Annotated in this window: 45 protein-coding genes (1 of these 45 running past the window's edge); 11 read left to right on the top strand and 34 right to left on the bottom strand. The window is 74.4% G+C overall.

Going from position 1 to position 57671, the window contains the following annotated elements:
* Together eccCa and AB0P03_RS31470 are read left to right on the top strand one after the other, a co-directional pair.
* On the top strand, positions 1 to 1428 hold the final stretch of the coding sequence (gene eccCa, locus AB0P03_RS31475) for a type VII secretion protein EccCa (protein ID WP_363632070.1). 2517 nt of this gene lie to the left of the window's left edge; only the last 1428 of its 3945 coding nucleotides appear in the window; its start codon lies off the left edge, out of view; its stop codon occupies positions 1426 to 1428.
* Between the two features lie 482 nt (positions 1429 to 1910).
* Positions 1911 to 3323, top strand: coding sequence for an APC family permease (locus AB0P03_RS31470; RefSeq protein WP_363632068.1), 1413 nt, complete (start codon positions 1911 to 1913; stop codon positions 3321 to 3323).
* Positions 3324 to 3393: 70 nt separating this feature from the next.
* Here the strand turns inward: AB0P03_RS31470 and AB0P03_RS31465 are convergent, their stop codons facing one another.
* The 6 genes from AB0P03_RS31465 to AB0P03_RS31440 all read right to left on the bottom strand — a co-directional run bounded on the left by AB0P03_RS31465 (position 3394) and on the right by AB0P03_RS31440 (position 9350).
* Positions 3394 to 4632 carry a hypothetical protein gene (locus AB0P03_RS31465; protein WP_363632067.1) on the bottom strand — a complete coding sequence of 413 codons (1239 nt, stop codon included), beginning with the start codon at positions 4630 to 4632 and terminating at the stop codon, positions 3394 to 3396.
* A 92-nt stretch (positions 4633 to 4724) separates the two neighbouring features.
* On the bottom strand, positions 4725 to 5267 hold the full coding sequence (locus AB0P03_RS31460) for a SigE family RNA polymerase sigma factor (RefSeq protein WP_350885682.1): 543 nt from the start codon (positions 5265 to 5267) through the stop codon (positions 4725 to 4727).
* A gap of 130 nt (positions 5268 to 5397) precedes the next feature.
* Positions 5398 to 6630 (bottom strand): type VII secretion-associated serine protease mycosin, encoded by a 1233-nt coding sequence (mycP, locus tag AB0P03_RS31455; protein WP_363632065.1) that lies wholly within the window; start codon positions 6628 to 6630, stop codon positions 5398 to 5400.
* A gap of 100 nt (positions 6631 to 6730) precedes the next feature.
* Positions 6731 to 7027, bottom strand: a complete 297-nt coding sequence (locus tag AB0P03_RS31450) for a WXG100 family type VII secretion target (protein ID WP_363586526.1) — start codon at positions 7025 to 7027, stop codon at positions 6731 to 6733.
* Positions 7028 to 7129: 102 nt separating this feature from the next.
* Positions 7130 to 7435: a WXG100 family type VII secretion target gene (locus AB0P03_RS31445; RefSeq protein WP_350885676.1), complete on the bottom strand. Its 306-nt coding sequence runs from the start codon at positions 7433 to 7435 to the stop codon at positions 7130 to 7132.
* A 181-nt stretch (positions 7436 to 7616) separates the two neighbouring features.
* Positions 7617 to 9350 (bottom strand): type VII secretion protein EccB, encoded by a 1734-nt coding sequence (locus AB0P03_RS31440; protein ID WP_363632063.1) that lies wholly within the window; start codon positions 9348 to 9350, stop codon positions 7617 to 7619.
* Positions 9351 to 9535: 185 nt separating this feature from the next.
* Here AB0P03_RS31440 and eccE point away from each other — a divergent pair, with 185 nt between their 5' ends.
* The 3 genes from eccE (at position 9536) to AB0P03_RS31425 (ending at position 14004) form a co-directional block, all read left to right on the top strand.
* Entirely contained in the window at positions 9536 to 10966 is a 1431-nt protein-coding gene (eccE, locus tag AB0P03_RS31435) for a type VII secretion protein EccE (RefSeq protein WP_363632062.1), read from the top strand.
* Positions 10966 to 11733, top strand: coding sequence for a hypothetical protein (locus tag AB0P03_RS31430; protein WP_363586523.1), 768 nt, complete (start codon positions 10966 to 10968; stop codon positions 11731 to 11733). The genes eccE and AB0P03_RS31430 overlap by 1 nt, the downstream gene beginning before the upstream one ends.
* 129 nt (positions 11734 to 11862) lie before the next feature.
* Positions 11863 to 14004 (top strand): MinD/ParA family protein, encoded by a 2142-nt coding sequence (locus tag AB0P03_RS31425; protein ID WP_363632060.1) that lies wholly within the window; start codon positions 11863 to 11865, stop codon positions 14002 to 14004.
* Positions 14005 to 14059: 55 nt separating this feature from the next.
* Here AB0P03_RS31425 and AB0P03_RS31420 read toward each other — a convergent pair whose 3' ends face one another.
* From AB0P03_RS31420 to rimP, 10 genes are all read right to left on the bottom strand, one after another.
* Positions 14060 to 15004, bottom strand: a complete 945-nt coding sequence (locus tag AB0P03_RS31420) for a bifunctional riboflavin kinase/FAD synthetase (RefSeq protein WP_363586521.1) — start codon at positions 15002 to 15004, stop codon at positions 14060 to 14062.
* A 65-nt stretch (positions 15005 to 15069) separates the two neighbouring features.
* On the bottom strand, positions 15070 to 18690 hold the full coding sequence (locus AB0P03_RS31415) for a serine protease (protein ID WP_363632058.1): 3621 nt from the start codon (positions 18688 to 18690) through the stop codon (positions 15070 to 15072).
* Positions 18691 to 18985: 295 nt separating this feature from the next.
* A complete protein-coding gene (truB, locus tag AB0P03_RS31410) occupies positions 18986 to 19915 on the bottom strand; it encodes a tRNA pseudouridine(55) synthase TruB (RefSeq protein WP_363586519.1) in 930 nt (309 codons plus the stop codon).
* A gap of 34 nt (positions 19916 to 19949) precedes the next feature.
* A complete protein-coding gene (locus AB0P03_RS31405; RefSeq protein WP_363586518.1) occupies positions 19950 to 21053 on the bottom strand; it encodes a bifunctional oligoribonuclease/PAP phosphatase NrnA in 1104 nt (367 codons plus the stop codon).
* Positions 21054 to 21055: 2 nt separating this feature from the next.
* Positions 21056 to 21496 carry a 30S ribosome-binding factor RbfA gene (rbfA, locus tag AB0P03_RS31400; protein ID WP_350885658.1) on the bottom strand — a complete coding sequence of 147 codons (441 nt, stop codon included), beginning with the start codon at positions 21494 to 21496 and terminating at the stop codon, positions 21056 to 21058.
* Positions 21497 to 21649: 153 nt separating this feature from the next.
* On the bottom strand, positions 21650 to 21946 hold the full coding sequence (locus AB0P03_RS31395) for a DUF503 domain-containing protein (RefSeq protein WP_063347622.1): 297 nt from the start codon (positions 21944 to 21946) through the stop codon (positions 21650 to 21652).
* A gap of 168 nt (positions 21947 to 22114) precedes the next feature.
* Entirely contained in the window at positions 22115 to 25336 is a 3222-nt protein-coding gene (infB, locus tag AB0P03_RS31390) for a translation initiation factor IF-2 (protein WP_363632056.1), read from the bottom strand.
* 249 nt (positions 25337 to 25585) lie between these two features.
* Positions 25586 to 25885, bottom strand: a complete 300-nt coding sequence (locus tag AB0P03_RS31385; RefSeq protein WP_079135592.1) for a YlxR family protein — start codon at positions 25883 to 25885, stop codon at positions 25586 to 25588.
* Between the two features lie 94 nt (positions 25886 to 25979).
* The gene (gene nusA, locus AB0P03_RS31380) at positions 25980 to 26990 is read right to left on the bottom strand and encodes a transcription termination factor NusA (protein ID WP_063347626.1); all 1011 of its coding nucleotides are present in this window, start codon (positions 26988 to 26990) and stop codon (positions 25980 to 25982) included.
* A gap of 57 nt (positions 26991 to 27047) precedes the next feature.
* Entirely contained in the window at positions 27048 to 27602 is a 555-nt protein-coding gene (gene rimP / locus AB0P03_RS31375; RefSeq protein WP_350885651.1) for a ribosome maturation factor RimP, read from the bottom strand.
* Positions 27603 to 27907: 305 nt separating this feature from the next.
* On the opposite strand from rimP, the gene AB0P03_RS31370 reads away from it, so the two are divergent.
* A complete protein-coding gene (locus tag AB0P03_RS31370) occupies positions 27908 to 29011 on the top strand; it encodes a ferritin-like domain-containing protein (RefSeq protein WP_363632054.1) in 1104 nt (367 codons plus the stop codon).
* Between the two features lie 87 nt (positions 29012 to 29098).
* Complete coding sequence (locus tag AB0P03_RS31365) at positions 29099 to 30022, top strand: aminoglycoside phosphotransferase family protein (protein ID WP_363624957.1); 924 nt, start codon at positions 29099 to 29101, stop codon at positions 30020 to 30022.
* 8 nt (positions 30023 to 30030) lie between these two features.
* Here the strand turns inward: AB0P03_RS31365 and AB0P03_RS31360 are convergent, their stop codons facing one another.
* From AB0P03_RS31360 to dxr, 5 genes are all read right to left on the bottom strand, one after another.
* On the bottom strand, positions 30031 to 30582 hold the full coding sequence (locus tag AB0P03_RS31360; protein ID WP_063347629.1) for a GNAT family N-acetyltransferase: 552 nt from the start codon (positions 30580 to 30582) through the stop codon (positions 30031 to 30033).
* Positions 30583 to 30652: 70 nt separating this feature from the next.
* Positions 30653 to 31528 (bottom strand): GNAT family N-acetyltransferase, encoded by an 876-nt coding sequence (locus tag AB0P03_RS31355; RefSeq protein WP_350885688.1) that lies wholly within the window; start codon positions 31526 to 31528, stop codon positions 30653 to 30655.
* A gap of 157 nt (positions 31529 to 31685) precedes the next feature.
* Entirely contained in the window at positions 31686 to 32846 is a 1161-nt protein-coding gene (ispG, locus tag AB0P03_RS31350) for a flavodoxin-dependent (E)-4-hydroxy-3-methylbut-2-enyl-diphosphate synthase (protein WP_363586514.1), read from the bottom strand.
* Positions 32847 to 32989: 143 nt separating this feature from the next.
* Positions 32990 to 34294, bottom strand: a complete 1305-nt coding sequence (locus AB0P03_RS31345) for a site-2 protease family protein (RefSeq protein WP_363586513.1) — start codon at positions 34292 to 34294, stop codon at positions 32990 to 32992.
* A 119-nt stretch (positions 34295 to 34413) separates the two neighbouring features.
* Positions 34414 to 35643: a 1-deoxy-D-xylulose-5-phosphate reductoisomerase gene (dxr, locus tag AB0P03_RS31340; protein WP_363632052.1), complete on the bottom strand. Its 1230-nt coding sequence runs from the start codon at positions 35641 to 35643 to the stop codon at positions 34414 to 34416.
* A gap of 84 nt (positions 35644 to 35727) precedes the next feature.
* On the opposite strand from dxr, the gene AB0P03_RS31335 reads away from it, so the two are divergent.
* Positions 35728 to 36396 carry an NAD(P)-binding oxidoreductase gene (locus tag AB0P03_RS31335; protein WP_363632050.1) on the top strand — a complete coding sequence of 223 codons (669 nt, stop codon included), beginning with the start codon at positions 35728 to 35730 and terminating at the stop codon, positions 36394 to 36396.
* An 89-nt stretch (positions 36397 to 36485) separates the two neighbouring features.
* On the opposite strand, the gene AB0P03_RS31330 is transcribed toward AB0P03_RS31335, so the two are convergent.
* The 3 genes from AB0P03_RS31330 to AB0P03_RS31320 all read right to left on the bottom strand — a co-directional run bounded on the left by AB0P03_RS31330 (position 36486) and on the right by AB0P03_RS31320 (position 41965).
* Positions 36486 to 37928 carry an aldehyde dehydrogenase family protein gene (locus AB0P03_RS31330; RefSeq protein WP_063347635.1) on the bottom strand — a complete coding sequence of 481 codons (1443 nt, stop codon included), beginning with the start codon at positions 37926 to 37928 and terminating at the stop codon, positions 36486 to 36488.
* 239 nt (positions 37929 to 38167) lie between these two features.
* Positions 38168 to 39733: a PucR family transcriptional regulator gene (locus tag AB0P03_RS31325; protein WP_363586511.1), complete on the bottom strand. Its 1566-nt coding sequence runs from the start codon at positions 39731 to 39733 to the stop codon at positions 38168 to 38170.
* Positions 39734 to 39886: 153 nt separating this feature from the next.
* Positions 39887 to 41965 carry an ATP-binding protein gene (locus AB0P03_RS31320; protein ID WP_363632048.1) on the bottom strand — a complete coding sequence of 693 codons (2079 nt, stop codon included), beginning with the start codon at positions 41963 to 41965 and terminating at the stop codon, positions 39887 to 39889.
* Between the two features lie 240 nt (positions 41966 to 42205).
* On the opposite strand from AB0P03_RS31320, the gene gabT reads away from it, so the two are divergent.
* Positions 42206 to 43546 (top strand): 4-aminobutyrate--2-oxoglutarate transaminase, encoded by a 1341-nt coding sequence (gabT, locus tag AB0P03_RS31315; RefSeq protein WP_363586509.1) that lies wholly within the window; start codon positions 42206 to 42208, stop codon positions 43544 to 43546.
* Between the two features lie 490 nt (positions 43547 to 44036).
* Entirely contained in the window at positions 44037 to 44705 is a 669-nt protein-coding gene (locus AB0P03_RS31310) for a phosphatase PAP2 family protein (RefSeq protein ID WP_363632047.1), read from the top strand.
* Here AB0P03_RS31310 and AB0P03_RS31305 read toward each other — a convergent pair.
* Entirely contained in the window at positions 44678 to 45010 is a 333-nt protein-coding gene (locus AB0P03_RS31305) for a DUF2218 domain-containing protein (protein WP_363586507.1), read from the bottom strand. The two genes, AB0P03_RS31310 and AB0P03_RS31305, sit on opposite strands and share 28 nt — an antisense overlap.
* 167 nt (positions 45011 to 45177) lie before the next feature.
* Between AB0P03_RS31305 and AB0P03_RS31300 the strand changes: the two genes are divergently transcribed.
* Positions 45178 to 45795: a MarR family transcriptional regulator gene (locus tag AB0P03_RS31300; protein WP_363632045.1), complete on the top strand. Its 618-nt coding sequence runs from the start codon at positions 45178 to 45180 to the stop codon at positions 45793 to 45795.
* A 79-nt stretch (positions 45796 to 45874) separates the two neighbouring features.
* Here the strand turns inward: AB0P03_RS31300 and AB0P03_RS31295 are convergent, their stop codons facing one another.
* The 9 genes from AB0P03_RS31295 to AB0P03_RS31255 form a co-directional block, all read right to left on the bottom strand.
* Positions 45875 to 46603, bottom strand: coding sequence for a ZIP family metal transporter (locus AB0P03_RS31295; protein ID WP_363632073.1), 729 nt, complete (start codon positions 46601 to 46603; stop codon positions 45875 to 45877).
* A 328-nt stretch (positions 46604 to 46931) separates the two neighbouring features.
* Positions 46932 to 48647, bottom strand: coding sequence for a restriction endonuclease (locus AB0P03_RS31290; protein ID WP_363632043.1), 1716 nt, complete (start codon positions 48645 to 48647; stop codon positions 46932 to 46934).
* Positions 48648 to 48761: 114 nt separating this feature from the next.
* Entirely contained in the window at positions 48762 to 50669 is a 1908-nt protein-coding gene (locus AB0P03_RS31285; protein ID WP_363632042.1) for a hypothetical protein, read from the bottom strand.
* 263 nt (positions 50670 to 50932) lie between these two features.
* Positions 50933 to 51247 (bottom strand): cupin domain-containing protein, encoded by a 315-nt coding sequence (locus AB0P03_RS31280; protein WP_363586503.1) that lies wholly within the window; start codon positions 51245 to 51247, stop codon positions 50933 to 50935.
* A gap of 124 nt (positions 51248 to 51371) precedes the next feature.
* Positions 51372 to 52028 (bottom strand): YigZ family protein, encoded by a 657-nt coding sequence (locus AB0P03_RS31275; RefSeq protein ID WP_363586502.1) that lies wholly within the window; start codon positions 52026 to 52028, stop codon positions 51372 to 51374.
* Positions 52029 to 52193: 165 nt separating this feature from the next.
* Positions 52194 to 53483: an aldolase/citrate lyase family protein gene (locus AB0P03_RS31270; RefSeq protein WP_363632041.1), complete on the bottom strand. Its 1290-nt coding sequence runs from the start codon at positions 53481 to 53483 to the stop codon at positions 52194 to 52196.
* Between the two features lie 137 nt (positions 53484 to 53620).
* Positions 53621 to 55204 (bottom strand): DUF2637 domain-containing protein, encoded by a 1584-nt coding sequence (locus AB0P03_RS31265; protein WP_363632040.1) that lies wholly within the window; start codon positions 55202 to 55204, stop codon positions 53621 to 53623.
* Between the two features lie 201 nt (positions 55205 to 55405).
* Positions 55406 to 56071 (bottom strand): response regulator transcription factor, encoded by a 666-nt coding sequence (locus AB0P03_RS31260; protein ID WP_063347646.1) that lies wholly within the window; start codon positions 56069 to 56071, stop codon positions 55406 to 55408.
* Complete coding sequence (locus AB0P03_RS31255) at positions 56023 to 57432, bottom strand: histidine kinase (protein WP_363586499.1); 1410 nt, start codon at positions 57430 to 57432, stop codon at positions 56023 to 56025. Before AB0P03_RS31255 ends, AB0P03_RS31260 begins: the two co-directional genes overlap by 49 nt.
* Positions 57433 to 57671 lie beyond the last annotated feature (239 nt).

Below are 57671 nucleotides of genomic sequence, written 5' to 3'. Positions count from 1 at the left end.
ACGGTGGCCTCGTTCGCGCTCACCCACACCCCGCGGGAGGTGCAGTTCTACCTGCTGGACTTCGGCGCGGGCAGCTTCCAGTCGCTGGCCGGGCTGCCGCACGTCGGCGGGGTGGCCGGGCGCCTGGACGTCGACAAGGTGCGCCGGATGGTCTCCGAGGTGCACGGGGTGCTGAACCGGCGCGAGGAGCTGTTCCGGGCCGCCGGGATCGACACCATCGGCACCTACCGGGCCCGCCGGGCGGCCGGGCAGCTGCCGGACGAGGCGTTCGGCGACGTGTTCCTGGTGATCGACGGCTGGAACACCTTCAAGCAGGAGTTCGAGGTGCTGGAGCCGGTGATCGGCGACATCGCCCAACGCGGCCTCGGCTACGGCGTCCACCTGGTCATCACCGCGGCCCGGTACGCGGAGGTGCGCCCGGCGCTGAAGGACCTGCTGCAGAACCGGACCGAGCTGAAGCTCGGCGACCCGATGGAGTCCGAGGTGGACCGCCGGGTGGCGCAGAACGTCCCGCCGCTGGCCGGGCGCGGCATCACCCCGGAGCGGCTGCACTTCCTGTCCGGCCTGCCGCGGCTGGACGGCTCCTGCGCGGTGGACGACCTCCAGCACGGGGTGGCCGGCCTGGTCGCCGCCGTCGACGGGGCCTGGACCGGGCCGCGCGCGCCGCAGGTGCGGATGCTGCCGGCCGTCCTGGACGGGAACTCGCTGCCGAAGGGCTTCGAGCGCCCGGAGCGCGGGATCGCCTTCGGCGTGGACGAGGCCGAGCTGGCACCGGCCTTCGTGAACTTCGAGACCGACCCGCTGTTCATCGTCTTCGGCGACACCGAGTCGGGGAAGTCGGCGCTGCTGCGGATGCTGGTCAAGCAGATCACCGAGCGGTACACCCCGGACCAGGCGGGCATCGTGGTCGGCGACTACCGGCGCGCGCTGCTGGGCGCCGTGCCGCCGGAGTACCTGGTGGAGTACGCGGCCGCGCAGCCGGCCATGGCGGCCATCGTGGACATGCTGCGCGGGGCCTGCGCGCGCCGCCTGCCCGGCCCGGACGTCACCGCCGAGCAGCTGCGCAACCGCAGCTGGTACAGCGGCAAGGACATGTTCGTGATCGTGGACGACTACGAGCTGGTCGCGACGGGCTCGGGCAACCCGCTGGCGCCGCTGGCGGAGTTCCTGCCGTTCGCCCGGGACATCGGCCTGCGGGTGATCGTGGCCCGCAGCGCGGGCGGCGCCGGCCGCTCGCTGTACGAGCCGGTGCTGCAACGGATGCGCGAGCTGGGCGGGCAGGGCGTGATCCTCTCCGGCAACCGGGACGAGGGCGCGCTGCTGGGGACGGTCAAGCCGATGCCGCTGCCGCCGGGGCGCGGGGTGTACGTGTCGCGCCGGGCGACCGGCGGGCAGATGGTCCAGACGGGCTGGCTGCCACTGGTGTGACGGCACCGGCGCACCGCGCCGGCGGCTACGGACAGTGATCGAGGGGTCGGGCTCACGGGAGCCCGGCCCCTTTCGCGTCCCAGGTGTCGAAACGTTACCTAGATCTTTCCGGCGCGGGGCTGCGGTTCCCGCACCCCGCCCGGGGGTTGCGGCCGCACAGGGGGGCGCCTGGGCGTATCGCCGTCCGACTCCACGGACACCTTTGAAAGGTGGCTTGCAACACTCTGTTCACCTTGGATTCAGTTGCAATGTGGCAGAGGTAACAAGTCGGGCAAAGCTCGCAATGACCGTACGTGATCATCGGATCGCATGTCTATGCCCTTCCGCGCAACGGATTCCGAAGCATTTCGGCCATTGACGCAATCAATACGCCCAGGTTCCATTGCGACCCAGGAGCGACCCCACCAGAACCCCGAGCAGACAGCCAGCGGAGGCGATACCGCTCCCACCCACAGGACCGCACAGAGCCGATCGGAAGCCACATGACCGACACGCTTCGCCCGCCACGCGCCGCGACCCCCGCGACGGCCGACACCGCCGCCGCCGCCGCGCCCCAGCAACTCAAGCGCTCGATCGGCGTGGTGGGCGGCACCCTGCTCACACTGTCCTGCGTCACCCCGGCCTCCACGCTCTTCGTGATCGTCCCGGAGCTGTTCTCCAGCATCGGCAGCGCCACCGCCCTGGCCATCGCCATCGGCACCGTGCTGTGCGTCGCCGTCGCGTTCTGCTACTCCGAGCTCGGCACCCTGATCCCCAGCGCCGGCGGCGAGTACGCGATGGTCGGCACCCTCGCCGGGCGGCTGGCCGGCTGGCTGGTCTTCGTGCTCTCGCTGATCGTCGTGATGATCGTCCCCTCGGTCATCGCCCTCGGCACCGCCGACTACCTCGCCCCCGTGCTGCACCTCGACAAGGCCATGACCGGCGCCGCCGTGATGCTCGCCGCCACCCTGGCCGGCCTGCTCGACCTGCGCGCCAACGCCTGGATCACCGGCGTCTTCCTGGTGCTGGAGGTCATCGCGGCCGGCGTCGTCTCGGTGCTCGGGTTCTCCCACGCCAACGGCGACGCCCCCAGCCTGCTGCACGGCGTGGTCACCGGGGACGGCGGCGCCACCACCACGGTGAGCATCGGCGCCATCGTCGGCGCGCTCGGCATCGCCCTGTTCATCACCCAGGGCTTCTCCACCGCCGTCTACCTCTCCGAGGAGCTGGAGAACCCCCGCCGCAACGTCTCGCGCACCGTGCTGTGGACGCTCGGCATCTCCTCCGCCGTCATCCTGGTCCCGGTCGTCGCCATCACCATGGGCGCCCCCGACCTCCAGACCCTGAGCTCCGGCGACATCTCCGGCATGGTCACCGCCTGGAGCAACTCCGCGGTCGGCACCTTCATCAGCCTCTGCGTCGCGCTGGCGATCATCAACGCCGGCATCGTCATGGTCATCCAGAACTCCCGGGTCCTGTTCGCCTCCGCCCGTGACAAGGCCTGGCCCGAGCCGGTCAACAAGGCCTTCGGCACCCTCGGCCGGTTCGGCTCCCCGTGGGTCGCCACCCTGGCCGTCGGCCTGCCCGGCGCCGCGCTCTGCTTCGTCAAGGGCGCACTGCTCAGCAACATCACCGGCGTCGCCGTCACCGGGATGTACCTGCTGGTCGCGATCGCCGCGCTGCTCTCCCGCCGCGCCCACCACAAGCACGCCGCCGCCTGGCGGATGCCGCTGTGGCCGGCCGTCCCGGTGGTGCTGATCGCCGTCCTCGTCTACGTGATGACCCAGCTGGACACCGAGCCCCTGCTGTGGACCGGCGGCATCACCGCCGCCGCCACCCTCTACTGGCTGTTCTACCTGCGCCCCCGCCAGGACACCCGCTGGGTGATCAGCCTCCCCGAGGACCAGCAGCCCTGACCCCCACCCCTCCCCCACACGGCAGTGCCCCGGGCTCCCCCTCGCCCGGGGCACTGCCACGTCCGCACCGCTACTTCTTCAGCTTCCACACCGGCGCGGTGGCGATCGCCTTCAGCTGGTCGTTGCTCAGCGCCGGGGTGCTGCGGATCGCCGGGGTCTGCTGGGTGCCGCTGTTGAACGCGCTGATCACCACCCGCAGGCCGTCCGCGTGCAGGGTGTCGACGGTCCACATGCCCGGGTTGGAGCCCCGCTTGCCGACCACCACCCTGGTGCCGTCCGGCTGTGCCCGGGCACTGCCGAACAGCTCCTCCTTGGTCTTGTCGTCGCGGGACCAGTCCTGCACGTTGATCTCCACCATGGACTTGCCCTTGCCGTCGTCGACCACGAAATTCGCGTAGCCAGGCTGTCCCCCGGTCTCCGTCTCGGTCAGCCCGGACGGCAGCAGCTTGGCGACAATCGCCAGGATCTCGTCCTTGCCGTACTCCTTGCCGTTGTCCGGCCCCGGCTCCGGCCGCGGCTCGGGGAACTTGGCGATGATCCCGTCCCAGGCCTTGTCGGTGACGACCGCCCTCAGCTGCTCCGGCGACAGCGGCGGCGTCCGACGGCTGTCCGGTGCGCCCTTCTCCGCCTCGGCGTTCCACTCCGTCAGCTCGATCACGCGGCCGTCGGCGCCGCCCAGCCAGGCGGACCACCTCTTGGTGCCGGCCTGCTTGTTCGGGTACTCGTAGCCCTGGAACAGGGTCAGCTTGCCGCCGCCCGGCAGGCCCGCGCTGGTGCAGGCGTCGTACGGGACGAGCTTCCGGTCCGGGCAGCCGTTCTCCGTCAGGACCGGGCTGCCGGCCCCGACCCGGTTGACCGAGACCGCCATCGCGGCCCTGCCCCGACCGTCGTCGAAGACCAGCGTGCCGCCGTGGCGTTGACCGGCGTTCTCGTCGCTGGTCCGGCCGCCCGGCAGCAGGCCCCGCAGGGTGGCCAGCACATCCTCGCCGGTGACCTCGCCCGGCTCCGCGGAGGAGGCCGCCGCGACCGGGGCCGCCGAGCCGCTCCCGCTGCCGCCGGCGGTGCTCGGGGCGGCCGCGGGCACCGCACTCGGGCGCGGCGAGGAGCCGGTGAGGTACACCGCGCCGGTCCCCACCAGGGCCAGCGCGGCCGCGCCGCCCACCACCGCGGCGGTCGAGCGGCGGCGCCAGCGTCGGCGGCCGCGCTGGTACCCGCCCGCGAGCAGGTCGGACGGCTCGGTGCGGAAGCCCTCGCCCGTACGGGTGAGGGCGTAGAGAAGATCGTCCTCGAACTTGTCCGGTTCGGACATGGGTGGTCACCGTCTCCTTGCATCACGAAATTGCGTCACGAAATTGCGTCACGGGTTGCGTCACGGGTTGCGTCACGGACTACGAGCAGTGGTCAGCGGGCGGCGAGCTCGGCCAGCGAGTCGCCGAGCAGGCCGCGCAGCCGGGCCAGCGCCCGGGTGGTGCGGGTGCGGACCGCCCCCGGGGAGGAGCGCAGCACCTCGGCGGTCTCCGCGACGCTGCGGTCCTCCCAGTAGCGCAGCACCAGGACGGCGCGGTCCTTGGGCGGCATCCGGCCGAGGGCGTCGAGCAGGGTCATCCGCAGCGCGCCGTCCGCCTCCCGCGCCTCCGACTCGGGCACGGCCCCGATGGGGCGCTCGGTGCTGGAGCGGCGGCGCTGCTGGGCGAGGAAGGTGCGCACCATCACCGTGTGGGTGTAGGCGGCCGGGTTGTCGATCCGGTTCCGGCCGCCGGTCCAGGCGCTGCGCCGCCAGAGCACGTACATCCGGCTGAGGGCCTCCTGGACGAGGTCCTCGGCGTAGTGGGTGTCGCCGCTGGTCAGCAGGCAGGCCGAGCGGTACAGGTGGCCGGTGCGGCCGGACACCAGCTCCAGGAACTCTGCGTCCTCGGCCTCCCGGCCCGCCCCGATCCACCCCATGCCCGCCGCTCCCCCGTGTCCGCGCTCCCCGACACTTCTTGGATGCGGTGAGCGGCCCACGACGTTACAGCCGTTCCGGAGGATTCTTCCGCGCACTCCCCGGGCACCGGGCGGGTGCTGCGCACACGGATCAGTCGGCGGACCTGCGGCGGAGGTCGCGCAGGACGACGCCGCCGCCGATGAGCAGCGCGACCAGCAGCGCCCCGATGCCGAGGACGTACGTCGCGGTGCGGCCGTCGCGGTCGGCCTGGGTCTCGCCGAGGCCGACCGGCCGGGGCACGATCGGGGCGGCGGCCAGCTGGACGGGGGCGTCCGGGGTGGCGGTGAACGGCGCGCTCTCGGGGGCCTTGGTGACGGCCCTGACCGGGTCGACCACGCCCCAGCCGATGAACCGGTCCGGATCGCGCTGGGTGCGCTGTGCGGTCTGCTCGATCCAGGCCCGCACCTGGGCCGGCTTCCAGTTCGGGTGGGCGCCGACCAGCAGCGCGACGAGCCCGGACACGTACGGGGCGGAGAAGCTGGTGCCGTTGTCGACGCACTGGCCGCCCCTGGGGACGGTGGAGAGCATGTCGACGCCGGGTGCGGCGACCTTCACGAAGGAGCCGTACTGGGAGAACGGGGCGCGCTCGTTGTTGCGGTCGGAGGCGCCGACGGCGAGCACGGTCGGGAACGCGCCGGGGTAGGTGTCGCCCTCCTTGCCGTCGTTGCCGGTGGAGGCGACCACCACGACGCCGCTGTCCTCGGCGGCCTGGACGGCGGCCTTCAGCTCCTGGTACCCGCCGAAGCCGGCGGCGCCGGCACCGCGGACGTCCTGGGAGATGTTGATGACCTTGGCCTTGGCCCTGACCGCCTCGTTGACGGCCTGGACCAGGGTGGAGACGTCGCCGTTGCCGTCGCTGTCGTTCTGGCGGATCGACAGGACGGTGGCGTCGGGGGCGAGCCCGACGAAGCCCGTCCGGTCGTAACGGCGGGCGGCGATGATGCCGGCCACCTTGGTGCCGTGGCCGACCGGGTCCTCCTTGGAGCTGCCCGGGACCTTCTCCTTGGTCTCCCGGTTCACCACCAGGTTGGAGCCCTCCAGGACCTTGCCCGCCAGCTGCGGGTTCTGGTCGTCCACGCCGGTGTCGATGACCGCGACGGTCACCCCCGCGCCGGTGGTCCGACCGCCCTGCCACAGCTCGTCCAGCAGCAGGCGCTGCAGCGACCACGGCACGGTCGGCACGTCGGGCGCGTTCTTCGGGCAGTCGCCCGCGGCGGCCAGCCCTGGTCCGCTGTCCGCGTGCGCCGGGGCGGCGAGCGGGCCGCCCAGCACGGCGAGCGCGGCCAGTGCCGCGGCCGCCTTCCGGTACCCGCGTCCGGACACCCTGCCACCCCTCATGTCGTCCACCCGTGCCGCGCGCCGAAGGGCGGGTACCCGGAGTCCGAGCACCCGCCCCCTCACGTTCCCGCTGGGGAACGCGTGGTCAGCTGTTCCCCCACAGCTTGGCGTTGTTGTTCTCGGTCGTCCGGTAACTCTGCGCGGCGCCGTCCAGCGAGGAGGCGATCTGCGTGCAGACCTTCTGCAGGTCGGCGGCGCGCGCGTCCCACTGGGTCTGGTGGGCCTGGTAGCCCTGCTGGGCCGCGCCCTGCCAGCTGGACGCGATGCGGTTGACGTCGCCCTTGAGGTCGTTCAGCAGGTGGTCGATGCGACCGGCCGAGGCGCGCACTTCCTCGGCCGCGTGGTGGACGGTCTCGAAGTTGACGAGGATGTGGTCGGACACGATGTCTCCCTTGACGAGGATGCGGAGCACCCCGCGCTCAGCCGCGGGCGCCCCACCGAGCGGAAGGTCGGAACAGAACGGTGATCAGCGCGGTGCGGCTGATCAGCCCTGGGCGTTGGAGAACAGCGCCTTCTGCTCTTCCTCGGTGCTCGCGTAGTGCTTGGTGGTCAGCTCGATCGCGTGCTGGATCGCGGTGAGCGACTCCTTCAGCTTCGCGATGTCGGTGTTGACCTGGTCCTGCAAGGCCTTGTAGGCGTTCGCCGCCTGGCCCTGCCAGCCGCCGGTGATGCCATCGACCGTGCTGATGAGCTTCTGCCGCTCAGCCTCGATCTTCCCGATCGCGTCCTCGATCCGCTTGGCGAAAGCCAGCATCTCCTGAGCCGTCATCGTGAACTGACCCTGAGCCATGCTCCACCATCCCCCATGAGACAGACATTGCGTGTACGGAGGGCAGCGCGGCCCGACCGTCCCATCACCCTAGTGATGTCCAGGAGCACTGTAGTCGGCACACGCAGCTCACCCAACACCGAACTCGGCGCAGTTACCAGACCATGACACTGAGGCCAATTCCGTTGCCGGGCTTGGTCGATCAGGCGTTCTGCGGCTGGGCGGCGCTCTTCGCCGTCAGCGGCGGGCCGGCCGGAACGAGGTCCGACCACTCGTGCGGCACCGGGAGCGGCTGGAGCTCCTTGTAGCCCAACCGGGCCTGGTTGGCGCCCGATTCGTCCTGCGGCGGCTGCTGGTCCGGCGTGGTGGCGCCCGGCTGCGGGGTGGGCGTCTTCGGGGCGCCGCCCTGGCCCGGCTGCGCGCCCTGGCCCGGCTGTCCGCCCGCACCCGGCTGCGCACTCTGGCCCGGCTGCGCGCCGGGCGGGGTGGTGGCGCCGCGACCACCGTCGCCGTTGGCCGGCACCGAGTAACGCAGACCGGTCTCGGTGATCAGGAAGTCGGTGCCGGAACCGCCCGCCGCGTTGTCCAGCGCGCGGTAGAAGAGGCCGTGCCCGGGCGTCACGTACGCGGCGCCCGCGCCGTTGTTGTACGGCGCCGGGTAGGACGTCCCGGCCCAGACGCTGCGCCGGGGCGTGCGGCCGTCCTCGGCGACGCCGTCGAAGGTGCTGCACACGACCAGGCGCGCGTCCTGCCGGTCCTGCCAGTTGTTGGCCGGCGCACCGGACTTCAGCGGCCAGTCGTCCCCGGTGCTCGGCAGCCGGACGTCGTTGCCGAGCTTGGCGTGGTCGGCCGGGGTCATCTCGTCGCTGCGCGGCCGCTTGTCGCCGTCGTACTTGTAGAGGTCCTGGTAGTCCGGGTTCTGCCGGATCAGCTCCGCCTGGAACGGCGTCACCAGGTAGAGCCGGTCCTTGCCGACCACGTAGTGCCGGTCCTGGTAGTGCACCAGCCGGCCGATCCGGCGGTCGGCCTGGTTGCCCAGCTCCACCGAGGAGTTGGGGTTCGGGCTGTCCGCCACCCCGTCGACCTTCGGGAAGGTGATCGGGCTGCCGGTCACCAGGGTGTCCAGCCACTCGCGCTTGACGCGCTGCGGCACCGCGTTGGGCCCGAAGACCGCGGTGATCAGCGACTTGCGCTCCTTGTCGTCCGCCTGCGGCGAGCCGATGCCGTGCTTGCGGCCCTGCGCGTCGACCAGGAACACCTTCGCGTCACCCGGCCTGGCCGCGGGCTGGCCCGGCGCCGGCTGCGCGGATACCTGCTGCTCGTCCGCCTGCTGCACCAGCAGCAGCTGGTCCTGGCCGAGCATCCGGTCCTTGCCCGCCAGCGCCGCCGCGTCCGGGCCGGCCGCCACGAACACCGCCTGGTTGACGGTCTCCTGCTTGTCGTCCGAGCCCGGGCGGTCGCAGACCGACCACTTCATCGGCTTGTCCGCGTTGTCCCTCGTCGGCAGCTTGTCCGGCGCGTACGGGATGCCGATCGTCGGGCCGTGGTTGGGGTAGCTGTCGAGCACCCCGTCGTCGACCACCACCACCTTGGCGTCGGCCGGCAGCACCAGCCGCGCCGAGGACATGTTGAGCACCTGGTGCAGCCGCCTGGTCCGGCCGTCCGGGTCGGTCAGCACCACGTACCGGGTGGTCGACTTCTTGCCCTGGACGACGTTCTTGCCGTCGTCCCAGTGCAGCGGCGCGCTCGGCTTGAACACCCCCCACAGCCCGAACCCGGCGACGATCACCGCCCCCGCCAGCACGCTCGGCAGCACCGCCTTCACCGGGCGCGGCGCGTCCTCGTCGCTGCCGCCGCCACCGGGCAGCAGGAACGCCCCCACCGTGCGCTTGCGGGCGAAGGTGTACGCGTTCAGCTCGTCCCGGCGCGATGCCATCCTCGTCGTCCCCCTCGTCAGACACTGTCGGACCGGCCTGCACCGCCCCCCCCCCCCGCACCCGCCGGGCGGGAACCCGTACGAACCCTCTACGATGCGGCAGCAGACGGTGAGTACGGTACGGGTACGGTCCGCGCACCGGCCAGCCGGGCCGCGGCAACTGATCAGAGAGGGTCACCCGGGGGATGCCAAGCCAGACCGCTCCAGGACGCCGCGGACCGGCAACGGGCGGGAGGTCGCGCCGCTCCGGTCGGGCGCAGCGCGGCGGCCCCGCGCCCGGGACCGCGCCCGGGCAGCCACTGCCGCCCGTCGGCGAGAGCAGCGGCCGTGACGAAGGCGGTCGCGGGCCCGTCCTGCTCCGGATCAACCCCCGGCCCGGGCTGCTCGGCGGGCGGCTGAGACTCCAACAGCTCGTCCTGGTCGAGGTCGCGGCCGCGCTGGTCGCGGTGGGCTGGACGATCAGCCGGCCGGTCGCCGCCGGCTTCGGCGCGGTCGCGCTGGTCCTGGTGGTGCTCGCCGTGATCCCGCTGCGCGGCCGGACCATCCCCGAAGTGCTACGAGTGCGCGCCGCCCTCAAGTCCCGCCGCCAGCAGGCCCGCGGCACGCTGCCGCCGGCCGGCACCGACCCGGCACTGGCCCCCGCCCTGGAACTCGAACCGGCGCTGCGCACCTGCACCCACGCCACCGAGGCCGACCTGGGCGGCCGCCCGGTCCGCCGGGAGACCGGCATGGTCGGCGACGGCACCTTCCTCAGCTCGGTCCTGCTCGTCCAGGCCAAGGACCAGCCGCTGCGCCCGGTGCGCACCGCGCTGCCGCTGCCCCTGGACGTGATCTGCTCGGCGCTCCAGGTCGACGACATCACCCTGGAGTCGGTGCAGCTCGTCCAGCACACCCAGCCGGCCCCGGCCCCGCACCTGCCCGAGCAGTCGCTGGCCGCCCGCGCCTACCGGGAGCTGCCGGACGGCACCGCCACCCCCGGGCTGCGGCTGACCTGGGTGGCGCTCAAGCTCGACCCGGAGCGCGCCGCGGCCGCCGTCCGGGCCCGCGGCGGCGGCGAGGAGGGCGCCCGCAAGGCGCTGCAACGGGTGACCGACCAGCTGGCCGGGCGGCTCAACAGCGCCGGGTTCAAGGCGACCGTGCTGGACGAGCGCGAGCTGATCGCCGCGCTGGCCATCTCCACCTGCGCCAACCCGCTCGCGGTGGCCGGGCGCCAGGGCACCGGCAGCGGCGGCGGCACCACCCGCCGCACCCAGGAGGGCAGCCGGTTCTGGCGGATCGACGACCGCTGGCACAGCACCTACTGGATCTCCCGCTGGCCGCAGCTCAGCCGCCCCGGCGGCTCGCCCGGCCGGATCGCCGCACCCGACCTGGTCAACCTGGTCACCGGCTCCCCCGCGCTGGCCAGCACCTTCAGCCTGACCGCCGGGCGCGGCACCGGCGGCTCGGTGACCGTCAGCGGGCACCTGCGGGTGACCGGGCGCAGCGAGAGCGAGGTGACGCAGGTCGGCCGCCAGGTGGAGGCGCGGGCGCAGGGCGCCGGACTCGGCCTGGTCCGGCTCGACCTGGAGCAGGCCCCCGGGGTGCTCGCCACCCTGCCGCTGGGAGGAGCGTCCTGATGGCGTACCAGACCTATCCGGCCCCCGGCCCGCAGCACGGCGCCGAACGGCCCCGGGCGCGGTCCCGGATCCTGCCCGGCTTCGGGCTGCGCGGCCCGCGCCGGGAGAAGCACGTGCTCGACGCCGCGGACCTCGGGGCGCTGGCCTTCCCGGTCGGCGACGACGGCGTGGTGATCGGCGTCGACCCGCAGGGGCTGCCCGCAGTGCTCGGCCTGTTCCGGCCCAGCGCGTACGACCTGGTGCTGGTCGGCGGCGTGTGGACGGCGCAGGTCATCGCGCTGCGGGCGGCCGCGATCGGCGCCCGGGTCGCGGTGGAGACCGCGCGCGGGCAGCTGTGGGGCCCGCTGGCGCAGGCCGCGGGCGGCGGGCAGCCGTGCGTGACGGTCCACCAGGTCGGCCGACTCGGCCCGCAGGGCGCCTCGGTGGCCTCGCCGGTCCTGGTGGTGCGCGACCTCGGCGCCCGCCCGCCGCGCAGCCGGCTCTCCGCCGCGCCCTGGCAGACCACCCTGACCCTGCTGCCGTACCTGGGCCCGAACGCGGCCCGGGTGCTCAACGCGGCCGACCTGGTGGGCGTGCAGCGGGTCTCCCCGCAGGAGGCGGAGCTGACCGGCCGGGTGCTGTCGCTCCCGCCGGAGGACGTCGCCGCGCTGCCCACCCTCGGCGACGACCTCACGCTGTGGGCCACCCGGATGCGGCGCCAGTACGTGCGGGCCGTGGCCGGGCAGGCCGAGCAGCAGGTTCTCGGCGGTCCGCGCCGGATGGACTGAGCGGCGGCGCCGGGCCCGGGGGGCCGCTCCGGATCCGACGCCGCCTTCAACGGGGGTTGCCGCACGGCCTAGTCTTTGATGCGGCAACGGCACCGCTGAACAAGCGGCGGCGAACACGAGGGAGCCCTAGTGAGCAGCGATCGGGACGGCGTCTACGTCGGCGACAACGCGGCAGAGGACGACGACGACTGGTCCGACGCGCCCGACTACACTCCCCCGTCCTGGTACGTGCAGACGGACGCCTCGGCGGCCCCGGCGGTGCAGGCTCCGACGGCCCCGGCCCCGGTCCTGCAGGCTCCGACGGCGGCGCAGGCTCCGCAGGCCGCCGCTCCGGCGCCGGTGCCCGCCCAGGCCCCGACGCCGGCTCAGGCGCCCGTGCCCGCGCAGCCCGTACCCGTGCCGCCCGTGCCGCCCGCACAGCCCGTCCAGGCCGAGGCGCAGCACGTCCCGTTCCCGGCGTCCGCCCCTGCCCAGGCCCCCGCCCCCGCGTTCGAACAGCCACCGGCCGTCGCCCCGGGCTGGCCGGCGGAGGTCCCGGCGCAGCCGCAGCCCGCCCCGGCCCCGCAGCCGCCGTACCCGGCCCCGGTCTCGGCCGCGCCGCCGGCGCAGCCCGCCCAGCCGGTCCCGCCGCAGACGTACCCGCAGCCGTACCCGCAGCCGCCCGCGCAGCACCTGCCCCCGCAGCAGCCGCTGCCGCCGCAGGACGCGCAGTCCGCCGCCGCGTGGGCCGCCCAGCAGGCCGCCGCACAGCCGCCGCCCGCACAGCCGCAGCAGCCGGCCCCGCAGCCCGCGCCGGTGGATCCGCGCCAGGGCGGCTGGCCGCAGCCCCCCGCCTACCCGCAGTCGGCCCAGCCCCAGCCGCACGAGTACCAGCCGTTGCTGCCGGGCTCGCCGCACGAGCAGTCCGGCGGGGTGCAGCCGTGGCCGCCGCAGAGCGCCGTCGCACCGCCGCCGGTCGCGTTCCCGCATTCCGCCGCCCCGCAGCCGCCCGTGGCGCACGGTGCGCCACTCGGCTACACCGCCGCGGTCGAGCTGTCCTCGGACCGGCTGCTGCGCAGCCAGCCCAAGCAGCAGCGCCAGCAGCCGCGGTTCCAGTTCGGCGGCAAGGCGGCAGCCGCCGAGAAGTCGCGCAAGCTGGAGATCATCCGCACCCCGGTGCTGAGCTGCTACCGGATCGCCGTGATCAGCCTCAAGGGCGGGGTCGGCAAGACCACGACCACCACCGCGCTCGGCGCGACCCTGGCCAGCGAGCGCCAGGACAAGGTGATCGCGATCGACGCCAACCCGGACGCCGGCACCCTGGGCCGCCGGGTCAAGCGCCAGACCGGCGCGACCATCCGCGACCTGGTGACGGCCATCCCGCACCTGCGCAGCTACATGGACATCCGTCAGTTCACCTCGCAGGACCTCAACTCGGGCCTGGAGATCCTGGCGAACGACGTCGACCCGGCGGTCTCGACCACGTTCAACGACTCGGACTACCGCCAGGTCATCGACGTGCTGGGCCGCCAGTACCCGATCATCCTGACCGACTCCGGCACCGGCCTGCTGTACAGCGCGATGCGCGGGGTGCTGGACCTCGCCGACCAGCTGATCATCGTCTCCACCCCCAGCGTGGACGGCGCCTCCAGTGCCTCGACCACCCTGGACTGGCTCTCCGCGCACGGCTACGCGGACCTGGTGCAGCGCAGCATCACGGTGGTCTCCGGGGTGCGCGAGACCAGCAAGCTGATCAAGGTCGAGGACATCGTCGCGCACTTCCAGACCCGCTGCCGCGGGGTGATCGTGGTGCCGTTCGACGAGAGCCTGGCGGCCGGCGCCGAGGTCAACCTCGACATGATGCGGCCCAAGGTCCGCGAGGCCTACTTCGAGCTGGCCACCCTGGTCGGCGAGGACATCGTCCGGGCCCAGCAGGCCGCCGCCCAGCAGTCCGGGTGGCAGCAGCAGGCGCAGGCCACGCCGTACCCGCCGCAGCCACAGCCGTATCCGGGTCAGGCCGGTCAGGCCGCTCAGCCCGCCCCCGGGGCGCCGTGGGCGCCGCAGCCCGGCCAGGCCCCGCCGCCGCCCCCCGGCTACGGCTACCCGCCGCAGCCGCCCGCCCCCACGGCCTGGCCGCAACCGGGCGCCCAGCAGCAGCAGGCCCCGCAGCCGGGCCCGGGCTACGGCTACCCGCCCGCCCAGGGCCAGCCGCCGCAGCCCGCCCCGCCGTCCCCGCCGGACGGCTACCAGCCGCCGCCCGGCTACGGCCACCCGCCGCAGCCCCCGCAGTGACGCCGAAGGGCCCGCCGACCAGGTCGGCGGGCCCTTCCCCGTGCTGCGGCAGTGCTCAGACGCCGTCGGTCAGCTCGCGGGCCTGCTTGACGTCGTCGGCCATCCGGTCGAGCAGCGCGTCGATGGAGTCGAACTTCTCCATCCCGCGCAGGTAGGCCAGGAAGTCCACGGCCACGTGCAGCCCGTACAGGTCCAGGCCGACCCGGTCGATGGCGTACGCCTCGACGGTGCGGGCGGTGCCGTCGAAGGTCGGGTTGGTGCCGACCGAGATGGCGGCGGGCATGCGCTCGCCGTCGGCGGTCAGCCAGCCCGCGTACACGCCGTCGGCCGGGATCGCGCTGTGCGGCACGGTCTCGACGTTGGCGGTGGGGTAGCCGAGCTCGCGGCCGCGCTGCGCGCCGCGCACCACCACGCCCTCGACCCGGTGCGGGCGGCCCAGCACCTCGCCGGCGCCGGCCATGTCGCCGGTCTCGACCAGCCGCCGGGTCAGGGTGGAGGAGAACGGCTCGCCGGCCCCGGCGGCGCCGCTCACCTGGAGGTCGACCACCTCGACGTCGAAGCCGGCCGAGCGGCCCAGCTCGGTGAGCAGCGCGACGTCCCCAGCGGCCCGGTGCCCGAAGCGGAAGTTGGGGCCCTCGATGACGGCCCGGGCGTGCAGGGCGTCGACCAGGACCTGCTGGACGAAGGTCTCCGGCGACTCCTGGGACAGCTCCGGGGTGAACGGCAGCACCAGCACCGCGTCCACGCCGAGGCCCGCGATCAGCTCGGCGCGGCGCGCCTGCGGGGCGAGCAGCGGCGGGTGGCTGCCCGGGCGGATGACCTCGCGCGGGTGCGGGTCGAAGGTCACCACCACCGCGGGGAGGCCGAGTTCGCGGGCCCGCTCGACCGCCCGACCGATGATCAGCTGATGCCCGCGGTGCACCCCGTCGAACGAGCCGATGGTGACGACGCTGCGTCCCCAGTCAGCGGGGATCTCCTCCAGGCCACGCCAGCGCTGCACCCTGACCGCTCCTTGTTCCGTACGGCGCGTACCCTCTGTACGCTCAAACGCTCAAACCCGAACCCCTATAGCGTGCCATGCGCCTGCTCCTGCTCCGGCACCGGAATACGGGTTGGGCGCACCGGCGGGTGCGCGGCGCGCCCGGGCACGGTCCGCTCCGCCTCGGCGGCCGCGTACTGCGGGTCGCGGCCGGCCACCACCAGGGCCCGCATCCGGGCCAGCCGGGGACCGTCCGGCGCGGTCGGGGCGGCGTCCCGCGGCCACTGGGCGAGCAGCTGCGCGAACGCCGCCGAGCGGCCGGCCCAGCGCACCAGCAGTTCGTCCGCGCCCGGCAGGCCGGGGGTCGCCCGGGCCAGCACCGCGCGGGCCCGGGCCGGGTTCTCGGCCGCGCAGTGCTCGGCCAGCCGCTCCACGGCCGCGGTCAGCACCGCCGGGTCGGTCTCGATGGCGAGCAGGGTGTCCAGCAGTTCGCAGCGCAGCGCGTCCGCTGCCGGGTCGGCCACCGGGACGGACAGCACCTGGGCGAACGGCCTCCGCACGCCCGCCGTCCGGGCGGCCAGCGCGCCGCCGAGCAGCACCCGCAGCTCCAGCCGGGCGGCCGGGCCGCCGGTCGCGGCGCGCTCCAGGCGGCGGCCCAGGTAGTCGACGGCGACCGGGCCGGCCAGGGCCGGGTGCTCGCGCAGCAGCCGGGCGGCCAGTTCGGCGCCCCGCCGGGTGGCCACTGGGGTGCGGGCGTCGGCGAGCACCCGCAGGGTCTCGGCGGCGGCTGCGCCGGGGGCCGCCAGCCGGTCGGCGAGCGCGGCCAGGACGGGTTCCGGGTCGCTCTCCAGGGCGGGGGCCAGCGCCCTGGGGGTGAGGAAGGCGTCGCCGCCCGCCCGGTGCAGGGACAGCGCGGCGGGGAGGTGCTCGGCCCTGGTCGCCGGGTCGCCGACCAGCAGGGCGAGGGCGGCGCCGTGCAGGCCCGGTTCGTCCTCGCGGGCGAGCAGGGTCAGCGCGGTGAAACGCAGCAGTCCGGCGGCGGCGCCGACGGCGTGCGGGGCGGCGTGCAGGGCGTGCACGGCGGCGGCGACGTGCCGCTCGGGCCGCCCGTCGTGGCTCCAGCGGTCCACCGCCCGGCAGAGCGCGGAGGGCTCCTCGGTGGCGAGCACGGTGAGCAGTGCGTCCGCCCTCGGGTGCGCGGCGTCGGCCAGGGCGTCGGCCAACTCGTCCAGGGCGAGCCGGCGGTGGGCGTGCAGCAGGTCGTGGGCGAGGTCGGCGACGGTGTGTCCGGGGCGGCCGGGCAGGCCGTGCGGATCGTCGAACCAGGCGCAGAGCAGCGGGAACACCGCGACGGGGTCGGCGCGCAGCCGTTCGGCCACCGCGCCGAGGAACGGCTGCCCGGGCCCGTCGGCGGCCACCAGGCGGCGCAGCAGCGCGAGTTCGGTCTCGGCGGGCAGGCCGAGGCCGGTCCAGAACGCCGGGCCGAACGAGCCGAGCCCGTCCGCCGGGAGCGCGTCCAACCCGCCCTCGGCGACCGCCCGTTCGGCGATCCGACCGGCCAACTGGTCGAGCAGCGCCCGGTGTTCGGCCGGATCGGGGCTGGCGGCCAGCCCGGCGGTGAGCAGCCGGCCCGCCCACCAGGCCGGTTCGCTGCCGGGCGGGCGCAGGTCCAGGGCGCGCCAGAGCCGGTGCAGCCAGGGGTCCAGGGCGGGTGCGCCCCAGGCTTCGGCCAGTCGGCGCAGCGCGGCGGCGACCGGGCCGATCCGGTGCCGGGGGACGCCGCGCGGGGAGCCCTCCGCTGGCGCGCCCTCCAGCCCGTTCGCGGGTGAGGAGGGCGTGTCCGCGGCCTCGCCGAGCAGCAGCCCCAGCGCGGCGTCCAGGTCCAGGTGCAGGCCCTGCAGCCAGTCCGCGAACTCCCCGTGCGCGAACCGGAATCCGGGCCCGGCCGGGACGAACAGGCCCTCGGCGAGGACGGCCGTGGCCCAGCCGCCGGCTGCCGGGAACAGTTCCTCGAAGGTGGCCCGGCCCAGGCCGCCCGGCCCGGCGCCGAGCATCCGCCGGGCCGCCTCGTGCACCCGTCCGGCCACCGCGGCCGCCAGCCGCCGCACCCGCCCGTGGGAGGGCCCGGCCGGGCGAGCGGAGCTCCGGCGGTGGGCGCCCGGGCGGCGCTGCCGGCCGTCCTCGACCAGCCGCCCGGCCACCCGCAGGCAACGCAGGTCCAGGTAGGCGGCGAACAGTTCGCCCCGGCGGGCCGGCTCCCCGCGCAGGCCCTCCGCCCACAGCTCGCCGGCCAGCCGGACGGCCAGCGGGTGCCGCGCGTCGGCGTCGGCCGGCCAGCCCGGCGGCAGCCCGTAGCGGCGGCGTACCCGCTCGGCCGCCTCGGCGGGGAGCGGGCCGAGCCGGTGCCCGGCGAGGCTGGGGGCGCCCGGGCCGCCGCCGTCCATCCGGACGGTGGGGGCGCTGGCCAGGTCGCCGCCCGGCTCCGGCGGGTCCGGGTACCGGGCGTGGCCGGTGCCGCTGCCCCACTTCTCGGCCGCCAGTCGCACCCAGGCCTCCTCGCCGCAGGCGGTCAGCAGCCGCGCCCCGCAGCCGGTCAGCCAGTCCCCCGCGCCGCGCAGCCAGCGCGGGTCCAGCGGCGCCGGGGCCTCCTCGGGGCCGTCCAGGACCACCAGCAGCGGCCGCCCGGCCGCCGCGCACAGCGCCGCCACCGGTTCCGGCGCGGGCGCCGGGATGCCCAGCTCGGCCGCGACGGCGGCCAGCGCCCGTTCCACCGGGGCGGCGAGCGAGCGGTCCTCGGCGCGCAGGTCGGCGCCGCGCAGCCAGAGGGTGGGCAGCGGCCGGGCGCCGCCGGCGCGGCGGGCGGCGAGGGCGGCGAGTTCGGTGGAGCGCCCGCTGCCGGGGGCGCCGACCAGGGCGGTGACGGTGGCCTGCGGCTCGTCCCCGGCCAGTCCGTCGGGCCGGTCGACCCGGTCGGCGGCGAGCCCGGCCACCCGGCCCGGGCCGGCCCCGGCGGCGGCCAGCTGGGCCGCGGTCAGCCGCAGCACGCCGGCCAGGTTGAGCGCGGGCCCGTAGCCGGGCACGGCCGCGCCGTTGCGCGCCAGCAGTTCGGCCAGCGCCGGGGCGACCGCGACCGCGCCGCCGCCGGCCGGCACCGCCGGGAGCGCGCCGCCGTGCTGCGGCCCGCGCAGCGCGGGCACGGCCAGGGCCACCACGGCGCCGCTGCGGGCGTCCAGCACCGGCGAACCGGCCGGCACCACGACGCCGGCGACCACCGGCGGGTCGAGCAGCAGCACCCCGCCGACCCCGCCGCACCCGGCACCGGCGGCACCGAGCAGACCGCAGCGCAGCGCCACCACCCGCCCGTCCTCGCCGGCCAGCGCGGGCAGCAGCACCGCGCGCCCGGCCCCGAGGGCCGCGACGGGCAGCGGCGGCACGGGCAGCCCGCCGACCGCGTCGGTGCGCAGCAGGGCGAGCCCGTGCTCGGGCAGCGGCAGGACGGCGTCCGGGCCGAGCACCCTGGTCTGCCCGCCGGGGGTGTGCAGGACGATCCGGTCCAGGCCGGTGACGCTCTCGTGGGCGGTGAGGACGGTGCCCTGCGGGTCGGCGACGAACCCTAAGCCGTGCAGTCGCCCGTTGAGGTCGCGGATCCGCAGCAGGTACCGCCCCGGATCTCCCGCCACGCCGTCGCCGTCCAGGAATCCCGGCATTCGCACTGCCCTCCCCGCAGGCCGGACGGCCCGGGGGCGGGCTCGTCACGGCGACCTGCTCGCCGCCGGGGAGCCTGCCCGCCCGGGAGGCGGCCCCACCGCGCCTGCGCCGCTCACCACGGGCGTTCACCTCGCGCGCTCCCCCGGGCGGGTGACCCCTCCCTCGCCGGAACGAACCCCCGGACCTCGCCGGAACACCCCCTGAACGAGCGAAGCCCCTCCCGGGACGCCCCCCGAACGAGCGAAACCCCCGCCGGAAGACTCCCGACGGGGGTGACGCGTGCGCTGCGGGGCGTCAGCCGACGAAGACCGCGACCGGCTTCGCCTGCCCGTCCGTCTCCTCGACCAGCGCGAGGAAGCGCCCGTCCGGCCCGAACACCGCGATCGGCCCGTCCACGCCCAGCCCGGGCGCCTTGAGCCGGGCACCGTGCGACAGCTTCTCCGCCGCCGACTCGTCCAGGTCCCAGCGTGGGAAGGCGGCGGCCGCGGCCTCCCCGATCGGCAGCACCTGCAGCCCCGTCGGGGACTCGCCGGTGACCGCGGCCTCCAACTGCTCCAGGGTGCGCGCCGACTCCACCGAGTACGGCCCGACCCTGGTGCGCCGCAGCGCGGTGAGGTGGCCGCCGACGCCGAGCCCGGCGCCCAGGTCACGGGCCAGCGCCCGGATGTAGGTGCCGGAGGAGCACTCGACGGTCACGTCCAGGTCGATCACCGGCGTGCCGTCCTCGGCGAGCGCCGCGCGCTGCCCGTGCACGGTGAAGGAGTGGATCGTGGTGGGCCGGGCCGCGAGCTCGAAGTCCTCGCCCTCGCGCACCCGCGCGTACGACCGCTTGCCGTCGATCTTGATCGCGCTGACCTTGGAGGGCACCTGCATGATCTCGCCGGTGAGCGCGGCGATCCCGGCGTCGATCGCCTCCCTGGTCACCCCGTCGGCCGGGGCGGACGCGGTGACCTCGCCCTCCCGGTCGTCGGTGACGGTGGTCTGGCCGAGCCGGACGGTCGCCTCGTACGTCTTGGCGGTGAGCATCAGGTGGCCGAGCAGCCGGGTGGCCCGCTCGACGCCGATCACCAGTACGCCGGTGGCCATCGGGTCGAGCGTGCCGGCGTGCCCGACCTTCCGCGTCCCGGCCAGCCATCGCAGCTTGGCGACGACCCCGTGGGAGGTGATGCCCTCGGGCTTGTCGACGATCACCAGGCCGTCCGGGCCGGTGCCTTTGCGCTTCATCAAGTTCTTTCTCTAAAAAGCGGTCAAGAGATGATCAACGTACCGGTCGCAGCGCGCTCCGGAACCGTTCGACCACCGCGGCCACGTCCTCCCGGGCGCTGAACCCGGCCGCGAAGACGTGCCCGCCGCCACCCAGCTCCGCGCAGGCGGCCGCGACGTCCACCGCACCCTTGGAACGCGAGGAGCCCCGCAGCGTGCCGTCCGGGTCCTGCTTGAGCACCAGCGCCACCTCGGCCTCGGCCGGGCGGCGCAGGATGTCGATCAGCCCCTCGATCTCCTCGACCGTGACGCTGAACAGCACCAGGTCCTGGTACGGCACCCAGGTCCACACCAGGCCCAGCCCGCCGGCCGCGTCCGGCTCGTAGACGGCCCGGTCGAGCGCGCCCGCGAGCACCTTGAGGTAGCCGAAGGAGGAGGTGTCCCACAGCTGCCGGGAGATCAGGTCGTGCCGGATGCCGGTGGCCAGCAGCCGCCCGGCGAGTTCGTGGGTGGCGGGCGTGGTGGCCCGGTACTTGAACGAACCGGTGTCGGTGGCGACGCCGGTGTACAGGCAGGTGGCCAGGTCCTGGTCGAGTTCGACGCCGAGCCGGCGCAGCAGTTCGTCGACCAGGACGGCGGTGGCCGGCGCGGTCGGGTCGATCAGCTGGTGGGTGCCGAAGCCCGGATTGGAGGCGTGGTGGTCGATCACCACCAGCACCGGCGCGGCGAAGGCCTTGCCGTGCAGCAGGCCGAGCCGGCTCTCCGCGGCCACGTCGAAGCAGAGCACCAGCTCGGGGACGTCCGGCACCTCGACGGCCGGCACGATCAGCTCCTGGCCGGGCAGGAAGGCCAACGACTCGGGCACGATCTGCGGGTCGTCGCCGAAGGAGACCCGCACCCGCTTGCCGAGCCCGCGCAGCGCCAGCGCAGCCGCCAGCGAGGAGCCCAGGGCGTCGCCGTCCGGGCAGATGTGGCAGATCAGGTCGATCGAACGGGCCCGCCCGATCTCCGCCACCACCTGCTGCCAGAGCAGCTCGAAACCGCTCTCCTCGGTGCGCGGCCCCGGGAGCGCCACGAGGGCGTCCTCCACCGTGCTGGTGGAAGACGCCCCCGTGGTCGAACCGGCTCGCGAGGCGGCCTTCGCCGGCTCACCCGCCATGACTACTCGTCCTCGTCGTCACGCTCGGCCGCCGGAACCTTGTACGGGTCCGCCTCGCCGGCGTAGGTCGCGCCCGCGGCGGTGGTGCGCACCGCCGCGTCGATGGCCTTGGCCCGGTCGAGCAGGTCGTCGATGTTCCGGGCGTTGTCCGGCAGCGCGTCCGCGACGAAGGTCAGCGTCGGGGTGAAGCGCACCCCGATCTTGCCGACCTCGGAGCGGATCACGCCCTTGGCGCTCTCCAGCGCGGCGGCCGTGGCCTCGCGCTCGGTCTCGTCGCCGAAGACGGTGTAGAAGACGGTGGCCTCGCGCAGGTCCCCGGTCACCCGGGTGTCGGTGATGGTCACGAACCCCAGTCGCGGGTCCTTGATCCGCCGCTCCAGGGTCTGGGCGACGACCACCTGGATGCGGTCGGCGAGCTTGCGCGCCCTTGCGGTGTCGGTCACGTTGCCTCCTCGTGCAGTGGGTCCGGCATTCGGGTGAGCTACGCACCCTTCGGGGCCCACGCCCCAAAGTACCGGCCCGCGCCCGGCCTTGCGGGCGCTCTGGGTCCTGATCCGTGTGAGAACGGCGACTTCCGCCGATCGTCTCCACGGCTCTCATTCGTCGTCGTCGTTGTGGTACCTCCTCCTCGCGGAGAGGAGCTGCACCTCGGGGCGGCCGGCGACCAACCGCTCACAGCTGTCCAGGATCTCGGTGACGTACCCGGCATCGCCGGCCACCACCGCGAGGCCGATCTCGGCCCTGCGGTGCAGATCCTGGTTCCCGGTCTCGGCAGCGCACACGCTGTACTTGCGCTGCAGTTCGGCCACGATGGGCCGCACGATCGAACGCTTCTCCTTGAGCGAGTGGACGTCGCCCAACAGCAGGTCGAAGGTGAGTGTTCCCACGAACATGTATGACAGGTCTCGCCGACCTGGAAGGCCTCGGGGGGGCAGCCCGGAACCGGGCTGCCGGTGCTACGTCTGAACGCTGCTGCATCTCGACTACCCCGGACCCTACACAGCGAGACCGGGGCCGGTCGACGGAAATACCACCCGTCGACCGGCCCCGGCTTTCACCGACTACGAACGCGGCTTCTCGCGCATCTCGTAGGTCTCGATGATGTCCTCGACCTTGATGTCGTTGAACGACCCCAGGGTGACACCGGCCTCGAAGCCCTCGCGGACCTCGGTCGCGTCGTCCTTGAAGCGGCGCAGACCCTCGATGGTGAGGCTCTCCGCCACGACCTTGCCGTCGCGGATGAGGCGGGCCTTGGCGTTGCGGCGCAGCAGGCCCTCGCGGACGATGACACCCGCGATGTTGCCGAACTTGGAGGAGCGGAACACCTCGCGGATCTCCGCGGAGCCGAGGCGCACCTCCTCGTACTCGGGCTTGAGCATGCCCTTGAGGGCGTTCTCGATCTCCTCGATCGCCTGGTAGATGACCGAGTAGTACCGGACGTCCACGCCTTCCTTGTCGGCCGCGGTACGCGCACGGCCTTCGGCGCGCACGTTGAAGCCGATGATGATGGCGTCCGAACCCATCGCCAGGTTGACGTCGGACTCGGTGATCGCACCCACACCGCGGTGCAGGATGCGGAGCTCGACCTCCTCGCCCACGTCCAGCTTGACGAGGGCGTCCTCGAGGGCCTCGACCGAACCGGAGACGTCACCCTTGATGATGAGGTTGAGCTGCTCGATCTCGCCGGCGGCGATGGCCTTGTCCAGGTCCTCCAGGGACACCCGGACCCGACGCTGCGCGAAGGCGGCGTTGCGGTCGCGGGCCGAGCGCTTCTCGGCGATCTGACGGGCGGTGCGGTCCTCGTCGACGACGATGAAGCTGTCGCCGGCGCGGGGCACCGAGGTCAGACCGAGCAGCAGCACCGGGCGGGACGGGCCGGCCTCGGCGAGGCTGTTGCCGTTCTCGTCCAGCATCGCGCGGACGCGGCCGTAGGCGTCGCCGACCACGATCGAGTCGCCGACGCGGAGGGTACCGCGCTGCACGAGCACGGTCGCCATGGCGCCGCGGCCCTTGTCGAGGTGGGCCTCGATGGCGATACCCTGCGCGTCCTGCTCGGGGTTGGCCCGCAGGTCGAGCGAGGCGTCCGCGGTGAGGACCACGGCCTCCAGCAGCTGCTCGATGTTGAGGCCCTGGCGCGCGGAGATGTCGACGAACATGGTGTCGCCGCCGTACTCCTCCGCCACCAGACCGAACTCGGTCAGCTGACCGCGGACCTTGGTCGGGTCGGCGCCCTCGACGTCGATCTTGTTGACGGCGACCACGATCGGCACACCCGCGGCCTTGGCGTGGTTCAACGCCTCGACCGTCTGCGGCATGACACCGTCGTTGGCCGCGACCACCAGGATCGCGATGTCGGTGGACTTGGCACCACGGGCACGCATGGCGGAGAACGCCTCGTGACCCGGGGTGTCGAGGAAGGTGATCGGGCGCTGCTCGCCGTTCACCTCGGTGACGACCTGGTAGGCACCGATGTGCTGGGTGATGCCACCGGCCTCGCCGGCCACCACGTTGGACTTGCGGATGGCGTCCAGCAGGCGGGTCTTACCGTGGTCGACGTGACCCATGACGGTGACGACCGGCGGGCGCGGGGCCAGCTGGTCCTCGTCGCCCTCGTTCGCACCGAAGTCGATGTCGAACGACTCCAGCAGCTCGCGGTCCTCGTCGTCGCGGCTGACGATCTCCAGGATGAAGCCCATCTCGCCGGCCAGCAGCTCGAGGGTCGCGTCGGAGACCGACTGCGTCGCGGTGACCATCTCACCGAGGTTGAACATGACGGAGACGAGCGCGGCCGGGTTGGCGTTGATCTTCTCCGCGAAGTCCATCAGCGAGGCGCCGCTCGACAGGCGAACGGTCTGGCCGTTGCCGCGAGGCAGCATCACACCGCCGACGGACGGGGCCTGCATGGCCTCGTACTCCTGGCGCTTCGCCCGCTTCGACTTGCGGCCACGCGCCGGGCGACCGCCCGGGCCACGACCGAAGGCGCCCTGCGTGCCACCACGGGCACCCGGGCCGCCGGGACGACCACCGAAACCACCGGGACGCGGGCCGAAGCCGCCGCCACCACCGGGGGCACCGCCACCGGGACGCGGACCGCCGAAGCCGCCGCCACCGGCCGGACGCGAGCCCGGACCGGCCGGACGACCCTGGAAGCCCGGACGGGCGCCACCGGCACCCGGACCACCCGGACGGCCACCGGGGCCACCGGGGCCACGGCCGCCGGGGCCCGGACGCGGGCCCGGAGCCGGACGCTGCGGCATCATGCCCGGGTTCGGGCGCGGCATGCCGGACGGGGACGGGGCGCCGGGGCGCGGACCGGCCGGACGCGGCATGCCGTCGGGACGCGGACGGTCGCCACCGGGACGCGGGGCGCCACGGTCGGCACCGGGAGCACCGGCGGGACGCGGACGGTCGCCACCGGGACGCGGGGCGCCACGGTCAGCGCCGGGAGCACCGGCGGGACGCGGACGGTCGCCACCGGGACGCGGGGCGCCACGGTCAGCGCCGGGAGCACCGGCGGGACGCGGACGGTCGCCGCCCGGACGCGGACGGTCGCCGCCCGGGGCGCCCTGACCGGCCGGACGCGCACCCGGCGCGCCCTGACGGCGGTCGCCGGGGCGGGCCATACCGGTCGCGCTGCCCGAGGTGAACGGGTTGTTGCCCGGACGCGGACCGGCCGGACGCGGACCCGGACGGGCACCGCCGGCGGCGGGACCGGCCGGACGCGAGGCCTGCGGGGCCTGCGGAGCCTGCGAGGCCTGCGAGGCCTGCGAGGCCTGCGGAGCCTGACGCGGGGTGTCACCGGCCGGAGCCGGCGAGGAGAACTCGGCCGCGGGCGCGGCCGGGGCCGCCGGAGCGGCGGGACGCGCCGCCGGGCGCGGACCCGGGGTCGGGCCACCCGCCGGCTTCGCGGCGGCGGGGGCCGCCGGGGCGGCGGGCGCGGCCTGGGCCGCAGGGGCCGCGGGAGCCGCGGCCGGGGTGGGACGGGGACCAGGGGTCGCGCTGGGGCGCGGACCCGGGGTCGGAGCACCCGGCTTGGGTGCACCCGCGGCGGCGGAGCCACCCGCGGGCTGGGGCGCCGCGCTCTTGCGCGGGCCCGGCTTGGCAGCGGAACCACCACCGGTGGGGGCCACACCAAGCGCGTCAGTCAGCTTACGTACGACCGGCGCCTCAATCGTCGAGGACGCCGAACGGACGAACTCACCGAGCTCGGTGAGCTTGGCCATGACGGCCTTGCTCTCCAAGCCAAGTTCCTTGGCGAGTTCATAAACCCGGACCTTAGCCACTTCACTCCTGTCTATGAGTCCGGGGTGTCTCGTCCGCCGGACCGTCGCTACTTCATGGGCGTACCCATCGCGTACTCATCGCGTACTCATCGAGAGCTCATCGCAATCTCGACCTACTTCCACATCGCGAGGTACCTGACTGGTGGCACGGCACGCGGCTGCCCGCGAACCGTGCTTGTTGCGGTGGTTCTCCCGCCGCACTGAGCGGCGGCCGTTGCGGGCGTCGCCCCACCGGGCGGCCTGAGGGACTCAGGGCGCCGGGGTGTCGACGGTCCGCTCCCCGATGAACTCGCGGAGCCGCTCCGTGTCGAGCGTCCCCTGGAGGCGGAAGGCCCGGGGAAACGCCCGACGGCGAACCGCGAGGTCGAGGCAGGCCGGATCGGGGTGCAGGTGAGCGCCCCGGCCCGGCAGTGCGCCACGGGGGTCGGGGACGCAGACGCCCTCGACCGCCGTGACACGCAACAGCTGGTGCTTGGCCGCTCGCTTGCGGCAGCCCACGCAGGTGCGTTCCGGGCGTGCTCGGACGTGCGTCCGGCCAGACGAAGGCAAGTCTACCCCTCCGAAGGGACATGGCGCCGCCCCGCCGATCCCGGGCGGAACGGCGGGGGGCTTTGACGGGGCGAACAGCCGGTCAGCGCCGCGCTCAGCGGTCGGTGTCCCGACCGCCGTCCTCGGGCTGGCCCTCGGTGTCCGGCCGGATGTCGATCCGCCAGCCGGTGAGGCGGGCGGCGAGGCGGGCGTTCTGCCCCTCCTTGCCGATCGCCAGCGACAGCTGGTAGTCCGGCACGATCACCCGGGCGGAACGCTGGGCCAGGTCGACGATCTCCACGCTGGTCACCCGTGCGGGGGACAGCGCCGCGGCGACCATCTCCCGGGGGTCCTCCGACCAGTCGACGATGTCGATCTTCTCGCCGTGCAGCTCGCCCATCACCGCACGCACCCGGCTGCCCATCGGGCCGATGCAGGCGCCCTTGGCGTTCAGCCCGGCCCGGCGCGACCAGACCGCGATCTTGGTGCGGTGGCCGGCCTCACGGGCGATCGCCGCGATCTCCACGCTGCCGTCCGCGATCTCCGGGACCTCCAGCGCGAACAGCTTCTTCACCAGGCTCGGGTGCGTCCGCGACAGCGTCACCGAGGCCCCGCGCACACCGCGGCGCACCGCCACGACGTAGCACTTCAGCCGGGTGCCGTGCCGGTAGTCCTCGCCCGGGACCTGCTCCTGCGGCGGCAGGATGGCCTCCAGCTTGCCGATGTCGACCAGCACGTTCTTCGGGTCGTTGCCCTGCTGGACGACACCGGTGACGATGTCGCCCTCCTTGCCCGCGTACTCGCCGAAGGTCTGGTCGTCGGCGGCGTCGCGCAGGCGCTGCATCATCACCTGGATGCCGATGCTGGACGCGATCCGGCCGAAGCCGTTCGGGGTGTCGTCGAACTCCTTGGGCTCGACGCCCTCGTCCAGCTCGGCCGGGTCCTCCGTCGCCCACACGGTGACGTGGCCGGACTTGCGGTCCAGGTGCACCCGGGCGCGGCGGCGCGAGCCCTCGGTGCGGTGGTACGCGGTGAGGAGGGCGGACTCGATGGACTCGACCAGCAGGTCGAAGGGGATGTTCTTCTCGTTGACCAGCGTGCGCAGGGCACTCATGTCGATGTCCACGGCTACGCCTCCTCGTCTTTCTTCGTCACGTTCGTCATGGTCCGGGCGGTGCGCAGGTCACAGCGCACCGTCGTCCCCCTCCTCGGAGGCGTCGTCGTCCGCGTAGTCCGCGGCCTCGTCGAGGAGCTTGTCGTCCTTGCGGTTGAACTCGACCTGCACGCGCGCCCGATCCACCTCGGCGTACGCCAGCCGGCGCTCCTTCGGACGGCCGCGGCCCTTCACCGGCTGCACCTCGACCAGCGCGCCGTCCTCGTCCGCCTCCAGCACCCGGGCGACGATCTCCCCGCCGTCGACCAGGTGGATCTTGGCCAGTCGGCCCTCCGCGCGACGCCAGTGCCGGGGCAGGTCCAGCGAACGCTCAGCGCCCGGCGAACCGACCTCCAGCAGGTAGGGCTCGTCGCCCATCAGGTCCGACTCGTCCAGAGCCTCACCGACCACCCGGCTGAACTCGGCGATGGCGTCCATGTCCACGCCGCCGTCGGTGTCGACGTCGATCTGCACCTGGCGGCGGCTGCCGGCCTTGGTGACCTTGACGTCCTCCAGGTCCAGACCGGCCTGCACGGCCAGCGGCTCCAGCAACGCGCGCAGCCGGTCGGTGTGGGTGGTGCTCATCCGGGTGGACTCCTCGGCCGCGTCTGCTGTTGTCAGAAGGTCGCTCCGCACCCTCCGGCGCCGGTCCGGCGCACACCGGGTCACGGCAGCTCGGCCCAAAGCCTAGCCGGTGAAGCCGCGAACCACCGATTCCGGACCACCCCCGACCGGGCGCACGCCACCCACTGCGAGCAAGCTCACACCCGCTCCCGGGGCGTCCCTGGATCCGAATCCCCGCCCGGAATCGTGGGGATTCTGTAATCATTCACGCCTACGAAGGGCAGGCGGGGAGGCCGCCCTCCCGCACACGCCCCGGAGTGACACCCATGCAGCCGCCCAGCCGACGGACGTTCCTGGCTCTCGGGCTGCTCGCCCTCACCGCCCTCACCGCCTGCACCGGCTCCCACGGCGGCAACGACACCACGCCCGGCAACCGCGGCCCGCTGCCGAACCCGGACGAACCGGTCATCCTGCGCTCGATCGCCGCCACCGACACGCTGCTGGCCGGCTACGACGCGCTGCTCGCCGGCCCGGGCGGCGCCCAGGCCGCCGTGCTGCAGCCGCTCCGGGCCGAGGTGGCCCAGCACCGCGCCGCCCTCGCCTACGGGCTGCCGGCCGCCTCCATCCCCCCGGCGTCCCCGGCCACGCCCTCGGCCGGCCCGGGCGGGACACCGAGCGGGACGGCGAGCGGGACAGCGAGCGGGACAGCGAGCGGAACGCCGGTCGGCACCCCCGCCGCGCTCGCCGCACTCGAACGGCAGACCGCCCAGGCCCGCCTCACCGACCTGGCCGCAGCCCGGCCGCCGCTGGCCCGGCTGCTCGCCTCGGTCGCCGCCTCCGACGTGCTGCACGCCGTCGCCCTCGGCGACACCACCCCGCCGGTCGCCCCGCCCCCTGCCGCCACCACCCCCACCGAGGCGCCGACCGCGCCCCCGAGCGACCAGCCCACCGCTCCCCCCTCCGCCGGGCCGTCGGCCGACCCCGCCGCCGCAGCGGTGACCGCCCTCCAGGGCGCCCTCGGCGCCGAACACGCCGCCGTCTACGGCTACGGCGTGGTCGGCGCCCGGCTCCCCGAGGACCAACAGCGCACCGACGCCCGCACCGCCTACGCCGCCCACGAGGCCCGGCGGGACGCCTGGCAGCGGCTGATCGGCTCCCTCGGCGCCACCCCGGCCGCCGCCGCCGGCGGCTACCAGCTCCCGTTCGCCGTCACCGACGCGGCCGGCGCCACCAAGCTCGCCGCCCACCTCGAAACCCGGCTCACCACCGTCTACGCCGACCTGGTCGCCGCCGTCCCCGGCCCCCAACGGGGCACCGCCGCCGACGCCCTGCGCGACAGCGCCCTGCGCGCCCACCGCTGGGGCGCGGCCGACCCCGCCTTCCCCGGCATCCCCGAGCCCCTCCCCACCCCCACGGCCACCACTCCCTAGGGCCCGCAGCGCTGACCTGCGGTTTCCCGTTCATGGCCGACAATGGACGGGTAACACCAACGGGGGAGCGTCAACCGGAAGGCCGGCATGTCGGGAGCAGCACCGCAGATCACCGTCCCCGCCTGGCTGGCACGCGGCGTCGCGGCGAGCGAGGGCGAACCGGGCCGGCAGTGGCTGGCCGGGCTGCCCGCGCGGGTGGCCGCCCACCTGGCGCGCTGGGACCTCACCCTGGAGCGGGTGCTCGACCCCGGCGGCAGCCTGAGCCTGGTCGCCTACGTCCACCGCGACGACCTCTCCCCCGCCGTCCTCAAGACCGGCCTGCGGACCCCCGAGACCGCGCTGGAGCACGCGGCGCTCGCCCACTGGGCCGGGCGCGGGGCCGTCCTGCTGCTGGACGCCGACCCCGCCGAGGGCGTCCAACTGCTGGAGCGGCTGCACGGGGACATCCCGCTGCGCTCGCTCGCCGAGGCGAAGGCGATGCTGGAGGCGACCAGCCTGCTGCACCGGCTCTGGAGCACCCTGCCCGAGGACCACCCGTTCCCGACCCTCGCGGCCCGGACCGCCGACACCGCGGAACGGCTGCGCGGACACCGCGCCCTGCCCGGCGCCGCCGAGGCCGAGCCGCTGATCGCCGAGGCGCTGGACACCGCCGACGGCCTGGCCGGCTCCGCCGCCGAGACCTTCCTGCTCCACGGGGACTTCCACCACGGCAACGTGCTCGCCGCCGACCGAGCGCCCTGGCTGGCGATCGACCCGCGCCCGCTGGCCGGCGAGCGCGCCTTCGACCTGGCCCGGCTGGCGCTGGACCGGGCGGACACCCTGGTCGGCTCCCCCGGCGTGGCCGCGGCCGTCCGCCGCCGGCTGCACCAGCTCGCGGACGCGCTGGAGGTGGACCGGGAACGGCTGCGCGGCTGGACGCTGTTCCGGGCCGTCGACCTCGCCCTGCGGGCCCTGGCGGCCGGCCGCCGGGAGGACGCCGAGCTCTACCTGGAGTTCGCCGGGGCGCTGTAGGGCGAGCCCTACGCCTCGCCCGGCCCGCGCAGCGGAAGCCGGGCCCCCATCACCGCGTACAGCCGGTCCGTGGCGGGAAAGCGCACCGCACGGGCGAGGTCCTGGTAGCCGAGCGCCCGGTAGAGCCGCCGGGCGGGGGTCTCCGCGTCGATCGCGGAGAGGATGCTGCGCTCCAGCCCGGAGCGCTCGCAGAGGGTGCGGATCAGCCGGGAGCCGACGCCCTGGCCCTGGTACTCGGGCAGCACGTGCAGCTCGGTGACGGCGAACACGTCGTCCAGCCAGGCGTCGTGGCCGCGCGCGTCCAGGTAGGGCTCGATCACCGTGCTCCACCAGTGGTCGCGCTGGTTGGGCATCCCGTAGCCGAAGCCGACCAGCCGGCCGCCGCTCATCGCGCCGAGCGCGATCACCCCGGGCTGGTGGGCGTGCCGGCCGACGATGTGCAGCCGGACGGCGACCTCCTCGGCCGTCAGGCCGAACGCCACCGCCTGGACCTCCAGCGCCTGCGGCGCCCAGGCCGCAAGGTCGATGGCCTCGATCGTCACCCCGGTCAGCTGATCCATGCCTCGGACGTTACTACCCGTGGGCCGCCGGCGCGGGCGAAGATCGGAACCGAACTCCCGGGGAGCGGACTCAGAACAGCACGCTCATGAACGCGCCGACCTCACGGAAGCCGACCCGCCGGTAGGCGGCCCGGGCCCGCAGGTTGAAGTCGTTGACGTAGAGCGAGACCACCGGGGCGATCTCGCGCAGCGCGAGGTCGAGGACGGCGGCCATGCCGGTCTCGGAGAGGCCCCGGCCCCGGTACCCGGGGGCGACCCAGACGCCCTGGACCTGACAGGCGCCCTCGGTGACGGCGCCGATCTCGGCCTTGAAGACGACCTCGCCGTCCTCGGTGAAACGCGCGAACGACCGCCCGGCGGAGACGAGTTCGGCGACCCGGGCCTGGTAGAGCAGGCCGCCGTCACCGGCCAGCGGGGAGACCCCGACCTCCTCGGTGAACATCGCCACGCAGGCGGGCATCAGCGCGTCGATCTCCTCCCGCCGCACCCGCCGCACCAGCGGGTCCGGCGCGATCTCGGCGGAGGGCACGGCGGTGGCCAACAGCGGCTGGTGGGCGCGGACTTCGCGGGCCGGGCCCCAACTGCGTTCCAGCAGCGCCCAGAAGGCGGCGGTGGCCCCGGCCGGGCCGACGATCGAGGAGCAGCGGCGGCCCTGCCGGCGGGCCCGCTCGGCGAAGGCGGCGACGGCCTCCGGCCCGGCGTCGACCAGGACGAGGTTGGCCCCGGCATAACAGAGCGCGGCGAGGGCGCCGTCCCCGTCGTACCAGCCCCACATCTCGCCGCCGAGCCGCCAGGGGTCCAGACCGACGGCCTCGACCCGGGTGGCGACGAAGGAGTTGGCGACCGGGTCGCGGTGGAGGATCTCCAAGGCGTCCGCGAGGTCGGGGGGCTCCAACACGCGGGTGGTGGCCAGGGCGCGGGCGGCCTGGAACGAGCCGGGGAGCATCACACCTCGATCGAGCATCGAGACAGCACCTCACTGAGACGAATCTGGCCGCACCCTACTCCGTGGCCCCACCCGGCTACGGCCGCGGGGCCGTCCGCGAACGGACGGCCCCGCTTCCGGAAGACTGCGCGCGGCGCACCGCGCGGACCCTGCGTGGTCAGTCGGCCGCGACGACGGTCGGCGTACCGGCCTCGACGCCCGCCTCCTGCATCTGCTCGGCGAGCTTGAGCGCCTCCTCGATCAGGGTCTCGACGATCTTCGACTCGGGGACGGTCTTGATGACCTCGCCCTTGACGAAGATCTGGCCCTTGCCGTTGCCGGAGGCGACGCCGAGGTCGGCCTCGCGGGCCTCGCCCGGGCCGTTCACGACGCAGCCCATGACGGCGACGCGCAGCGGCACCTCCATGCCCTCCAGGCCGGCGGTGACCTCCTCGGCCAGCTTGTAGACGTCGACCTGGGCGCGGCCGCAGGACGGGCAGGAGACGATCTCCAGGCCGCGCTGGCGCAGGCCGAGCGACTCCAGGATCTGGTTGCCGACCTTGATCTCCTCGGCCGGCGGGGCGGAGAGGGAGACCCGGATGGTGTCGCCGATGCCCTCGGCGAGCAGCGCGCCGAAGGCGACCGCGGACTTGATGGTGCCCTGGAAGGCGGGGCCGGCCTCGGTGACGCCGAGGTGCAGCGGGTAGTCGCAGGCGGCGGCCAGCTGGCGGTAGGCGTTGATCATCACGACCGGGTCGTTGTGCTTGACCGAGATCTTGATGTCGCGGAAGTCGTGCTCCTCGAACAGCGAGCACTCCCAGAGCGCGGACTCGACCAGGGCCTCGGGGGTGGCGCGGCCGTACTTCTCCAGCAGGCGCTTGTCGAGCGAGCCGGCGTTGACGCCGATCCGGATCGGCACGCCGGCGTCCCTGGCGGCCTTGGCGATCTCGCCGACCTTGTCGTCGAAGGCCTTGATGTTGCCCGGGTTGACGCGGACCGCGGCGCAGCCGGCGTCGATCGCGGCGAAGACGTACTTCGGCTGGAAGTGGATGTCGGCGATCACCGGGATCTGGGACTTCTTGGCGATGATCGGCAGCGCGTCGGCGTCGTCCTGGGTGGGGACGGCGACCCGGACGATCTGGCACCCGGATGCGGTGAGCTCAGCGATCTGCTGCAGCGTGGCGTTGATGTCCGAGGTCACGGTGGTGGTCATCGACTGCACCGAGACGGGAGCGTCACCGCCGACCGGTACGTTGCCGACCATGATCTGCCGGGATACACGGCGCTTGGCGAGCGGCTTGAGCGGCAGGGACGGAATACCGAGCGAGATCGCGGTCATGTGCGCAGGGTTCCCCGGGGTTGAGGTGTGGTCGACCGCCCGGCCAGTGGGACGGCCGAGGCCGGGCGCGCCTCGATCGCGCACCCGGCCTCCACGGTACGGCACGGCGCCGGACCCCAGCACACCCGCCGTACCCGAACGCTCTAGCTGATCTTCACCGGGTTCACCAGGTCGGCGACCATCACCAGCAGGGTGAAGCCGATGAAGACGCTGGCCACGACGTACGCCACCGGCATCAGCTTGGCGACGTCGAAGGGCCCGGGATCGGGCCGCTTGAACAGCTGAGCGAATCGGCGGCGGACCGATTCCCACACCGCGCCCGCGATGTGGCCGCCGTCCAGCGGGAGCAGCGGCAGCATGTTGAACAGGAAGAGCGAGAGGTTGATCCCGGCCAGCAGGTTGACGAACATCGCCACCCGCTGGCTGGCGGGCAGGTCCATGCTCACCAGTTCACCGCTGACCCGGGCGGCGCCGACCATGCCGATCGGCGAGTCCGGGTCACGCGGGGAGTCCCCGACCACGGCGTTCCACAGACCGGGGATCTTGCCCGGCAGCGCGGCCAGCGACTTCACCCCGTTCTCGGCCATGCCGACCATCCGGTCCAGCGACTGCCCGAAGCTCTGCTGGACGACCCCCTGCTTGGGGGTGAAGCCGAGGAAGCCGGCCTGCACGGTCTGGCCCTTGAGCGGCACGCCGTTGCCGTCGTACTTCTGCACGTCGTTGACGGCGATGACGGGCTTGAGGACGAGTTGCTGCCCGCCCCGGTCGACCAGGATCTCGACCTGCTGGCCGGCCGACTTCCGGATGTCCGCCTGGAGCTGGTCGTAGTCGCGGATCCGGTCCCCGCCGAAGGAGAGGACCTTGTCCCCCTGCCGCAGCCCCACCTCGTTGGCGGGGGTCTTGGGCGCGTCCGCGGGGCACACGTCGGTCGGCGAACCGGCCTTGACCACGCACTGGGCGACCGAGCCGATGGTCGGCACCGCCGTCGAGACGCCGAAGCCCATCAGGACCGTCAGGAACAGGCCGAAGGCCAGGACCAGGTTCATGAACGGCCCGGCGAACATGACGATGACGCGCTTCCACGGCTTGCGGGTGTAGAACAGCCGGTGCTCGTCGCCCTCCTGGAGCTCCTCGTAGGAGGCCTCCCGGGCGTCCTCGATCATGGTGCGCCAGGGGGAACTGCTGCGCTTGGTGATCCGGCCGTCCGCACCCGGCGGGAACATCCCGATCATCCGGATGTAGCCGCCCAGCGGGATCGCCTTGAAGCCGTACTCGGTCTCGCCCTTCTTCCGCGACCAGACGGTCGGGCCGAAGCCGACCATGTACTGCGGCACCCGGATGCCGAACAGCTTGGCCGTCGAGAGGTGGCCGAGCTCGTGCCAGGCGATCGAGACGAGCAACCCGACCGCGAAGACCAGGATGCCGACCACCGTCAAAACCATTGCCACCGCTGGCCCTCCGTCATGCCGCTCCGCTCGTCGTCTTGTCTTACCGCAGTCACGCCCGGCCGGACACCCGGTACGGGTACACCCGGCCGGAAACGGCCCACGCCGTCAACCCGCCGCCGTCAGCCCGCCGCCAGCTCGCGGGCCCGGGCGCGGGCCCAGTCCTCCGCGTGCAGGACGTCCTCGACCGTCAGGGAAGTTCCCGGCACGGGCGTGCCGTGCTCGGCGACGACCTTGGCAACAGTGTCCACGATTCCCGTGAAAGCGAGGCGCCCCTTCAGGAACGCCTCCACGCACTCCTCGTTGGCCGCGTTGAAGACCGCCGGCGCGGTACCGCCCAGGGTGCCCACCTCGCGGGCCAGCTCCACCGCCGGGAAGGCCTCGTCGTCCAGCGGGAAGAACTCCCAGGTCGCGGCCTTGGTCCAGTCGCAGCCGGGGGCGGCGTCCGGCACCCGCTCCGGCCAGCCCAGACCCAGCGCGATCGGCATCCGCATGTCCGGCGGGCTGGCCTGCGCCAGCGTCGAACCGTCGGTGAACTCCACCATCGAGTGCACCACCGACTGCGGATGGACCACGACCTCGATCCGGTCGAAGGGCACGTCGTACAGCAGGTGCGCCTCGATCACCTCCAGGCCCTTGTTCACCAGGGTCGCCGAGTTGATCGTGACCACCGGGCCCATCGCCCAGGTCGGGTGCGCCAGCGCGTCCTGCGGCGTCACCCCGGCCAACTGCTCACGCGTCCGGTTGCGGAACGGACCGCCGCTGGCCGTCACCACCAGCTTGCGGACCTCGGCCCGGGTGCCGCCCGCCAGCGCCTGGAACAGCGCCGCGTGCTCGGAGTCCACCGGCACGATCTGCCCCGGCCGCGCCACCGCCCTCACCAGCGGGCCGCCGACGATCAGCGACTCCTTGTTGGCCAGCACCAGCACCCGGCCCGCCCTCAGCGCGGCCAGCGTCGGCCGCAACCCGATCGACCCGGTGATGCCGTTCAGCACCGAGTGGCACTCCATCGCGGCCAGCTCGGTCGCCGCGTCCGGCCCCGCCAGCACCGCCGGCAGCGCAGCGCCCGCCGCCTTCGCCGCCAGCGCCGCGCGCAGCGCCGGCTCGGCCGCCGGGTCCGCCACCGCCACCGTGTGCACGCCCAGCCGCAGCGCCTGCTCGGCGAGCAGCTCCACCCGGCCGCCGGCCGCCGACAGGGCGACCACCCGGAACCGGTCCGGGTTGCGGAGCACCACGTCGATGGCCTGGGTGCCGATCGACCCGGTCGAACCGAGGATCACCAGCTCCCGGGGGCCGGAAGGGTCCTGCACGGTGGGCGTGAACCGCAGCTGCGGGTGGGCGAGCGAAGTCATGCGCCCATTGTGTCCTGCCCGGGGCCCCGCGCAGGACGCCTCCCGACAGGACGCCGGTCCGCGCCCCGGGCTACCGTCGGAGCCATGCGTACCGTCATCGCCGGGGGCCACGGACAGATCGCGCTGAAACTCGAACGGCTGCTCGCCGCGCGCGGCGAGCGGCCCGCCGGGATCATCCGCCGCCCCGAACAGGCCCGGGACCTCACCGACGCCGGCGCGGAACCGCTGCTGCTCGACCTGGAGTCCGCCACCGCCCCGCGACTCGCCGAACTGCTCGCTGGCGCCGACGCGGTGGTCTTCGCCGCCGGCGCCGGACCGGGCAGCGGCGCCGCCCGCAAGAACATCGTCGACCGCGACGCCGCCGTGCTGCTCGCCGACGCCGCCGAACTCGCGGGCGTCCGGCGCTACCTGATGGTCTCCTCGATGGGCGCCGACGCCCACGCCCAGCACCCCGCCGACGAGGTCTTCGAGACCTATCTGCGGGCCAAGGGCGCCGCCGACGACGCCGTCCGGGCCCGCACGGCCCTGGACTGGACGGTGCTGCGCCCCGGCCGCCTCACCGACGGCCCCGGCACCGGCCTGGTCCGGCTCGCCGCCTCGGTCGCGCGCGGCGCCGTGGACCGGGCCGACGTCGCCGCCGTCCTCGCCGCGCTGCTGCGCGCACCGGGCACGGCCGGGCAGACGCTGGAGCTGGTCGCCGGCGACACCCCGGTCGAGGAGGCCGTCTCCGTCGCGGGCGGACACAACGGCTGACACGGGCGGACACGACGGCTGGGCCGACCGGGCCCCGGAACGGGCGAAGGGCCCGGTCACCGGACCGGGCCCCTCACTCACGGGTTCGCTCAGAGGTCGAGGCCGCTGAGGACCAGGACCTTCTCGACCGTGTAGTCGTCCATCGCGTACCGGACGCCCTCACGGCCGACGCCGGAGTCCTTGACGCCGCCGTACGGCATCTGGTCGGCGCGGTAGGACGGCGCGTCGCCGATGATCACACCGCCGACCTCCAGCTCCCGGTGGGCGCGGAAGGCGGTCTGCAGGTCGTGCGTGAACACGCCCGCCTGAAGGCCGAACGCCGAGTCGTTGACGGCCGCGAAGGCCTCGTCCACACCGTCCACCCGGTGCAGCGACAGGACCGGGCCGAACACCTCGGCCTTGGCCAGGATCGCGTCCGCGGGCAGCTCGGCCAGCACGGTCGGCGCGTAGGTCGCACCCTCGCGGCCCCCGCCGGCGAGCACCTTGGCGCCCTTGGCGACCGCGTCGTCCACCCAGGACTCCACCCGCTTCGCGGCGTTCTCGTCCACCAGCGGGCCGACGTCCGTCGCGTCGTCGTTCGGGTCACCGGTGACCTGGGCCTTGACCTTGGCCACGACCTTCTCCACCAGCGCGTCGTACACCGACGCGTCGGCGATCACGCGCTGCACCGAGATGCAGGACTGGCCGCCCTGGTAGTTGGCGAACATCGCGATCCGGGTGGCCGCCCAGTCCAGGTCGGCCTCCGAGGACCAGTCGGCGAGCACCACGGCCGCGGCGTTGCCGCCCAGCTCCAGGGTGCAGTGCTTGCGCGGCACCGAGTCCATGATCTGGTAGCCGACCTTGTCCGAACCGGTGAACGAGATCACCGGCAGGCGCTCGTCCTGCACCAGCGCCGGCATCCGGTCGTTCGGCACCGTCAGGATGCTCCACGAACCGGCCGGCAGGTCGGTCTCGGCCAGGATCTCGCCCAGCACCATCGCCGACAGCGGCGTCGCCGGGGCCGGCTTCAGGATGATCGGGGCACCGACCGCGATCGCCGGGGCGACCTTGTGGGCGACCAGGTTCAGCGGGAAGTTGAACGGGGCGATCCCCAGCACCACACCGCGCGGGAAGCGGCGCACCACCGCGAAACGGCCCACGCCGCCCGGGTCGGTGTCCAGCCGCATCGTCTCGCCGTTGGTCCGGCGGGCCTCCTCGGCCGCCCAGCGGAAGACCGACACCGCGCGGCCGACCTCACCACGGGCCCACTTGATCGGCTTGCCGTTCTCCGCGGTGATCAGCTGGGCGAGCTCCTCGGTGCGCTCGGCCAGGCGCTTGGCCACGTGGTCCAGCGCGGCCGAACGGACGTGCGCCGGGGTGGCGGCGAACACCGGCAGCGCGGCGACGGCGGCGTCCAGCGCCTCCTCGACCTGGGCCTCGGTCGGGATGCTCACCTTGCCGACCAGACGGCCGTCCCAGCTGTTGTGCACCTCGAAGTCGGCGTCGCCGCTCGCCCGTCGGCCGGCCAGCCAGAAATCGTACGTGGTGGTCACCGTGGTACCGGCCCTCTCCTCGTCGTCATCGGGCCCACGGGTGTGGGACCCGAACCCGAGGGTAGGTGGGCCGGCGCACCGACCGGATTGGCCGACTCGGAGCGTTCGCCCCCGACGCTGCTCCATCCCGTCCAGGGCCTCCCGGGCTGAGCCCGGACGGGGCCCGGTTTGGTGCGGCTCGGTGCGGCCCGGTCCGGTGCGGCCCAGTGCGGTGCGGCTCTGTGCGGCTCGGGTGCGACCTACTCCTCGCCGGAGCGCAACGCCAGCCACAGCTCCATCCGCACGTCGGTGTCGTCCAGCGAACGCCCCAGCAGCTCCTCGACCCGCCGCATCCGGTAGCGCAGCGTGTGCCGGTGCACCCCGAGATCGGCCGCCGCCGCGTCCCACTGCCCGTGCCGGGACAGCCACGCCCGCAGCGAGGCCACCAGATCGCCGCGGGCCGTCCGGTCGTGCTCGCGCAGCGGCCGCAGCAGCCCCTCGGCGAACGCCGTCACCGCGTCCTCGCCGAGCAGCGGCAGCAGCGACCCCGCACCGACCTCCTCGTGGTCCACCGACCGCCGGCCACCGCGCAGCGCCACCGCCAGCGCCCGCTCGGCCTGCGCGTGCGCCGTCCCCGCGTCCTCCAGCGCGGCCGGCGCCGACACGCCCAGCGACAGGCCCTCGTGCTCCTCCACCGCACCCAGACAGGCCCGGTGCACCGCCCCGTTGTCCAGCGCCAGCACCATCAGCCGCGCCCCGTGCGCGCCGTCCTCCCGCGCCACCAGCAGCTTCTCGCCCACCCGGGCACCCGCCTGCTCGGCCCGGTCCCCCAGCTCCCCGAGCGCCTCCGCGGCCTCCGCGTTCGGCCCGGCCCCGGCCACCAGAACCCGTATCGTCCCCTCCGGCATACCGCCGAACAGCCCCACCGCCACCTGGCGGGCCGTCGCCACCTCGCCCGCCAGCACCATCCGCAGCAGCGCCGCGCCCATCCGCTCCTCGGCCTGGCGCAGCTCGCGCGAGCGCTCCAGCGTCAGGGTCAGCAGCGCCACCGCCGCGTTCAGCACGTACCGCTCGGTCGGGGTGATCCGGTCCTCGGTGCCCACCGCCAGGAAGCCCCGGGCCCGCCGGTCCGCCCCCAGCGACTGGACCACCACGTAGTCCTCGTCCGCCGTGTCGATCCCCGGCGCCCGCCCCTGCAACGCGGCGCTCGACGGCGCCGGGCGCCGGCGCAGCCGGTCCACCTCCGCCGCCAGCCGCCCCGCCCGGCGCGCGGCCCAGTCCGGCGCCACCACCGACAGCGCCCCCGACCCGTCGTACAGCGCCGCCCAGCCGCCCAGCCGGGCCGCCAACCGGCGCACCACCGCCGTCGTGCCGTCCTTGCCCAGCGCGGCCCGGGTCAGCTCCTCCTGCGCCTCGAAGGAGGTCGTCACCGCCTCGTACTGCTCCGCGGCCAGCGCCGCGGACACCACCTTGCTGATCGCGATGAACGGCGTCGGCTCCGGCACCCGCAGCAGCGGCAGCCCCCGCTGCGCGGCCGCGTCCACCAGCGGCTGCGGCACCTCCGTGTGCGACAGCCCCACCCCCAGGCCCAGCCCCACCACCCCGGCATCGGCCAGCCGGTGCACGTACGCCTGCAACTGGGCCGCCGTACGGCCCAGCTTGATCCCGGTGGTGAGCAGCAGCTCGCCACCCTCCAGGAACGGCGTCGGGTCGTCCAGCTCGCTGGTGTGCACCCAGCGGACCGGCCGCTCCAGGTGGTCCGCGCCGGCGAGGACCGTCAGATGGAGCGAACTGTTGCGGACAACGGAGGCGAGTGTGGGGGGCATGGCACCTTCGGGGGATCGACCTGACCGCGCCGTTGCGGCCGGGCGAGGAGAGGGCAATGGGACAAGTGAGAATCTCTCCCCCTCATTATGGACGCTCCGGACAACCGGCACTGCCGAATCCACCGTGACGGCGAGCTTCCGCCCCTCGCCCCGTCAGCCCCGAAGATCCACCAGCAACGGCGGCACCTGCTCCCCCGACACCGCGGTCAACGACACCACCGCGTGCCCCGCCGGCAGCGCGTGCGCCAGATCCGACGGCGACCAGCGCAAGCGCTCCACGTCCCGCGTCGTCACCGACTCCGTCTGCGCCGCCGTCCCCGACAACGCCCGCCGCCCCAACCGCCCGGCCCGCCGCACCACGCCGCCCGAGGTGTCGGGCGTGTGGGTCACCGCGGTCTCCTGCACCAGGTGCGTCCCCCAGGCCTCCGAGAACAGCCGGCCGTCCCACGGCGCGATCCCCGGGAACGCCATCCGGCAGCCGACCGCGCCGAACAACGGCGCCCGCAGCGCCTCCGGCAGATCCACCAGCGTGCGCAGCAGCAGCACCACGCCCGCGTTCGCCCCCCGCATCCGCTGCACCCCGCGCACGGCGGTCGCGTCCAGCGCCGCCGAGGCGTCGTCCACCACCAGGCCGGCGAACAGCGAACGGTCCGTACGGGCCCCCGCCGCCTGCACGAACTGCCCCACCACCAACCGGGACAGCATCCGCGCGGCCTCCGGATGGCTGCGCTCCGGCAGCTTCACCCGCACCCGCAACGGATGGTCCAGCACCCGCATCGCGAACGGGGGCCGCCCGGTGCCGTCCGTCGCGAAGGCGCCCTCGAAGGCCGGCCGGTCCAGCAGCGCCAGCCGGTCCGCCAGCAGCGCCCCGGGATCGTCCGCCCGGCCGCGCTGACGCTCCCGGTGCTCCAGGTCCCGCTCGTACACGGCCAGCCGGCCCGCCACCCCGAGCGCCTTCACCAGGGCCGCCAGCACGTCCGGCTCACCGGCCAGCAGCGCCCGCAGCTCCCGCACCCCCGGATAGCGGGCGTACGCGGCGTGGAACGGGCCCACCACCTGCTGCAGCGCCGTCCGGGCGTTCTCCGCGCGCGCCGTCAACTCGTCCGGCAGCAGCGCCTCGGCCAGCCGGGCGGCCGCCTCGTCCGGATCCTGCGCCGCACCGTAGAGGTCCAGCCCGTACACCGACGCCGGATCACCGGGCGCGATCACCACGTCGTACCAGGCGTCCGGGCCGAGATCCGCGTCCGCCGCCCCCACCACCACCACGCACGCGGTGCCGGCCAGCGCCTGCAGACACAGCGCCTCCGCCACCGGCCGCGCCAGCCGCGCCGTCTTCCCCGTCCCCGCCGGACCCACCGCCAGCAGCGACGTGCCCAGCAGCGCCGGATCCAGCGCGAAACCGGCCGCCCGATGACTCAGCGGGTTCTTCGGCACGTCCTGGGCGGTCCCGAGGCAGACCTGGCCCAGCAGCAGATCGTGCCGCTCACCCCGGTCCGCCAGCTCCCGCGACTCCGAAGGGTGCGCGAAGGCCGCCCCACCGCGCGCCACCACCTGCTCGACGAAGGCCGGCACGAACGCCGGATCCGCCTGCGCCGACTCCCACGCCCGCTGGATCCGCACGTAGTCGACGTCCCCGACCGCCTCCCGCTCCAGCCGCCCCGCCGCCTCGGCCGCCCCGCCCTGCCGCAGCCCGCCCCACGGGTCCAGCCGCCGCACCACCTGGGCCACCGCCACGCCCTCCTCCGCGGGCTGCTCCTGCGTCACCGCCCGCGACAGCAACGGCGACACGTACCGCCGCCACACCTCGGGCCAACGGCCCATCCGGCCGAAGAGCTTGATGACGAGCGCGGCCACCAGGAGGTTGACGGACACGCCGACCACGGTCACTTCGGTATCGGTGGGATTCTTCACCCAGACCGTCAGCACGATCAGGCGAAGCACCAACTGGGTCCCGTACAGGAACGCGAACCACCCCACCACCGCGTTGAGTCCCGCCCGCAGGAGCAGCGGCCAGGCCGCGACCTGGGCCGCCTCCGCCCGCTCCGGGTCGATGGGGCGGTAGCCCAGCCGGTAGACGCCGGGTTCGGCTTCCGGGCGCGGGGCCGCGGCCCAGGTGGGGAGGTCGAAGGCGGGGGCCCCGTCGGTGCGGGTGCCGGGCCGCTGGTGCGGCATGGGGGCCGGGGGTCTGGTGGTGGTCCGATCGGTGTGGTGGTGTGCCCCGTCGTGCGCCATGTACGGCCCCGCTCCCTCGCCCGCCCGGCCCGATCGCCGTCGGTGCCGCCATACCCATGCCGCCGTACCGGCGACACGCCCGCGCTCAATGTAGTGGAGCGGGGCCTGCTGGTAGTCGCACCACCCGCGCTGGCCGTGCCGGACAAGTCGGACGGCTCAGTGCTACCGAGTGGCGCATGCCCGGCCGGGGAGGGCGGCCGTAGCCTGCGAAGCACCGAGCCGAGAAGTCTGGAGAACACCATGAGCGCCGCAACGCCGCTCCCGCAGGAGCGCCGCCTGGTCACCGCGATCCCCGGTCCGAAGTCGCAGGAGCTGCAGGCCCGCAAGCTGGGTGCGGTGGCGGCCGGTGTCGGCACCACCCTGCCGGTGTACGTGTCCCGTGCCAACGGCGGCGTGCTGGAGGACGTGGACGGCAACTCGCTGATCGACTTCGGCTCCGGCATCGCCGTGACGAACGTCGGCAACAGCGCCGAGGCCGTGGTGGCGAAGGCGAGCGAGCAGCTGGCCGCCTTCACCCACACCTGTTTCATGGTGACCCCGTACGAGGGTTACGTGGCGGTCGCCGAGCAGCTGAACGAGCTGACCCCGGGTGACCACGACAAGCGCACCGCGCTGTTCAACTCGGGCGCCGAGGCGGTCGAGAACGCGGTGAAGGTGGCCCGCGCCTACACCAAGCGCACCGCCGTCGTGGTGTTCGACCACGGCTACCACGGCCGTACGAACCTGACCATGGGCCTGACGGCGAAGAACATGCCGTACAAGCAGGGCTTCGGCCCGTTCGCCCCGGAGATCTACCGGGTGCCGGTGGCCTACCCGTACCGCTGGCTGACGGGTGCGGAGAACTGCGCCGCCGAGGCCGCCGCGCAGGCAATCGAGGTCATCAACAAGCAGATCGGCGCCGAGAACGTCGCCGCGATCATCATCGAGCCGATCCAGGGCGAGGGCGGCTTCATCGAGCCGGCCAAGGGCTTCCTGCCGGCGATCGTGGAGTACGCGAAGGCGAACGGCATCGTGTTCGTCGCGGACGAGATCCAGACCGGTTTCTGCCGTACCGGCCAGTGGTTCGCCTGTGAGGACGAGGGCATCGTCCCGGACCTGATCACCACCGCGAAGGGCATCGCCGGCGGTCTGCCGCTGGCGGCGGTGACCGGTCGCGCCGAGATCATGGACGCCGCGCACGCGGGCGGTCTGGGCGGCACCTACGGCGGCAACCCGGTGGCCTGTGCGGCCGCGCTGGGCGCCATCGAGACGATGAAGGAGCAGGACCTCAACGGCAAGGCGCAGCGGATCGGCGAGATCATGCTGGGCCGCCTGCGGGCGATGCAGGAGAAGTTCGACATCATCGGCGAGGTCCGCGGCCGCGGCGCGATGATCGCCGTCGAGCTGGTGAAGCCGGGCGGCAAGGAGCCGAACGCGGAGGCCACCGCGGCCATCGCGAAGGCCTGCCACGCCGAGGGCCTGGTGGTGCTGACCGCCGGCACCTACGGCAACGTGCTGCGCTTCCTGCCGCCGCTGGTCATCGCGGAGCACCTCCTGGCCGAGGGCCTGGACATCCTGGAGGGCGCTTTCGCCGCCGTCTGAGCGGTGTCGCCCGTCAGGTCGTGAACCCCCTCCGGAGGGTTGTCCGGACAGCGCTGAACGGCCCGTGGGGACCTCTGGTCCTCGCGGGCCGTTCGGTTGTCACCGGCCGGTCGGACGGGCCCGCCGCCCGGTCGGGCCAGGTCGTCGGGGCTCCCGGAGGGCCGCCCGGGGCGGGGTGAAGATGATGTGGGGAATCGCTGAAGGCGCTCGGCACGGAAAGGCTGTTGACGTAGTGTCATCGCAGATGGACAGCGAGCCGCAGCCATGGGCGGAGCCGCCTGCGGGGTCGCCCCCGACGACGGGTCCGCATGCGTGCCGCGAGGACGACCAGGCCGCCCCGGGAGGGGTGGCACCCACCGAAGACCGATCGACCGACCGTCCGACCCACACCCCCCGGGGCGCACGGAACGGCGATCATCAGAGCCGCCCCGGAGCTCTCCCCCCTGCTCCGGGGCGGCTGTCCGGCGTTCCGGGCCGGGTGGCCCGCTCGGTGGCCGTGCCGCTGACGGCGGCGGTCGTCCTGCTGCTGGTGTCGTGGCAGGTGGCGGTGGACGGCCCGCTGCTCGGATGGGACCGCGCGGTCCGCGGAGCCGTCCGGACCGCCCACCGGGACCACCCCAGCGCGCTGCTGGACCAGCTGGGCCAGATCCTGTCCGACCTGGGCGACAGCGTGCCCGCGATCCCGGCGCTGCTGGCGGCCGGCGTGCTGGCCGCGTGGCGGTGGCGCCGGACGGGGGCGGCGGGGCGCTGGTGGCTGCCGCTGCCGGTGGCGGCGCTGACCGCCGGACTGATCCCGCTGCTGGTGGTGCCGGCCAAGGCCGCGTTCGCCCGGCCGGGCCCGCTCGGTGATCCGCTGACGCCGGAACAGTGGGGCTGGTACCCGTCCGGGCACACCGCCACCGCGTCGCTCTCGTACGGGGTGGCGGCGCTGCTGCTGGTGCGGGTGGCGGGACCGTGGGCGGCACGCCTGCTGACGGCGGCCGCGGTGCTGCTGGCGGTGGGCGTCGGCGCGGGGCTGGTGTGGAGCGACTTCCACTGGCTGCTGGACGTGGTGGCCAGCTGGTGCCTGGCCGCCCTGGTGCTGTGGGGGCTGGCCCGGCGACTGCCCCGGCCGGGCGGCGGGGGCAGCGGTCAGGCCTCGGGGTCGTCGTTGCGGTGAACGAGGCCGGTCTCGCCGTTGTCGCGGTGCCATTCGATGACGAGTTCGTCGCGGGCGCCGAAGCGGACGAGGTGGCGGCCGACGACGTCCTCCAGGCCGGGCAGGTTCTCCCGCTCGCCCTCGACGGTGAGCAGCAGCGCGTCGGGCCGGGCTTCCAGGGTGGCGGTGCCGGCGCCGAAGACCAGGGTGCCGCGGCCGGTCTCCTCGGAGAAGGTGGCCTCGATCTTGCGGCCCATGTGGGCGGCGAGCTGCTTGGCGTAGCGGACGGGGCGGTCGGTGGTGACGCGGGCTTCGGAGCGGGGCACGGGCCCTCCAGGATCCGGGGAGGGAACTTAGGGTCCCCTCAGTTGGGGCTACGCTAACCCAGATACTGAGCCAAGCTCAACATTTTTCTCCGGGCGCCGTCCGCTGTCGGCCACCGGCCCCGGACCGGCCGATACCCTGGGGCGGACGCCTGCCGAGGAGACCGCCGATGACCACCACACCGACCGACCCGGCGGACCCCTCCCCCGGCCCGCCCGGCGCCCCTACCGAGGCGGCCGCCTCGGACACCGCAGGCTCGGGCACCACGGCTTCGGACACCACCGCCTCAGACGCCACCGCCTCGGACACCGCCGCCGAGCTGGCCGACACGATGACCAGGGCGATCAAGCGGATCCGTCGGCAGACCGGGCGGCAGTTGGAGCCGTACGGCATCACCCCCGGCCAGGCCCGGGCGCTGAACACCCTGGCCCACGCGCCCGGCTGCGAGCTGCCGGACCACCCGATGCGGCTGAGCGACCTGGCCGAGCGGCTGCACATCGCCCCGCGCTCGGCGACCACCGTGGTCGACGCGCTGGAGGAGGCCGGCCTGGTCGAGCGCAGGCCCGACCCGGCCGACCGGCGGGCGGTCCGGATCCTGCTGACCGAGGCGGGCCGCGCAGCGGTCGAACGGATCGGGCAGGTCCGGCACGAGGTGGCCCAGGAGTACTTCGGCGAGGTCAGTCCCGACGAGCAGGAAGTGCTGCTACGAGTGCTGCGCGCCGCCGAGGCCCGCTTCCTCTCAGCCGGTCCACCACCGCGGACGGCGCCCCCGGGCGCGGCGCGGTGATGCGGGAGCGGTCGGCGGCGCCGGGCGGTCCGCCGCGTCAGGCCCCGTCCCGTCCTGCCCTGGCCCTGCCGAGCCAGGCCTAGTTGGCGAGGCCGATCACCAGCCACATGAACCCCACCCCGGCGACGGTGCAGAGCAGGGTGCTGCGGGAGGGGTGCGGGCTGTGTGCCTCCGGGAGGATGTCGGAGGTGGCCAGGTAGAGCAGGAACCCGGAGAAGAAGCCGAGGTAGAGGCCGAGCAGGTGCTCGGGGATGGTGAAGGCCAGGGTGATCGCGGCGCCGGACACCGGGGCCAGCGCGTCCGCCGCGAGCAGCGCCAGTGCCCGCCGCCGGTTGTTCCCGTAGAGCCGGGTGATCGTGTACGTGTTGAAGCCGTCGGCGAAGTCGTGGGCGACGACGGCGATGGCGACGACCGTTCCGACCGTGGTGCCGGCCTGGAAGGCGGCGCCGATCGCGAAGCCGTCCATCACGCTGTGCCCGACCAGGGCCAGCGCGGCGGTCAGGCCGACGCCCTGGCGCCCGGTGTGGTGGGCGTGCGCGTGCTGGTGGCCGTGGGTGTGCTCGGCGTACTCGCTCTCGTGGCCGCGATGGATGGCGACCGCGCGTTCGACCACGTGGATGGTGAGGAAGCCGACCGCGAACATCAGCAGCGCCTGCGGCACGCCGTGTACCTCGTCCGGTGCCTGGCGCATGGCCTCGGGCAGCAGGTCGAAGGCGACCACGCCGAGCATGAGGCCGGCGGCGAAGCCGAGCACGAGGTGGCGGCGGTCGCCGGTGCGCTGGGCGACGAAGCCGCCGATCAGGGTCATCAGGAACGCCCCGGCGGCGACCAGGACGGCGGTCACCGGGCCGCCTCCGGGTGGGTCGATCCGCCGTTCGGGTTCCGGCGGGTGCCGCCGTGTGGTCTGCCGGGCGCTCTGCCCATTCCTCTCCCCCTGGGGTCCGCCCGTGGCCGGGCCGACCGCCGACCGTATCGGACGACCGTTCGACGGTGATCGCCCGGGGTGCCGCTGCTCCGCCGGTGCCCGTTCCCCAGCCTCGGGTCGGGTGCGGGGGCGCGCCCGCCGGGCGGTCCGTCGGGGTGAGCTGCGAAGACGGGGAAGGGGACGAGAGTGGGGGCGGGGACCGGAGGTGGGGTCAGCGGCCGGCGGCGAGGGGCAGGCCGAGGTGGGTGCGGGCGAGTTCGCTCACGCCGTCGCCGTCGACCAGGTGGATGTGCCGGTGGCTCTCCTCGCCGGTGAGGTCGAGGGCCTCGTCGGCGAAGCGGCCGGTGGTCAGCCGCAGGCCGCGCTCGGCGGACTCCTCCTGAACGGCCTCGGCCAGGGTGGCGATCTCCTCCGCGCTGACCGGCGCGGCGCCCCGGGAGGCCCAGACCACCCAGCGGCCGGGCAGCGCGCTGCCCGGGGCCCCCTCGCCGGTGGCGACCAGTCCGGCCGGGCCGCGCAGCCGCACGCTCCACTCGGCGAGCCCGCCGCGGGTGAGCAGGTCGCGCACCAGCTGGGCGAACTCGTTCGCGGACAGATCGGGTGCGGCCGGTACGGCGGCACCCGCCTGCGCGGCGGGCTGCACGCCCACGCGGCCGTACGGGTCCGGGGTGACGGCGGCGCCGAGCTGGCGCAGCCGGACGAGCGCCTCGTCCTGCTCGGCGTCGGCGTAGACGCCTTCGTCGTCGCGCTCCTCGTACGGGGTGGCGGGCGGCAGCAGCCGGGTGCGGGCCAGTGCGTCGCGGTCGGCGTCCACGCTGACCAGGCAGAGCGGCTCGGCGGCGCCGGGCTCGCGCAGCCAGCCGTTGAGCACAACGCCCGCGAGTATCTCGTCGGTGTCGACGGCGTCGGCGGCCTGGAGGGCGCGCAGGGCGAGCCGGGCGACCAGGCGCAGATAGTCGGTGGCCCGGTCCGCCGGCGGGCGCGGGACCGGGACGATGTCGCCGTCCGGGGCGAGCCGGTAGCCGGTGAGCGAGGGCACCAGGTCGAGCGGCGGCAGGTCGAGGTCCAGCACGGCGGTGCGGGTGAGCGGGCGGAAGACCGCCCGGCAGGGGGCGGGCAGGTCCTGGGTGGCGGTCTCGGCGGCGGCGAGCGCCCGCTCCAGCAGAGACTCCACGGCGGCCGGCTCGGACAGCCGGTAGGCCCGCCGGCACTCCTCCAGGCTCTCGTTGTATTCCCGCACGGCGCGGGCCCGGGCCTCCTCGGCCGCCTCGTGGACGCGCCGGGACTCGTCGGCGGCTGGGTTGCCGGCCTCGGCCCGGCGGGTGCGCCACTCGCGCAGGGAACGCTGGTGGGCCAGCCGGGCCTGGGCGAGTTCGCGCTGGTAGCCGGAGTCGAGCAGGCGGCGGGCCGGGGCGCCGTCGGGGTCGGCGGTGGCCGGCCCGGCGGGCGCGAAGTCCGCCCAGCGGGGCTCGGCCTCACTGCCGGTCTCCGGCCCGTCGGCCGGGTAGGGGCGGGGCTCGTAGTGGCGCAGCTGGCTCTCGAAGTCCATGGCCGAGACGGGCAGTGCGGCCCGCCGGAGCAGGTCGGCCAGCCGGTCGTGCTCGGCCTGGACGGTGAGCGTGCGGTGGTGGGTCAGGGCGGCGGCCCGGCCGTGGGCGGCGATGGACTCCTCGGGCTCGGCCGGGCCGTCGCCGGACGCCGCACCACCGGACGTGCCGTCATCGGACACGTCACCACCGGACGCACCGTCATCGGGCATGACGTCACCGGACGTACCGGGGGCGGCCGGGCCGGGGCCAGCGGCGTCCGGGTCCAGGCCCTGCCCCTGGTCGGTGTTGAGCTCTCTGAAGACCGAGGCGAGGAAGCCCGGCCGGGGGAACTGGACGGTGGCGGTGCCGTCGGGCTGGCCGTCTGCTGAGTGCTGCATCGGTCGTCGTTCCCCCATGCTCGTCCGGCGCCTGCCCGGGGCGGCCGGCGACCCTGCGGCCCGCCCCTGCCGGACATTGTCCACCGAACGGGCGGCAGTGGTCAGCCCAGCCTCTCAGTTGGTCCGGGTGTTGGTCAGGTGCAGGCCGATGTAGCCGACATAGATCCGGCCACTGCCCGAGCAGTCGTCGAGGTAGTGCAGCCGGGGCGCGGTACGGCCGCCGCCGATCCGCAGGTGTGCGCCCATGAAGGCGCGCCGGGAGGCGTCCACGCTCTCCGGGACGGGCAGCATCCGTTCGCGCTTCCACTTGGTGTGACTGAACACCGTCCGGGACTCCCCGCGCACCGCCTTGCGGGGCGGGAAGTGGTGGCAGCCCTCCGGGGTGTGCTCGCACCACTGTTTGAAGTCGCCGCCGGCCGCGCCGCGGACCGCCGCCTCGGCGTACTCCTGAAGGGCGGTCAGCCCGTCCCAGGCGAGCCGGGCCCAGCCTGCGCCGGAGCACCGGAGCCCGTCCAGGGCGAGCGCGTTCTTCTGGTCACCGGTGAAGGTCAGCAGCGGGAACTCGTCGATCCTGGCCATGAGTTCGGTGAAGGTCTCCGGCTTCGCGGGCCGGGCGGACGGCTTGGCGGCGAAGTGCCCGGCGGCGCCCTGGAGGATGCAGTGGCGCCCGGTGAGGGCGCGGGAGCCGGCCCGTACGTGGCCGTCCCGGCTGTCCCGACCGTCGTGGCGCTCGCGGAGCTCCGGACGGTCGCGGCCCTCATGACCCTCGCGGCCGTCCTGCTTGTCCCGGTTCTCCCGACCCACGCGGTTGTCCCGGCGCTCGTGGCGCAGGGTGCGCCGGACCCGCTCCAGCTCGTCGGCCCTGGCCTGCTGCTCGGCCCGGTCCTGCTGCTCCTCCCGGACCAGCGCGGCCAGCTCGGCGCGGGCGACGGCCGGGTCCCCAGCCGGGCTGACGGCCGCGCGGGGAGGCGCCGGGGCGACCCGCAGCACCGGGACGGCCGCCAGCGGGGGCGGCAGCGGCAGGTCGGCGGCGAGCCGGCGCGGCTCGCGGGCGAGCAGCCCGGCCGCACGGCGGATGTCCTGCTCTATTCGCCCCCGGGCGAGCACCGGGTGCCGGGCGCCGTCGCACCGGGAGGCGGGGTCGACCTCGGGCAGGTAGGTGCGCACCGCTCCGCCGTAGACGCTGTGGTACTCCAGCGCGACGTTGAACCCCGTCCGGGCGCCCGGGTCCAGGACGTAGGCGGTGGCCAGGCCGGGCAGCTGGTGGCAGAGCGGGCGGACGACGTCCTCGACCCAGCGGTCGAGCGGGAGGTTCACCGGGACGCTGGCGACCACGACGGGCAGCCGGCGCTCCGGGTCGCAGAGCTCGTCGATCAGGCCGTCGACCTCGCCGGCGGTGATCACCCGGGGAGCCGGGTGGACGGCGGCCGGGCCGTCGGTGGCGTCGAGCAGCGGCAGGAGGGTGCGGGCGAGTTCGGGCACCGGCACCCGGCAGGGGGTCCGCACGCCGTTGCCGGTGCTGTGCGTCTCGGCCTCCAGCCGGACCCAGGTGGGGCCGTCGGCCCCGGTGGCCACGGTCAGGGTGAGCTGCTGGGTGCCGTGCGGGGTCGGGGTGCGCAGGCGTCGGCGGTCGTAGCGGCCGGCGGCCGGGCCGCCGCGCAGCGGGCCCCGGTCGCGGTCGAGCAGGACGCGGTCGCCCAGGCGCAGTCGCTCGGCGGCGGGGGCCGATCGGGACTGCGCCGGTCCGGACGTCGTCAGTCCAGGGGGCGTCAGTTCGGGCGGTTCCGGTCGGCTTGGAGCCGTCCCCGTCGAGGCCGATCCGGCCGGGGGCGGCCCGGTGAGGGCGCGGGGAGCCGGCGGGGGCTCCTCGCAGCCTTCCTGTTTCAGCCAGGCGGCGAGCTGCTCGTCGGCCAGGGCGACGGCCTCGCGGTGCGGGACGGTGGTGGTGACGGTCATCCGGTAGGGCGTCGCGGGGCCGGTCAGGTCGGCGCCGGCGGGCGACGAAAAGCGGTCTGAGGTCATGCGCATACCTCCGTGGTGCGGGGTGGGGTCTGGTGTCCTCCATCGATGGGTTATTCGTCCGGTTCGGCCGGATCCTTGCCCAGGAAACGCCACGGCCCGGAGCGGAAGTTCCAACTCCGGGCCACGTCAATACGTTCGGGTGAATCTGCTCAAGCCGCGCACCGCGTGGCGCGGCTCCCGGTCCGACCCGCCCTCAGCGCCGGGCGGCGGGCGACGAGCGACGAGCGACAGCGCCGGAGCGGCCCTGCTCGGACATCGGCGGGTCAGGCCTCGGCGGGCCGGGCACCGCTGCGACTCCACTCGGGCTCCGCGACCGGCACCGCCAACGCGCAACCGGCCGGGGCGGCGTAGCTCGCGATCAGCACCACGGGCTCGTCCCCGAGGTTGCGCCCCACGTGGACGTGGACCGGTCCGGCCTCCTCGACCAGCGAGTCCCCGGCCCGGCTGACCTCGACCCGGCCGTCGTGCAGGGTCCGGGTCAGCGTCCCGGACAGCACCACCACGTCCACCCGGCCCGGGTGGTAGTGCCAGCCGGTGCTGGCCCCCGGCGGCAGGGTGACGGTCTGGACGACGGGCATCTCGGGGCGGCTTCCTGCTCGACGACCGGACCAGGCTAGGCACGCCCCGCAAGGCTCCGAAACGGATCGGCCGCGATCTGGCCGAATAGGTGGCCGAAAGCGCCGCCGCCCGTCTGCTCCGGCATCAGACCGGCACCTCGACGTACGTCCGGCCGGCCGGGACCGCGACGGCGGTACCGCCGGTCGCCTCGGCCAGCCAGGCGTGGAAGGCCGGCACCTCCGGCTGCGGTACGCCCACCTCGATCCGCACCCCGGCCGGTTCGTAGGCCAGGTCGCTGACCGTGTACCCGGCCGCCCGCAGGTCGTTCTCCACCCGCCCCGCGCGCACGTGGTCGGCCGTCACCGCGAGCAGCGCCACCGGCCGCCGCTCCAGCAGACCGACCTCGTCCACCGCCTCGGACACCGCGTTCCCGTACGCCCGCACCAGGCCGCCCGCGCCGAGCTTGATGCCGCCGAAGTACCTGGTCACCACGGCGGCGGTGTCGGTCAGGCCGCGTCGGCGCAGCACCTCCAGCATCGGCACCCCGGCGGTGCCGCCGGGCTCGCCGTCGTCGCTGGAACGCTCGCGGCGCTGCTCGTCGCCGACCACGAAGGCGGTGCAGTTGTGCCGCGCGTCCCAGTACTGCTTGCGGATGCCGGCGATGAAGGCCTGCGCCTCCTCCTCGTCGGCGACCCGGGCGAGGTGGCAGATGAACCGGGACTTCTTGATCTCGGTCTCGTGACTGCCGGCCCGCCGGATGGTGAGGTACGGCCTGGCGGTCGGTTCCGGCGTGGCGGACATGACGCGGTGGTTCTCCCGGAAACGGCGACGGCTGGCGGCGCACACCCCGGGCGTCCCGGGGCGGCACCGCCAGCTTAGGGCGTGTCTTGTGGGTCAGGTCGGTCCCGGCCTGACCCACAAGACACGCCACAGGCCCTGGCCGGGCTTCGTCGGCCGGTCGCGGGGTCAGCGCCCGGCCAGGGCGTCCAACCGGGCGCGGTCCAGGCCGGTCAGCGCGGTGACCTCGGCCGGGTCGACGGCGCCGCAGTCCAGGCCGCGCAGCAGGTAGCCGCTGAGCGCCCGGGCGGTGGCCGGCTCGTCCATCACGTCGCCACCCGCCTTGGCGACGTACGCGGCCAGCCGGGCGGCGGCGGCCGCCAGGCCCTCGCGGTAGAAGGAGTACACCGCGACGTAGCGGGTCGGCAGGTGCGCTGGGTGCATGTCCCAGCCCTGGTGGTAGGCGCGGGCCAGCGAGCGGCGGACCAGGTCGTGGTGGAGCTTCCAGGCGGCGTGCACCTGTTCGGTGGAGCCGGTCGGGATGACGTTGGTCGAGCCGTCGGAGAGCCGGACGCCGGTGCCGGCCGCGGCCACCTGCATGACCGCCTTCGCGTGGTCGGCGACCGGGTGGTCCATGCTCTGGTGGGCCGCGCTGACGCCGCAGGAGGCGCTGTAGTCGAAGGTGCCGTAGTGCAGCCCGGTGGCGCGGCCCTCGGCCGCCTCGATCATCCGGGCCACGGTGGCCCGGCCGTCCGGGCCGAGGATGGCCTGGGTGGTCTCGATCTGGATCTCGAAGCCGATCCGGCCGGCGGGCAGCCCGGCACGGCGCTCGAAGTCCTCCAGCAGCCGGACCAGCGCGGTGACCTGCTCGGCGTAGGTCACCTTGGGCAGGGTGAGGACCAGGCCGTCCGGCAGGCCGCCGCCGGCCAGCAGGGTGGCCAGGAACAGTTCCAGGGTGCGGATGCCGCGGTCGCGGACGGCCGCCTCCATGCACTTGATCCGGATGCCGAGGTACGGCGGTGCGGTGCCCTCGGCCACGGCGGCGGCGACCAGTTCGGCGGCGCGAACGGCGGCGGCGTCCTCCTCGGCGTCCGGGCGGGGTCCGTAGCCGTCCTCGAAGTCGATCCGCAGGTCCTCGACCGGCTCGCGCTCCAGCTTGGCGCGGACCCGGGCGTGCACGTCGGCGAGCAGTTCGTCGTCGGCCACGCCGAGGGCACGGGCCAGCTCGGCGGGGGTGCCGGCGTGGGTGTCGAAGGCCTCCAGGGCCTGGCGGCCCCACTCCCTTACGGTGTCGGCGGCGAAGGCGTCGGCCGGGACGTAGACGGTGTGCACCGGCTGCCTGGTCCCGGTGTCGCCGGGGTAGCGGCGCGCCAGGTCGGCGTCGACCGGGGCGAGCAGCGCCTCCACGGCGGCGCGGGCGGCGGCGGAGAAGGAGGCCCCGCCCGTCGGTCCGTTACCGTCGACCTCGACCTGCGACATCCGCACTCCTCCACGCCGGACCAGCACTTCAACAGTTTGTTGAGGCGAAGGTAGCTCCGGTCGGACCGGGCGTCAATGGCCGACCGAGCGGTGGGCGGAGGAGCATTCGACGGAGCGTCCGGCCGAGGCGGCCCGGGTCAGTCCCTCCCGGCGGCGGCGTAGCGGTCGCGCAGCTGCGGGTAGAGCTCGGCGACGTCCTTGGGGTGGACCGAGCCGTCCGGGCGGTTGCCGGTGACGCCGTACTGCTTGGTCAGCCACTCGGCGAGGCGCTGTGGGTCGGGCTGGTGCTCGTGGTTGTCCATGTAGCTGACCAGGGCGTCATAGGCCAGGTCCGGATCCAGCCGGGACGGAGCCGAGCGGGGCGCGGACTCCTCGTCGTGGACGGGGAACTGCTCGGCCGCGACGAACTCCTCGCCGTGGACGGGCTGCTCGGCCTGAGCGGGCTGCCCGGCCGGGACGGGCTGCCCGGGGTGGCGGGGCTGCGGCTCGGCGGCGAGCCCCGCCGCCTGAGCGACCTGGGCCTGGGGCTGCTGCGGGAGGACCGGCTCCTCGGCGACCGGGCGCGGGGGCTTGAACCACGGCGAGGCCTGGCCGGGCACCCGCCCGCCGGGGGCGGCGTCGGACGGGTGGCCCGTGGTGCGCACCGGGCGCTCGGTCCACACGTTCAGCTCCTCGCGGTGCGGCTGCGGGGCCTCCTGCGCCACTCCGTCCGGCTCCTGCGCGGCGCGCAGCCGGACGGCCGCCAGCTTCGCCAGCATCGGCGCGGCCACCTCGGCGGACATCGGCGCGACGGCGACCGGAGCCGGGGCCGGGGCCGGTTCGGGCTGGGGTTGGGTCTGGGCCTGGGGTTGGACCTGCTGTATCTGCTGCGGCTGCTGGACCGGCTCCGGGCGGGCCGAAGCGGGAGCCGGGGCGGCGGCGACGGGAGCCGCGGGCGCGGCGGCCTCGGCCTGGGCGATGGCCGTGGCGGCGCGGCCGTCCTGCCGCTGGAGCTCCAGCGCCTCCTTCTCCGCCAGAACCTCCCGAGCCTCGCGCTCGCGCGCCTCCTCGTCCAGACGGTCGAACAGCGTCGGGTCCAGCGGCACCCCGTACTTGGCCAGCTTGAGCGGCAGCAGGGCCTGGATCGGCGCCGAGCGGCGCCAGCCGCGGCCGTACCGGAAGCGCAGCTGCGCCCGGTAGACCAGGCGGTTCTGCTCCAGCCGGACGACCTCGTCGTAGGAGCGCAGCTCCCAGAGCTTCATCCGGCGCCAGAGCTTGAAGGTCGGCACCGGGGAGAGCAGCCAGCGCATCACCCGGACCGAGTCCATGTGCCGGTCGGCCGTGATCGCCGCGATTCGGCCGACCGCGTGCCGGGAGGCCTCGACCACGACCACGAAGAGCACCGGGATGACGGCGTGCATCCCCATGCCAAGTGGATCGCCCCAGGAGGCGGCCGCGTTGAAGGCGATGGTGGCGACGGTCAGCACCCAGGCCGTCTGCCGCAGCATCGGGAAGGGAATCCGCAGCCAGGTCAGTACCAGGTCGAGCGAGAGGAGCACGACGATGCCGGCGTCGACGCCGATCGGAAAGGCGTAGGAGAAGGCCCCGAAGCCCTTCTCCTGGGCCAGTTCGCGCACCGCGTTGTACGAGCCCGCGAAGCCGATGCCCGAAATGATGCAGGCGCCGGCCGCGACCAGGCCGAGCAGGCCCCGATGGGCCTTGGTGAGCGTTGGGCGTGCCATTACGTCTATCAACCCCTGGATGTCGGCTGCTGCCGTACGCTGCCTCGGCTGCCGGTTCCCGCTTGTCGGGGCGCCGGACGGCTGAGCGACCTCCGGGCTCGGCCCACCGGAGTTTACTCGTACACCTGTTTCAGCGTTTCCGCAGCCTGGCGTGTCACCGTCCGGGGCTGACGACCGGCCCGCCGTGGACCGGGCGGATCGTCAGCCCTTCGGCCCGGCCGTTCCGTTGAGGTAGGTCAGCACCGCGAGCACCCGGCGGTTGGCGTCCTCGGCCGGGGCCAGTTCGAGCTTGGTGAAGATGTTGGCGATGTGCTTGGCCACCGCGCCGTCGCTGACCGCCAGGCGGGCGGCGATCGCCGAGTTGGAGCAGCCCTCGGCCATCAGCTCCAGTACCTCGCGCTCGCGCGGGGACAGCCGCAGCAACGGGCCGGGCCGACGCGAGGTGATCTGCATCAGCTTCGCGATCACGTCCGGGTCCATCGCCGTTCCGCCGGCCGCCACCCGGCGGACCGCGTCGATGAACTGGTCGGCGTTGAACACCCGGTCCTTCAGCAGGTATCCGATCCCGCCGGTGCCGTCGGCCAGCAGTTCCCGCGCGTACAGCTGCTGGACGTGCTGCGACAGCACCAGCACCGGCAGGCCCTGGATCTCCTTGCGGGCCTTCAGCGCCGCCTGCAGCCCCTCGTCGGTGAGCGTCGGGGGCAGCCGGACGTCGACCACGGCCACGTCCGGCCGGTGGGTCAGCAACGCCTCCAGCAGTTCGGGGCCCGTCTCCACGGCCGCGGCGATGGTGAAACCGTGCGCTTCCAGCAGTCGGATCAGGCCTTCGCGAAGGAGGTAGAGGTCCTCGGCGAGGACAACTCGCACGGCAGCTCCAAGGTGATGGTGGTCGGACCGCCTGACGTGCTGTCGATGGCGAGGACACCGTCGAAGGTACCCAATCGCCGCTCGATCCCGCGCAGGCCGGTGCCCCGCGACGGATCCGCCACGCCCACCCCGTCGTCCGTCACCGTGATCCGCAGGAGCCCGGCCCGGTACAGGATGTCCACCCACACCTGCTCCGCCCCGGAGTGCTTGGCCGCATTGGCCAGCAGCTCGCAGATGCTGAAGTAGGCCGCCGCCTCCACCGGCGCCGGCGGACGGTCCGGCAGGCTCACGCACACCTCGGTCGGCAGGGCGCTGTCCAGCGCCAAGGCGCGCACGGCGTCGCCCAGTCCACGCTCGGCGAGCACCGGTGGGTGAATGCCGCGAACGAGGTCCCGCAGTTCCTGGAGCGCCCGGGCCGAGGACTGCCGCGCCTCGGAGAGCAACTCCCGAGCTGCTGCCTGATCGGTGTCCATCAGGTGCTCGATCGTGCCCAGCGTCATCCCTATCGCGACCAGTCGCGCCTGCGCGCCGTCGTGCAGGTCCCGCTCGATCCGCCGCAGCTCCGCCGCCTGGTCGCCGACCGCGTCCGCCCTGGTCTCGGTCAGCTCGGCCACCCGCCTGGTCAGCTGGGCGTGCGTCGCCCGGCCGTCCTGGTCCAGTACCCGGCGGGCCACCTCGGCGTACCCGCGCACCGCGTACGGTGCCACGAGCACCCCGACCGCAACCATGCCGAGCCCGAGCGCGGCGCTCAGCAGGACCGACACCAGGCGCGCGGGCACCGGCCCGAACCCGTCCACAGGCAGCGGCGTCAGGATGCAGGCCACGCCCAGCACCATCAGAATGGCCACCGGACCCGCCAGCGCCACCACCAGGACGGGGCTGATGGCCAGCCAGGCCACCTCCGACCGGGTGGTCCGGTCCCGGGCGCCCCAGTGCAGCAGTTGCGCGTACTTCGCGACCGTCCGGGAACGGTGGTACGAGTAGCCCGTCCACCAATGCCCACGTTCGTCCAGCTCCAACGCGGGCCGGGGCTGGTACACGGCCGGCAGGCGGATGCCGTACCAGCGCTCCAGCTGCTGGCGCGTCCGGCTCGCCGTCCGGCGCACGAACAGGACCGCCACCAGGGCGCCGGCGACGGCCGCCACCGCGAGGCCGAACAGGACCACCGGGTAGTAGGAATCCTGGAAGACCGAGGCCGTGACCCCACCTGCCGCCACCGCCGCTCCCACCGGCAGCACCAGCCCCGGCACCGCGCCCACCACCAGGAGGGCCAGCCGCACCAGCCCCTGGCCGCCCGACGCGACGGCCGCCTCGGCCTGCGCGCGCACGGTCACGCCGCTCGTTCGACTCGCTGTTGCCACGGAAACTCCTGATGCCGGTCTCGATCGTCCTCCACAAGTGTTCACGAACGACCCGCTCCAGGCACTGGCCATGCCACCCCAATTGCGAGGTGGTCCTAGCACCACCTGCGGGTGGACATAGCCCGAGCGGATTGTTGAGATTATCCGGAAATGCAGAGAACCCCCATCCGGTTTCCCGGATGGGGGTTCTCTGTGAATGATTGTTCGGCGGCGTCCTACTCTCCCACAGGGTCCCCCCT

Source organism: Kitasatospora sp. NPDC088779 (genome assembly GCF_040685395.1).
In the GTDB taxonomy this organism is placed as follows: Bacteria; Actinomycetota; Actinomycetes; order Streptomycetales; family Streptomycetaceae; genus Kitasatospora.
The sequence above is the reverse complement of the archived record's forward strand: the minus strand, read 5'-3'. Positions and strand labels throughout refer to the sequence as shown.

Coding starts and splice junctions, on each gene's coding strand:
- AB0P03_RS31470 (WP_363632068.1), top strand. CDS start 1,911: ATGACCGACACGCTTCGCCCGCCACGCGCCGCGACCCCCGCGACGGCC.
- AB0P03_RS31465 (WP_363632067.1), bottom strand. CDS start 4,632: ATGTCCGAACCGGACAAGTTCGAGGACGATCTTCTCTACGCCCTCACC.
- AB0P03_RS31460 (WP_350885682.1), bottom strand. CDS start 5,267: ATGGGGTGGATCGGGGCGGGCCGGGAGGCCGAGGACGCAGAGTTCCTG.
- AB0P03_RS31445 (WP_350885676.1), bottom strand. CDS start 7,435: ATGGCTCAGGGTCAGTTCACGATGACGGCTCAGGAGATGCTGGCTTTC.
- AB0P03_RS31440 (WP_363632063.1), bottom strand. CDS start 9,350: ATGGCATCGCGCCGGGACGAGCTGAACGCGTACACCTTCGCCCGCAAG.
- eccE (WP_363632062.1), top strand. CDS start 9,536: ATGCCAAGCCAGACCGCTCCAGGACGCCGCGGACCGGCAACGGGCGGG.
- AB0P03_RS31430 (WP_363586523.1), top strand. CDS start 10,966: ATGGCGTACCAGACCTATCCGGCCCCCGGCCCGCAGCACGGCGCCGAA.
- AB0P03_RS31415 (WP_363632058.1), bottom strand. CDS start 18,690: ATGCCGGGATTCCTGGACGGCGACGGCGTGGCGGGAGATCCGGGGCGG.
- truB (WP_363586519.1), bottom strand. CDS start 19,915: ATGAAGCGCAAAGGCACCGGCCCGGACGGCCTGGTGATCGTCGACAAG.
- AB0P03_RS31405 (WP_363586518.1), bottom strand. CDS start 21,053: ATGGCGGGTGAGCCGGCGAAGGCCGCCTCGCGAGCCGGTTCGACCACG.
- AB0P03_RS31395 (WP_063347622.1), bottom strand. CDS start 21,946: ATGTTCGTGGGAACACTCACCTTCGACCTGCTGTTGGGCGACGTCCAC.
- rimP (WP_350885651.1), bottom strand. CDS start 27,602: ATGAGCACCACCCACACCGACCGGCTGCGCGCGTTGCTGGAGCCGCTG.
- AB0P03_RS31370 (WP_363632054.1), top strand. CDS start 27,908: ATGCAGCCGCCCAGCCGACGGACGTTCCTGGCTCTCGGGCTGCTCGCC.
- AB0P03_RS31365 (WP_363624957.1), top strand. CDS start 29,099: ATGTCGGGAGCAGCACCGCAGATCACCGTCCCCGCCTGGCTGGCACGC.
- AB0P03_RS31360 (WP_063347629.1), bottom strand. CDS start 30,582: ATGGATCAGCTGACCGGGGTGACGATCGAGGCCATCGACCTTGCGGCC.
- AB0P03_RS31355 (WP_350885688.1), bottom strand. CDS start 31,528: ATGCTCCCCGGCTCGTTCCAGGCCGCCCGCGCCCTGGCCACCACCCGC.
- ispG (WP_363586514.1), bottom strand. CDS start 32,846: ATGACCGCGATCTCGCTCGGTATTCCGTCCCTGCCGCTCAAGCCGCTC.
- dxr (WP_363632052.1), bottom strand. CDS start 35,643: ATGACTTCGCTCGCCCACCCGCAGCTGCGGTTCACGCCCACCGTGCAG.
- AB0P03_RS31335 (WP_363632050.1), top strand. CDS start 35,728: ATGCGTACCGTCATCGCCGGGGGCCACGGACAGATCGCGCTGAAACTC.
- AB0P03_RS31325 (WP_363586511.1), bottom strand. CDS start 39,733: ATGCCCCCCACACTCGCCTCCGTTGTCCGCAACAGTTCGCTCCATCTG.
- AB0P03_RS31320 (WP_363632048.1), bottom strand. CDS start 41,965: ATGGCGCACGACGGGGCACACCACCACACCGATCGGACCACCACCAGA.
- gabT (WP_363586509.1), top strand. CDS start 42,206: ATGAGCGCCGCAACGCCGCTCCCGCAGGAGCGCCGCCTGGTCACCGCG.
- AB0P03_RS31300 (WP_363632045.1), top strand. CDS start 45,178: ATGACCACCACACCGACCGACCCGGCGGACCCCTCCCCCGGCCCGCCC.
- AB0P03_RS31295 (WP_363632073.1), bottom strand. CDS start 46,603: ATGACCCTGATCGGCGGCTTCGTCGCCCAGCGCACCGGCGACCGCCGC.
- AB0P03_RS31290 (WP_363632043.1), bottom strand. CDS start 48,647: ATGCAGCACTCAGCAGACGGCCAGCCCGACGGCACCGCCACCGTCCAG.
- AB0P03_RS31285 (WP_363632042.1), bottom strand. CDS start 50,669: ATGACCTCAGACCGCTTTTCGTCGCCCGCCGGCGCCGACCTGACCGGC.
- AB0P03_RS31280 (WP_363586503.1), bottom strand. CDS start 51,247: ATGCCCGTCGTCCAGACCGTCACCCTGCCGCCGGGGGCCAGCACCGGC.
- AB0P03_RS31275 (WP_363586502.1), bottom strand. CDS start 52,028: ATGTCCGCCACGCCGGAACCGACCGCCAGGCCGTACCTCACCATCCGG.
- AB0P03_RS31270 (WP_363632041.1), bottom strand. CDS start 53,483: ATGTCGCAGGTCGAGGTCGACGGTAACGGACCGACGGGCGGGGCCTCC.
- AB0P03_RS31265 (WP_363632040.1), bottom strand. CDS start 55,204: ATGGCACGCCCAACGCTCACCAAGGCCCATCGGGGCCTGCTCGGCCTG.